This is a genomic window from Zoogloea oryzae (genome assembly GCF_030161255.1).
Lineage (GTDB): Bacteria > Pseudomonadota > Gammaproteobacteria > Burkholderiales > Rhodocyclaceae > Zoogloea > Zoogloea oryzae.
In genome coordinates this window covers 56,091-97,500 of the sequence record NZ_BSPX01000006.1, presented here as the reverse complement: position 1 = coordinate 97,500, position 41,410 = coordinate 56,091, and the positions used below count along the sequence as shown (strand labels likewise).

At 65.9% G+C, this 41,410-nt stretch carries 23 protein-coding genes, 2 rRNA genes and 1 pseudogene; 14 read left to right on the top strand and 12 right to left on the bottom strand.

Going from position 1 to position 41,410, the window contains the following annotated elements; genetic code table 11:
* Positions 1-104: 104 nt before the first annotated feature.
* From QQK25_RS04035 to QQK25_RS23595, 3 genes and pseudogenes are all read left to right on the top strand, one after another.
* Positions 105-2,986 (top strand): 23S ribosomal RNA (locus QQK25_RS04035).
* A gap of 116 nt (positions 2,987-3,102) precedes the next feature.
* Positions 3,103-3,215, top strand: a 5S ribosomal RNA gene (gene rrf, locus QQK25_RS04030).
* Between the two features lie 188 nt (positions 3,216-3,403).
* Positions 3,404-3,487, top strand: a pseudogene (locus QQK25_RS23595) (integrase core domain-containing protein); the annotation flags it as partial.
* 137 nt (positions 3,488-3,624) lie between these two features.
* On the opposite strand, the gene guaA reads toward QQK25_RS23595, so the two are convergent.
* A complete protein-coding gene (guaA, locus tag QQK25_RS04025) occupies positions 3,625-5,187 on the bottom strand; it encodes a glutamine-hydrolyzing GMP synthase (protein ID WP_284186786.1) in 1,563 nt (520 codons plus the stop codon).
* 153 nt (positions 5,188-5,340) lie between these two features.
* Here guaA and QQK25_RS04020 point away from each other — a divergent pair, with 153 nt between their 5' ends.
* Together QQK25_RS04020 and QQK25_RS04015 are read left to right on the top strand one after the other, a co-directional pair.
* Positions 5,341-5,931 (top strand): UbiX family flavin prenyltransferase, encoded by a 591-nt coding sequence (locus QQK25_RS04020; protein WP_284186785.1) that lies wholly within the window; start codon positions 5,341-5,343, stop codon positions 5,929-5,931.
* 93 nt (positions 5,932-6,024) lie between these two features.
* On the top strand, positions 6,025-6,825 hold the full coding sequence (locus tag QQK25_RS04015; protein ID WP_284186784.1) for a DUF2628 domain-containing protein: 801 nt from the start codon (positions 6,025-6,027) through the stop codon (positions 6,823-6,825).
* Positions 6,826-6,933: 108 nt separating this feature from the next.
* Here QQK25_RS04015 and QQK25_RS04010 read toward each other — a convergent pair whose 3' ends face one another.
* From QQK25_RS04010 to QQK25_RS03990, 5 genes are read right to left on the bottom strand one after another with little or no spacing between them, the layout of a single operon-like run.
* Complete coding sequence (locus QQK25_RS04010) at positions 6,934-9,078, bottom strand: site-2 protease family protein (RefSeq protein ID WP_284186783.1); 2,145 nt, start codon at positions 9,076-9,078, stop codon at positions 6,934-6,936.
* 12 nt (positions 9,079-9,090) lie between these two features.
* Positions 9,091-10,551 carry an efflux RND transporter periplasmic adaptor subunit gene (locus tag QQK25_RS04005; RefSeq protein WP_284186782.1) on the bottom strand — a complete coding sequence of 487 codons (1,461 nt, stop codon included), beginning with the start codon at positions 10,549-10,551 and terminating at the stop codon, positions 9,091-9,093.
* A 23-nt stretch (positions 10,552-10,574) separates the two neighbouring features.
* A complete protein-coding gene (locus tag QQK25_RS04000; protein ID WP_284186781.1) occupies positions 10,575-22,319 on the bottom strand; it encodes a DUF4347 domain-containing protein in 11,745 nt (3,914 codons plus the stop codon).
* Between the two features lie 30 nt (positions 22,320-22,349).
* Entirely contained in the window at positions 22,350-23,153 is an 804-nt protein-coding gene (locus QQK25_RS03995; protein WP_284186780.1) for an efflux RND transporter periplasmic adaptor subunit, read from the bottom strand.
* Positions 23,154-23,164: 11 nt separating this feature from the next.
* Positions 23,165-24,952, bottom strand: coding sequence for a TolC family protein (locus QQK25_RS03990; protein WP_284186779.1), 1,788 nt, complete (start codon positions 24,950-24,952; stop codon positions 23,165-23,167).
* A gap of 291 nt (positions 24,953-25,243) precedes the next feature.
* Between QQK25_RS03990 and QQK25_RS03985 the strand changes: the two genes are divergently transcribed.
* Complete coding sequence (locus QQK25_RS03985; protein WP_284186778.1) at positions 25,244-26,041, top strand: response regulator transcription factor; 798 nt, start codon at positions 25,244-25,246, stop codon at positions 26,039-26,041.
* 97 nt (positions 26,042-26,138) lie between these two features.
* Here QQK25_RS03985 and mfd read toward each other — a convergent pair whose 3' ends face one another.
* From mfd to ygfZ, 4 genes are read right to left on the bottom strand one after another with little or no spacing between them, the layout of a single operon-like run.
* Positions 26,139-29,582 (bottom strand): transcription-repair coupling factor, encoded by a 3,444-nt coding sequence (mfd, locus tag QQK25_RS03980; RefSeq protein ID WP_284186777.1) that lies wholly within the window; start codon positions 29,580-29,582, stop codon positions 26,139-26,141.
* A 54-nt stretch (positions 29,583-29,636) separates the two neighbouring features.
* On the bottom strand, positions 29,637-30,410 hold the full coding sequence (locus QQK25_RS03975) for an NRDE family protein (protein WP_284186776.1): 774 nt from the start codon (positions 30,408-30,410) through the stop codon (positions 29,637-29,639).
* A complete protein-coding gene (locus QQK25_RS03970; protein WP_284186775.1) occupies positions 30,401-30,694 on the bottom strand; it encodes a DUF4936 family protein in 294 nt (97 codons plus the stop codon). The genes QQK25_RS03975 and QQK25_RS03970 overlap by 10 nt, the downstream gene beginning before the upstream one ends.
* Positions 30,695-30,703: 9 nt before the next feature.
* Positions 30,704-31,735, bottom strand: coding sequence for a CAF17-like 4Fe-4S cluster assembly/insertion protein YgfZ (ygfZ, locus tag QQK25_RS03965; protein ID WP_284186774.1), 1,032 nt, complete (start codon positions 31,733-31,735; stop codon positions 30,704-30,706).
* A 205-nt stretch (positions 31,736-31,940) separates the two neighbouring features.
* Between ygfZ and mltG the strand changes: the two genes are divergently transcribed.
* The 6 genes from mltG to QQK25_RS03935 all read left to right on the top strand — a co-directional run bounded on the left by mltG (position 31,941) and on the right by QQK25_RS03935 (position 36,516).
* On the top strand, positions 31,941-32,942 hold the full coding sequence (gene mltG / locus QQK25_RS03960) for an endolytic transglycosylase MltG (protein ID WP_284186773.1): 1,002 nt from the start codon (positions 31,941-31,943) through the stop codon (positions 32,940-32,942).
* Positions 32,939-33,556 (top strand): dTMP kinase, encoded by a 618-nt coding sequence (tmk, locus tag QQK25_RS03955; RefSeq protein WP_284186772.1) that lies wholly within the window; start codon positions 32,939-32,941, stop codon positions 33,554-33,556. Before mltG ends, tmk begins: the two co-directional genes overlap by 4 nt.
* Positions 33,553-34,614, top strand: a complete 1,062-nt coding sequence (gene holB / locus QQK25_RS03950) for a DNA polymerase III subunit delta' (RefSeq protein WP_284186771.1) — start codon at positions 33,553-33,555, stop codon at positions 34,612-34,614. The genes tmk and holB overlap by 4 nt, the downstream gene beginning before the upstream one ends.
* Complete coding sequence (locus tag QQK25_RS03945; RefSeq protein ID WP_284186770.1) at positions 34,611-34,979, top strand: PilZ domain-containing protein; 369 nt, start codon at positions 34,611-34,613, stop codon at positions 34,977-34,979. The genes holB and QQK25_RS03945 overlap by 4 nt, the downstream gene beginning before the upstream one ends.
* Positions 34,980-35,047: 68 nt before the next feature.
* A complete protein-coding gene (locus QQK25_RS03940; protein ID WP_284186769.1) occupies positions 35,048-35,821 on the top strand; it encodes a TatD family hydrolase in 774 nt (257 codons plus the stop codon).
* Entirely contained in the window at positions 35,818-36,516 is a 699-nt protein-coding gene (locus QQK25_RS03935; protein ID WP_284186768.1) for an ankyrin repeat domain-containing protein, read from the top strand. Before QQK25_RS03940 ends, QQK25_RS03935 begins: the two co-directional genes overlap by 4 nt.
* Before the next feature lie 40 nt (positions 36,517-36,556).
* On the opposite strand, the gene QQK25_RS03930 is transcribed toward QQK25_RS03935, so the two are convergent.
* A complete protein-coding gene (locus QQK25_RS03930) occupies positions 36,557-36,733 on the bottom strand; it encodes a hypothetical protein (protein ID WP_153162955.1) in 177 nt (58 codons plus the stop codon).
* 199 nt (positions 36,734-36,932) lie between these two features.
* Between QQK25_RS03930 and QQK25_RS03925 the strand changes: the two genes are divergently transcribed.
* A complete protein-coding gene (locus QQK25_RS03925) occupies positions 36,933-38,189 on the top strand; it encodes a tyrosine-type recombinase/integrase (RefSeq protein ID WP_284186767.1) in 1,257 nt (418 codons plus the stop codon).
* Positions 38,190-38,336: 147 nt separating this feature from the next.
* The gene (locus QQK25_RS03920) at positions 38,337-39,380 is read left to right on the top strand and encodes a DNA-binding protein (RefSeq protein ID WP_284186766.1); all 1,044 of its coding nucleotides are present in this window, start codon (positions 38,337-38,339) and stop codon (positions 39,378-39,380) included.
* Positions 39,381-39,472: 92 nt separating this feature from the next.
* Here the strand turns inward: QQK25_RS03920 and QQK25_RS03915 are convergent, their stop codons facing one another.
* Positions 39,473-41,260: an asparagine synthetase B family protein gene (locus QQK25_RS03915; RefSeq protein ID WP_284186765.1), complete on the bottom strand. Its 1,788-nt coding sequence runs from the start codon at positions 41,258-41,260 to the stop codon at positions 39,473-39,475.
* Between the last annotated feature and the right edge of the window lie 150 nt (positions 41,261-41,410).

The following is a 41,410-nucleotide window of genomic DNA, read 5'->3' as shown; positions in this document are numbered from 1 at the left end:
TTGCATTTGTATCAGGCTGGCTTTGAACCAGCACAGACCTGATACGCACAAACGCGAGTTCGCCTATGGCGTTGTTGCTCTGGAAACAGAGTGCAAGGTTATAGGATCAAGCGACAAAGTGCATGTGGTGGATGCCTTGGCGATCACAGGCGATGAAGGACGTGCAAGCCTGCGAAAAGCGGGGGGGAGCTGGCAATGGAGCTTTGATCCCCCGATGTCCGAATGGGGAAACCCACCCGCAAGGGTATCCCATCCTGAATACATAGGGATGTGGAGGCGAACCGGGAGAACTGAAACATCTAAGTACCCCGAGGAAAAGAAATCAACCGAGATTCCCCAAGTAGTGGCGAGCGAACGGGGATGAGCCTGCACGACTAAACCGGCTTCTTAGCAGAACAACCTGGAAAGGTTGGCCATAGTGGGTGATAGCCCCGTATGCGAAAAGTAGCCGGCGGGTCTGAGCGTGCGACAAGTAGGGCGGGACACGAGAAATCCTGTCTGAAGATGGGGGGACCATCCTCCAAGGCTAAATACTCGTGATCGACCGATAGTGAACCAGTACCGTGAGGGAAAGGCGAAAAGAACCCCGGGAGGGGAGTGAAATAGATCCTGAAACCGCATGCATACAAACAGTGGGAGCCTCGCAAGGGGTGACTGCGTACCTTTTGTATAATGGGTCAGCGACTTACGTTCAGTAGCAAGCTTAACCGGATAGGGGAGGCGTAGCGAAAGCGAGTCTGATAAGGGCGATTTAGTTGCTGGGCGTAGACCCGAAACCAAGTGATCTATCCATGGCCAGGATGAAGGTGCGGTAACACGCACTGGAGGTCCGAACCCACTAATGTTGAAAAATTAGGGGATGAGCTGTGGATAGGGGTGAAAGGCTAAACAAACTTGGAAATAGCTGGTTCTCCCCGAAAACTATTTAGGTAGTGCCTCGTGCGGACACTTCCGGGGGTAGAGCACTGTAATCGTTGGGGGGGTCATTGCGATCTACCCCGCGATAGCAAACTCCGAATACCGGAAAGTGATACACGGGAGACAGACGGTGGGTGCTAACGTCCATCGTCAAGAGGGAAACAACCCAGACCGCCAGCTAAGGTCCCAAATACATGGCTAAGTGGAAAACGAGGTGGGAAGGCATAGACAGCTAGGAGGTTGGCTTAGAAGCAGCCACCCTTTAAAGAAAGCGTAATAGCTCACTAGTCGAGTCGTCCTGCGCGGAAGATGTAACGGGGCTCAAGCCATGAACCGAAGCTGCGGATGCATTTTATGCATGGTAGGGGAGCGTTCTGTAAGTCTGTGAAGGTGTCTTGTAAAGGATGCTGGAGATATCAGAAGTGCGAATGCTGACATGAGTAGCGATAAAGGGTGTGAAAAGCACCCTCGCCGAAAGCCCAAGGTTTCCTGCGCAACGTTCATCGGCGCAGGGTGAGTCGGCCCCTAAGGCGAGGCAGAAATGCGTAGTCGATGGGAAACAGGTCAATATTCCTGTACCGATTCTAGATGCGATGTGGGGACGGAGAAGGTTAGGTCAGCCATCTGTTGGAATAGGTGGTTTAAGCGTGTAGGCATGCCCCTTAGGCAAATCCGGGGGGCTTAGCTGAGGCGTGACGACGAGCGCTCTTTGAGCGCGAAGTGATTGATACCCTGCTTCCAGGAAAAGCCACTAAGCTTCAGTCTAGAATTGACCGTACCGCAAACCGACACAGGTGGGCAGGTAGAAGATACTAAGGCGCTTGAGAGAACTCAGGAGAAGGAACTCGGCAAATTGATACCGTAACTTCGGGAGAAGGTATGCCCCTGTAGCTTGTAGGAGAACATCCGAAGGGCGACGGGGCCGCAGAGAATCGGTGGCTGCGACTGTTTATTAAAAACACAGCACTCTGCAAACACGAAAGTGGACGTATAGGGTGTGACGCCTGCCCGGTGCCGGAAGGTTAAGTGATGGGGTGCAAGCTCTTGATCGAAGCCCCGGTAAACGGCGGCCGTAACTATAACGGTCCTAAGGTAGCGAAATTCCTTGTCGGGTAAGTTCCGACCTGCACGAATGGCGTAACGATGGCCACACTGTCTCCTCCTGAGACTCAGCGAAGTTGAAGTGTTTGTGAAGATGCAATCTCCCCGCGGCTAGACGGAAAGACCCCATGAACCTTTACTGTAGCTTTGCATTGGACTTTGACGGGACTTGTGTAGGATAGGTGGGAGGCGATGAGACCGGGACGCTAGTTCCGGAGGAGCCGTCCTTGAAATACCACCCTGGTGTCGTTGAGGTTCTAACCTAGGTCTGTGAATCCAGATCGGGGACCGTGCATGGTAGGCAGTTTGACTGGGGCGGTCTCCTCCCAAAAGGTAACGGAGGAGTACGAAGGTCTTCTAGGTACGGTCGGACATCGTACTGATAGTGCAATGGCAAAAGAAGGCTTGACTGCGAGACCGACAAGTCGAGCAGGTGCGAAAGCAGGTCATAGTGATCCGGTGGTTCTGTATGGAAGGGCCATCGCTCAACGGATAAAAGGTACTCTGGGGATAACAGGCTGATTCCGCCCAAGAGTTCACATCGACGGCGGAGTTTGGCACCTCGATGTCGGCTCATCACATCCTGGGGCTGTAGCCGGTCCCAAGGGTATGGCTGTTCGCCATTTAAAGTGGTACGTGAGCTGGGTTTAAAACGTCGTGAGACAGTTTGGTCCCTATCTGCCGTGGGCGCTGGATATTTGAGGGGGCCTGCTCCTAGTACGAGAGGACCGGAGTGGACGAATCTCTGGTGTACCGGTTGTGACGCCAGTCGCATCGCCGGGTAGCTAAATTCGGAAGAGATAACCGCTGAAAGCATCTAAGCGGGAAACTCGCCTCAAGATGAGATATCCCTGGGAACTTGATTCCCCTGAAGGGTCGTTGAAGACCACGACGTTGATAGGCTGGGTGTGGAAGCGCAGTAATGCGTTAAGCTAACCAGTACTAATTGCCCGTGAGGCTTGATCCTATAACCTTGCAATACAAGGCAAACTCGAAAACGTGCGCAATCGCACCACCCAACACCACACTTCTTCACTTTGACGTTCAGCGCGTAACCACGCCGCAGAACGGTACAAGTTACAGTCTGACGACCATAGCGTCTTGGAACCACCCCTTCCCATCCCGAACAGGACCGTGAAACGAGACCGCGCCAATGATAGTGCACACACGTGCGTGAAAGTAGGTCATCGTCAGACTATCCATTCAACACCCCCTCAGGCTATTCGCCTCAGGGGGTGTTACGCTTTGGAAAACAACAATCGCCGTACCACGCGCTTGGCGTGAATCACCGTAAGCGCAATGAATTGACCGTAAGCCCCCGGCCAACTCATCTTCCCCCGGCCCCTTAGCTCGCTAACCGTAGTGTCGACTAGCCAATTGCGACTGGATCCAGTTCTACAACCACCAGCGGCCCCATCAGGCCCTGGATATGAAGACGCCGGCTGAGGCATTCGCATTAGCGGCGTGACCTGTGCAGGATTTGCTGGGTCAATACACGGCTCGACAAAATGGGGCTGAACTAGCTCCAGAAAACAAAAACCCCGGCATTGCCGGGGTTCTCGTGGGTTTTGCGAAGGCCGCCGATGGTATGCGGAGGAACGGGGATCACTCCCACTCGATCGTCGCAGGCGGCTTGCCGGAGATGTCGTACACCACCCGATTGATGCCGCGGACTTCGTTGATGATGCGGTTGGACACCTTGCCCAGCAGGCTGTGGGGCAACTCGGCCCAGTGGGCGGTCATGAAGTCGGCGGTCTGAACGGCGCGCAGCGCGACGACGTATTCGTAGGTGCGGCCGTCGCCCATCACGCCCACGCTTTTCACCGGCAGGAACACGGCGAAGGCCTGGCTGGTCTTGTCGTACCAGTCGGCGGCGCGCAGTTCGTCGATGAAGATGGCGTCGGCACGGCGGAGGAGGTCGGCGAAATCCTTCTTCACTTCGCCGAGGATGCGCACGCCGAGGCCCGGGCCGGGGAAGGGATGGCGATAGACCATCTCGTGGGGCAGGCCGAGGGCAACGCCCAGCTCACGCACTTCATCTTTGAAGAGCTCGCGCAGGGGCTCGAGGAGCTTGAGGTTGAGGGTTTCGGGCAGGCCGCCCACGTTATGGTGGCTCTTGATGGCGTGGGCCTTGCCGGTCTTGGCGCCGGCGGATTCGATCACGTCCGGGTAGATGGTGCCCTGGGCCAGCCACTTGGCGTTGGGCAGCTTGGCGGCTTCGGCCTGGAAGACTTCGACGAACTCGCGGCCGATGATCTTGCGCTTGGCTTCCGGGTCGGTCACGCCGGCCAGGTGGCCCATGAACTGCTCGGTGGCATCCACGTGGATGACCTTGACGCCCAGGTTGCGGGCGAACATCTGCATCACCATCTCGCCTTCGTTGAGGCGCAGCAGGCCGTTGTCGACGAACACACAGGTGAGCTGGTCGCCGATGGCCTTATGGAGCAGGGCCGCAACCACGGAGGAATCGACGCCGCCGGAGAGGCCGAGGATGACTTCATCCGAGCCCACCTGGGCGCGCACCTTCTCGATGGCCTCGGCCACGTAGTCGGGCATGTTCCAGTCGTTCTGGCAGCCGCAGATCTCGTGCACGAAGCGGGCAATCATCTCCTTGCCCTTGATGGTGTGGGTGACTTCCGGGTGGAACTGCACCGCGTAGAACTTGCGGGTCTCGTCGGCCATCGCGGCGATGGGGGTCGATTCGTTGGAGGCGATGACCTTGAAGCCGGTGGGCAGTTCGGTGACCTTGTCGCCGTGGCTCATCCACACGTCGAGCAGGCCGTGGCCTTCATCGTTGCTGCGATCCTGGATGTTGCGGAAGAGCGCGGAGTGGCCGCGGGCGCGGATCTCGGCGTAGCCGAACTCGCGCTTGCCGGAGCTCTCGACCTTGCCGCCGAGCTGGCTGGCCATGGTCTGCATGCCGTAACAGATGCCCAGCACGGGCACGCCGATCTCGAAGACGGCCGTCGGCGCCTTCCATTCGGTGGCTTCATAGACCGAATTCGGGCCGCCGGACAGGATGATCCCCTCGGGCGCGAAGTTGCGGACGAAGTCGTCGGAGACATCGTAAGGATGGATTTCGCAGTACACCTGCTGCTCGCGCACACGGCGGGCGATGAGCTGGGTGACCTGGGAGCCGAAATCGAGGATCAGGATTTTCTTGTGCACGGCGGGTTCCGGAGGTGAAAACGGGAAGCCGGCGATTATACCGCCAGCCGCAATCGGCTGCCCGTGCCGCGTTGTGCGCTGGTAGGCAAGGCGCGGCGGACGTGGCAGGATTGGGCGCCTCGTCCGGTCAATCCTTTTTTCCCCTGAACAAACATGAGCAAGCCCCGCATCATCGTCGGCATCAGCGGCGCCAGTGGTTTCCAGTACGGCATGAAGGCCCTCGAGCTCCTCAAGCCGATGGACGTGGAAGTGCATCTGGTGATCTCGAAGGGTGCCCAGCTCACCCGGGCGATGGAAACCGACGTGCCGCCCGGCGCGGCCGAGGCGCTGGCGGATATCGTCCATACGCCGCAGAACCTCGGCGCGGCGATCTCCAGCGGCTCGTTCCAGACCGTGGGGATGCTGGTGGCGCCGTGTTCCATGAGCAGCCTGGGGGCGATCGCCCACGGCATCACCGAAAACCTCCTCACCCGCGCCGCCGACGTGGTGCTGAAGGAACGCCGCCGGCTGGTGCTGATGGTGCGCGAGACGCCGCTGCACCTGGGCCATCTGCGCAACATGACTGCCGTCACCGAAATGGGCGGGATCATCTTTCCGCCGGTGCCGGCGCTGTATCACAAGCCGGCGTCGGTGGATGCGATCGTCACCCACAGCGTGGCGCGGGCGCTGGATCTGTTCGGCCTGCCGGTGGCGGGCATGCTCCGCTGGGGCGAGACGCCCGCCGAGCCGCCCGAGAATGGTTGAGGCAGGCGCCTTCAACTCCATGCCGTTTGCTTGTTGCGTCACTTCTGGATAGGCTTACAGCGATAAACACTTTTTGATCGTCAGAGGCAAGTCATGTCCGACCGCGAGGCGCTTTACCGGGCCGCCATCGGCCCCAAGAACCAGGATTACTATTTAAGCCGCTTCCTGGCTTTCGACGAGGCCGGCAAGGCCGGGCCCAGCTGGAACTGGCCGGCGGCGCTGCTGACCTTCTTCTGGTTCATCTATCGGCGGATGTGGGCGGTCGGCTTTGCCTATCTCGTGGCTGCCAACCTTCTCGCCTGGATCATCGGGATGATCTTCGGCGACATTGGCCCGCTCATTGCGCTGATCGCCCAGGTGGCGCTGCCGGGCATGTACGCCAACATGCTTTACCACGCCCACTGCAACCAGAAGATCGAAGAGGCGCTGGCCGCTGGCACCGATCCTGCCTATCAGCTGGGCGTGCTCGAAGGAAAGGGCGGAACGAGCCGCAGCGGGGCGATCATCGGTTTTGTGCTGCTGGGTTTCGTGGTGCTCGGGATGTTGGCGGCAGTGGCGATTCCCCAGTACCAGACGTACGTGAACAAGGCCAAGGTGGCCGAGGCCGCAGCCCTTGGGCGCAGGGCGGTCGAGTCGGTGGAAGCCTACCGGCGTCAGCACGATGAACTGCCGGCCAAGTTGGTGGAGGCGGGCTTCATTCCCACGCCGCCGCTTCACGTCTACGGCATCGAGATGGACGGGCCCGCAATGGTCGTCACGATCCGCCAGGGCGCGGGCTTTCCGGACGGCGGCCGGCTGATCTGGGAGCTCACCGAATCGCCCGACGGCAAGACCGCCTGGCGTTGCCGGGCCCAGCGTCTGCCGGTGCCGACCTTGCCGGAGGATTGCCGGTAAGCGTTAGGGGCGTGAAGTGACTTGCGTTGGTGTTTGTGTCTTTTAAAACATATTTTGTTTTAATAGACACAGAGCCCGCCTGGGTGTTTCCTGAATCTTGTCGGCGTCTTACCAGCCCGATTCGCGGATCAGCAGTGCGGCGCCGGAGCGGACAAAATCGCCGGCAAGGGATTTCGGCTGGCCGTAGATCGTCACCGAACCGCGCAGCACATGGCCCGGGGGCTGCTTGCCCTCATCCACCGCCAGCACCACGCGATACACCGCCCGCTCGGGAATCAGCTGCCCGTTGCGTTCGCGCACCAGCACCTCGCCGCCGTGGCCCACCGCCAGCATGGCGTCCGGCAGGGCGCGGGTGGCGTCCCGGTCGATGCGCACCACCTTCAGGGCGCGGGTCGGCAGGCCCGGGGTTTCCGGCAGGAAGCGGCCGGCGTCGCCCACCGACACGCGTTCCACTTCGGCGTCGGTGAGATAGGTTTCCACTTCCCACGCCTTAGGATCGATGAGCACGCCCAACTGCTGCTGACGGCCGACGGTTTCGCCCACGCGCAGGTCGGGCGCGATGTCGGCGAGCACCCCGTCGAAGGGCGCGGTGACGGTGTAGCGCTTGAGTTCGTCGGCGGTGCCGGCGAGTTCGGCCTTGGCGGCTTCGAGCTCCTCGACGGTGACCGGCTGGCGTGCGCGCAGGGTTTCGTCGAGGCCCGAGACTTCCGCCTGCCAGGCCAGCCGCGAGAAGCGGGCTTCGGCTAGGCGACGGCGGTACTCGGCGTCGTCGGTGCTGAGTTTCAGGATCACCTGGCCGGCGGTCACCGCGTCGCCGGGCTTTACCGGCATCGCCTCGATCTGCGCCGGGCCCGGGGAGAACAGCGGGTAGTGGCGCGCCGAGCGCATCAGGCCCTGACTGCTCACCTGGAAGTTCCACGGCACGATGGCAACGAGCAGCAGCAGGATCAGCAGCCATAGCTTGCCGCGACCGCCACCCTTGGCCTTGATCTCGGGCCAGCGGCTGCGCCACTCGGTGATTTCCTTCCACATGGGCAACATCACGAACCATCCGATCTCGACCGCAAAAAGCAGGATCCCGAGCGCCTTGAAGAAGTAGTGATACACCAGCAGGGCGATGCCGATGAAGAGCACCAGCCGGTATAGCCACACGCCGTAGGCGAAGAGGATGAGCCCCCGGCGACGGGCCGCCGGCAGGAACTCGGGCACCGGCTCGCCCAGGCCGAACAGGCGCTCGCGCAGGTCCCAGCGGGCCAGGGCGAAGGAGCGCGCGTGGAGGTTGGGAAAGTCGAGATAGTCGGAGAGCAGGAAGTAGCCGTCGAAGCGCATGAAGGGGCTCGCGTTGATCGCCACGGTGGCGACCCAGGTGGTGGTGGCCAGCATGAAGGCGGTGCCGCGCAGGGTGCCGTCGGGCAGCAGCGCCCAGGCGAGCGTTGCCCAGGCGGCCACGGCGAGTTCGGTGAGGATGCCGGCGGCGCCCACGGCGAGGCGGTCCTGCCGGCGGGTGAGGCGCCAGGCTTCGTTCACGTCGGTGTAGGCCACCGGCCACATCACCAGGAAGGCGACCCCCATGGTCGGCACCCGGCAGCCCAGCCGCCGGGCGGTGAAGGCGTGGCCGAATTCGTGGAGCACCTTCACGAAGATCAGCGCCACGCCGTAGCCCATCGCGCCCTGCCAGGTGAGGGTATCTACCAGCGTGGCGGCGAAGTGTTCCCACTGGCGCACCACCTGATACAGCCCCAGCGCCAGCGCGGCGAGGGTGACGCGCAGGAAGGTGGCGGAATAGAACAGCTCGACCCGCGGCAGCTGGCGCACCAGCCAGCGGTCCGGGCGGATCAGCGGCACGCGGAAGAACAGGTAGTGGTGCAGCAGCCATTGCCACAGGGTGTTGTGGCGGGCTTTTTCCTGAAAGACGAGGCGGGCTGTGCCGGCTTCGCCGAGGGGCCGGATGAGCTGGTGATCGGTGAGGAAGCGCACCACCAGATCCACGTCGTGCTCGTCGAGGTTGAGGGTGGTTTCGGCTTCGATGGCATCGACGATCTTCGCCGGATCGCCCAGGTGCCAGCGGGCGAGGATCTCGAAGGTGGTCCAGTCAATGCGGTAGAACTGGTTGCGCACCGGGTCGTGGAGGCTCCAGGTGGGCGCGCCATCAAGGCCAGCCGGGCCGTCGAGGAGGGCGAGTTCGTCACGCAGCGGCGGGAGGTTGCGGGGAAGATCGGCCGTGAGGGCGGAGGCGTCGAGGGCTGCCTGCATCGCGTGGGCTCCTCAGAGGCCGGTGGCCTGGCGCAGGCTCGCCAGCGGCCGGCGCAGCACCCAGTAGGCCAGCGGCACGTGCTCGCCGCGGACCTTCACCGTGCCCTTGAGGCCGACGCGGGGCTTTTCCTGACCGTCGGCGAGGGTGGCGCGCAGGCGGTAGGCAAAGCTGCCGTCGGGGCGCGAGACCGCCTCGTGGGCGAGGTAGCGCACGGTCGCATCCACCGGCTTGAGCGGCGAGGCGTTGAGGTAAAGGGTGACTTCGGCGCCCGGTGGCAGGTCGATGACGTCGCCAGGGCTGAGCCAGGCTTCGACTTCGGCGTCGTCGGCGCCCGCGATGGTGATGATGCGTTCGCCGGTGGACACCGGCTTGCCGATCCATTCGCTCGGGTCGTCCATCAGCACGATGCCATCCCGGGGCGCGGTGGCCTGGGCTTTGGCAAACTGAGCCGACAGCAGGTCGGCCTCTGCCTGACGCTCGGCGATTCGGCCTTGCAGGATTGCCAGCTGGGCCTTGCTCTTGGGGTCGAACACGGCCTGCTGGGCCGACTGGCGGTATTCGGCTTCGGCGGTCACCAGCCCTTGCTTGGCCACTGCGAGGCGGCTGGAGAGGGTGGTGAGATCGAGCTGGAACAGCTTGTCGCCGGCCTTGACCTGGCTGTTGGGGGTGACGAAGAACTTGTCCACCGTGCCGTCAAGCGGCGCGCGGACCACTGCCGGCTGGGCGGGTACGAGTTCGCCCGGGGCGAGCACGCTGAAGCGCACCGGAAACAGCGCCACGGCGGCGGCCAGGATCGAGTAGCGCAGGGTGCGGCGATGCCACAGGGCGGCCACGTTGGCGCGCACATCGGCGGCCTGCCACTGGCGCATCCGCTTGAGCCGGAAGCGCCAGCCATGAAAAGTGAGCCAGTGACGGCGCCAGGCCTTGCGGTCGGCAGCATCGGGCCAGGCGTCGGCGAGCATGCGCCAGCGGCTCCTGGCGTCGGGTTTGGCCTGGATCTGCCATTCGTGGGCCCAGATGTCGGCCCATTCGGTGATGAGGCCGATCTCGCCTTGCTGCCACGGGGTGTCCCGGGCAAGCAGCAGGCCGCCCGGGGTGGATTTTGAAAGGGGCACCCACAGGGCGTGGGCCGGGAGCCATTCGTCCCACTCGGCTGCCTCGGCGGGGGCCAGGGTGTTGGGCGACACCACGCAGGGGTTGTCGCCTTCCTTGAGGAGTTGCCGTGCGACCCGCTCCAGCCACTGGGCGAAGGGGGCGTTGGCATCCGGGCTGACCACCCCCGACAAGGCCACCACGCCCCGATCGGCCAGCCACAGGGCGGCTTGCCGGTAGGGCGCGAGGGCCAGGGTCTCGTTCACCGCGATGAAGCCCAGCTCCGCCGGCGACGCCGCCAGCCGGGCCCGACGCGCCAGGTGCAGCAGCGCGCCGAGGGAGTGGGAGATGAAGGCGTCGTTATCGGACGGGCTGCTCACGGTGACCTCGACTGGGTGGCGGATCAGACGGTACGGGCGCGGGCCTGGCGGGCGTGCTCGACCAGGCTGCTCCGTACGGCGTCACGCCCGGGGGCGCTGGCCGTGCGGAACTGGGCGCTGAGACCCTCACGACCGTTGAACGAAACCCGCTGACCGTTGCTGACGCGGATGCGGAAGACCGTCGACACCTGATTGCCGAAGTTGTCCTTGGCGGTGACCTTGACCTCGACATCGCCGTCGAAGTCCGCCGGCGGAATGCCGATGAACTCGCCCTTGCGGGCGTCGAAGCGCAGCCAGTTGGGGAGCGGGGTGCCGTCGATGCGTTCGGCCGAAAGCTGCACGCGCGCATCCAGGCGGGTGTGGGTGAAGGTGTCAGGCGGAACGATCAGCTTGATCGGCGAGGACGGGCGGAAGTCCTGGTCGTTGAGCGGACGGCTGAGAACAAGGTTGGTGTCGGCCTTGGATTCCGGCGCCTGGACCACGATGCGGAAGCCGTCGGAGCGGGTGAGCCCGCTCTGGCCGGTGGTCTGGGTGACCGGTCGGGTTTCGGCCACGGTGGGTACGGTGCCGCCCACAGGCGCACGGCTGGCGTCGGGGGTCGGGGCGACGCTGGTGACGGACAGCGCACGGTCGGCCGGGCTGAAGAAGCCGTCGCCCTTGGGGGCCGCCCAGGAGCCGCCAATGGCGCCGCTGCCGGCGGTCGGGGCCGTCCAGCCGGTGTCGACGGGCGGCTTGACCGGCGTCGGGTCGACCGCCGGCGTGACGACCGGCTTGGCCTCGACTTCAGGCTTGGCTTCGATCGGCTTGGTCGGCACGCCGGCCACGCGGAGGGTGAAGTCGGCGTGGGTGGGCTGGTTGCCGTGGTCGTCGGCGATCACGCGGATCTGCAGCACGGCGATGTCGCCGCCGCCCGGGGTGCCCGAGAAGGTGCGGGTGACCGGATCGAATTGGACCCACGCGGGCAGCGGGCTGCCATCGGCCAGGGTGGCCGAGTAATGCAGGGTGTCTTCGCCGTTGGCGTCGGCAAAGGTGCCGGCGGGGACGGTGAAGCTGAACGGCACGCTCTCGGTGGCGTCCTGGGTGTCGAGGGAGCCGGTGTTCTGCGGATCGACGTTGGTGACAGCCTTGAAGGCGCCGGTGGCGACCGTTTCGGTGGTGCCGTCGCCGCCGAAGACCTTGACCCGGACGAACTTGCCGATCTCGGCCGCGGTGACGGTGTAGCTGGCCGCAGTGGCGCCGGTGATGGTACGCAGGTTGGTGCCGGCGGCATCGTCGGCCACTTCCCAGACATAGCGGAAGGTGGTGGCCGGGTCGCCGGCATCCACGTCGTGCCACAGGCCCGGATCGGCGGTGACGGTGCCGTCCTGACGCAGGGTGCCGTCGCCGCGGAAGTCGCCGCTGTAGCTGGGGGCGATATCGTTGATCGGGGCGTCGTTGACTGCGTCGACGGTGATCGATACCACGTTCGCCGCGCTCGAGAAGGGCGATGCGCCGCCGGTGGTGGCCAGGCTGGTGAGGGTGCCGGCCGTGCCGCTGGTGCGATCCCAGGCGCGGTAGGTGAGGTGCGCGTTGGTTGGGTTTTCGGCGTTGGGGACGAAGCGGATCTTGTCGGTGCTGTTGAGCAGCAGGCCGTTGCTGCCGGTGAGGCCGGTGACGGTGTTCCAGCTGGAGCCGCCGTTGGTGGAGTATTCCCAGTGGCCGTTGCCGTCGTCGGTGGCGGTGATCGCGATGCCCGGCAGGGCGCCGCTGTCCACGTCGCTGATGGTGCTGCCGATGAAGCTGGCGACGGTCTGGCCGGCGTTGGTGGTGTCGTCTTCGGTGATCGACGGGAGCGTCGGCGTGGCCGGGGCCAGGACCGGGGCGTCATTGACCGCGCTGACGGCGATGTTCATGCCGTTCTGCCGGGCAGAGAAGGCCGAGGTGGCGCCGTTCGCGCTGGTGTCGGCGTAGCCGCCGCTGGCGCCGGCGCTGCGGTCCCAGGCGCGGTAGGTGAGCGCCGCGGTGGTGGCGTTCTGGCCGTTGGGCAGGAAGCGGATGCGGTCGGTGTCGGCGAGCAGCAGGGCATGGGTGCCGGTCACGGCGCCGCCCACGTCGGCGTTGATCCAGGTGGTGCCGCCGTCGGTGGAGTACTGCCAGGTGCCGTTGCCGCTGTCGAGGCTGGTGATCGCCACGCCTTGCACCGCGCCGGAGTCGGCGTCGGTGGTGGCGCCGCGCAGGGCCGAGACGAGCTGGCCGGCGTTGCTGGTGTCGTCTTCGGTGAGCGGCGTGAGGGTGGTGTCGCCGGCTGCCAGGACCGGGGCGTCATTGACCGCGCTGACCGCGATCGACACCTGGTTGTTGGTGGGCGAGAAGGCCGAGGTGCCGCCGGTGGCCGCCAGGCTGGCCAGACTGCCTGAGGTGCCGGTGCTGCGGTCCCACGCGTGGTAGGTGAGCGCCGCGGTGGTGGCGTTCTGGCCGTCCGGCACGAAGCGGATCCTGTCGGTGCTGGCGAGCAGCAGGCCGTTGGCACCGGTGAGGCCGGTGACGGTGTTCCAGGTGCTGCCGCCGTCGGTGGAGTACTCCCAGCTGCCGTTGCCGTTGGCCGTTGCGCTGATGGCGATGCCCTGGACGGCGCCGCTATCCACGTCGCTGACAGTGCTGCCGATGAAGCTGGCGACAGTCTGGCCGGCGTTGCTGGTGTCGTCTTCGGTGAGCGGCGTGAGGGTCGGCAGCGCGGAGGCAAGCACCGGGGCGTCGTTCACCGCGGTGACGGTGATGCTCATGCCGTTCTGCTGGGTCGAGAAGGCCGAGGTGCCGCCATTCACGCTGGTGTTGGCGTAGCTGCCGGCGGTGCCGGTGCTGCGATCCCAGGCGCGGTAGGTGAGGTTGCCGGTGGTGGCGTTCTGGCCGTTGGGCAGGAAACGGATGCGGTCGGTGTCGGCCAGCAGCAGGGCGTGGGTGCCGGTCACGGCGCCGCCGTCGTCGGCGTTGGTCCAGGTCGCGCCGCCGTCGGTGGAGTACTGCCAGGTGCCGTTGCCACTGGTGAGGCCGGTGATCGCGACGCCTTTGACGGCGCCGGTGTCCACGTCGGTGGTGGTGCCACGCAGGGCGGAGATCAGCTGGCCGGCGTTGCTGGTGTCGTCCTCGGTGATGGCGGTGAGGGTGCTGTCGCCAACGGCGAGCACGGGCGCGTCATTGACCGCGGTGACGGTGATGCTGGCTTCGTCGGAGGCGGACGAGAAGTGCGAGGCGTTGCCGGTGGTGCTGGCATCCACGCCGCTGCCGGCGGTGGCGCCGGCGCCGTCCCACGCGCGGTAGGTGAAGCTGGCGGTGGTGGCGTTTTCGCCGTTGGGCACGAAGCGGATCAAGTCGGCGTCGGCCAGGGCGATGGCCGAGGAGGACGAGACCGTGCCGAAGGCTGTCCAGCTGCCGCTGCCGATCTTGTATTCCCAGTGGCCGTTGCCCGGGGTCTGATCGACGATGACGATGCCGGAAAGGGCGCCGGTATCCACGTCGGTGATGGCGCCACGGAAACTGGCGACGGTCTGGCCGGCGTCGTTGGTGGCGTCTTCGGTGAGGCCGGCAAGGACCGGTGCGGCCGGGGTGAGGACGGGGGCGTCGTTTTCCGCCGTCACGTTGAGGGCGATGGTGCCGGTGGCCGCCGTGGCGCTGTCTTCGCCACCGTCAGCGATCGAGACGCTGATGGTGGTGTCGACGTCGGTGTTGGCGCCCGGGGTGAAGTGCAGCGCGGCCAGCGCGGCGTTCACCGCCGAGACGCTGCCGGTGAAGGTCCACACGCCGGTGCCGGGGTTGTAGGCGGCGCCGGTGGGCACGTTGAGGCTGCCCAGCGTGGGGTCGGCGAGGGTCAGGGTGGCGGTGACGATTTCGTCCGGGTCCGGGTCGGTGACGGTGATCGTCGGCACGGTGACGCTGGCGGCACCTTCGGTGTAGCTGGCGGTGGCGCTGGTGGGCGAGATGGTCGGGGCGTCGTTCAGGTCACGGATGACCAGATAGCTGGTGCCGGTGGCGCTCTGGGCGCCGAAGGTGCTGTCGGCCACGCCGTTGGCGTCGGTGATCGTCCAGGTGAGCGCGCGGCTGGCGCCGGTGTCGGTGGGCGAGGACGAGCCGTTCTGGTACTGGACGTGCTCAAGCAGGCTTTCGAACTCGGCCTTGGTGACGTTGCCGCTGGCCGTGGTGAGGCTCAGGGTGCCGGTGCCGGCGTTGTAGGTGACGTTGATCTGGGCGCCGGAGCCGGTGGTGAGCACGCTGCCGGAGCGGCTCCAGCCGCTGGGCGTGGCCACCGACAGGACGTCGGCGCTGCTGCGGTTGTTGCTGATGACCACGCTGGCGCTGGCCACGTAGGCATCGTCCACGTCGCTGACGGTGGCGCTGCCGACGACGTTGGGGTTGGAGTTGTCGAGCACGTAAACCGGCGCGCCGCCTTGCTCGAAGACCACGGTGGAGGCGTCGAGCGCGGTGTTGTGGTTGAGCGCCAGGGTGGGCGCATCGTTGCGGGCGGTGATCGACAGGCTGCTGGTGCCGGCGTTGGCGGTGAGCGTGCCGGTGCTGGCGTCATTGCCGCCAGTGGCGTCGGTGAGGCGCGAGCCGAAGCTGCTGGTGGTGGCCCAGGTGAGGCTGCGGCTGGTGGCGGTGCCGGTGGGGTTGTCGCTGGACGTGGAGAAGACGATCGAGCGGGCAACGGCCTGGTAGTCGGCCAGGGTGGCGGTGCCGGTGAGCGTGAGCACGCCGGTGCCGGCGTTGTATGAGGCGGAGATGCCGGTGCCGGAGAGCGGCGCGGTGACCGCCAGCGTGTCGCCGCTGGTGAAGTTGCCGGAGATGCTGACGCTGATGCCTTCGAGGGTGGTGTCGTCGGCGTCGGCAAGGGTGATCGACGGGGCGATGACGGTAGCCGAGCCCTTTTCCACGTAGCTGGCGCTGCCCAGGCCGCCGACGGTGGTGGCGTTGTCGGTGGCGGTGAGGGCGACGCTGCTGGTGCCGACGCTGCTGTCGAGCTTGTCGGCGCCGCCGGTGGCGGCGTCGGCGTCGGTGACCTGCCAGCTGATGCTGCGGGTGCCGGAGACCGCGGTGGGATCGTCGGCGGTGCTGCTGTAGGTGACGGTGCGCAGGACGCTCTCGAAGCTGGCCTTGGAGGCGCCGGCGTGGCTGAGGGTGAGCACGCCGGTGGTGCTGTTGTAGCTGGCCGTGATGCCGCTGGCGCCCACGGTGGCGGACAGGGTGTCGCCGGCGGTGAAGTCGCCGCTGATCCACACGCGGGCTTCGGTGAGGTTGGCGTCGTCCACGTCGGCAAGACTGATGGCGCCTGCCAGCACGACGGCGCTGCCGCCTTCGGTGTAGCTCGCGGCAGTGCCGGGCAGGCCCGAGACGGTCGGCGCGTCGTTGGCCGGGGCGACGGAGATCAGGCTGGTGGCGCCGGCGCTCGTTTCGCGGGCGGTGCTGGCGTCGTTCGCAGCGGGGAAGTCCGTCTGGCGGCTGCCAAAGCTGTCGGTGACCGTCCAGGTGAGGGTGCGCGAGGTGGAGCTGCCGTCGCTGGTCGGGTTGTCGCTGGACGAGCTGAAGGTGATCTGGCGCAGCACGTTTTCGTAGGTGGCCAGGCTGGCGTCGCCAGTGATGACCAACGACGTGGCGGTGCTCGACGCATCCAGCGTGAGGCCGGCGGCGCTGAGCACCGAGGCGTCGATGGCCAGCAGGTCGCCGCTCACGCCACCGGCGGAGATGCTGACGGTGGCAGCGCTGAGGGTGGTGTCGTCCGGGTCGGTGAAGGTGAGGTTGGAGACTGCGACCACCGCCGAGCCGCCTTCGGTGTAGGCGATGGTGGCGCCGCCGGTGGTGGCGACCGGGGCGTCGTTGATAGCTTCAATACGCACCTGGGTGCTCTGGGCCGCGGTGACCTGGCTCTCGACGCCGGCGTTGTCGGTGACGCGCCAGATGAGGGTGCGCACGGCGTTGCTGGCAGTGGGGTCGTCGCTGGTGCTGCGGAAGCCGATCTTCTGCATCACGGCGGTGTAGTCGGCCTTGCCGGCGGTGCCGGCAGTGGTGACGAGGATGATCTCGCCGTTGGCGGCATCGTAGGTGTAGCTGATTTCGACCGCGCCGCTCACGTTGGTGCCACTGAGGGTGCCGCTGAGGGCGGTGCCGGACTGGGTCCAGCCGGCGGAGCCGAGCGCGGCCGCATCGAAGTAGCCCAGTTCGTCCTGGGCGTCGAGGCCGGTGGTGATGCGGACGACGGCGCCGGTGATGGCGTTGTCGCTGCCGATGGTGCCGGTGTCGTCGAGGACGGTGAGGGCGCCTTCGAGGGTGGCCGGGGCGCCGCCTTCGACGTAGTCGAGCGGCGTTGCACTGGCAGAGCCGGTGATGTTGGTGACCTGCGGGATTTCGTTGGCGTTCTTGAGGGTGATGTCAGTCGTGCGGGCGGCCGAGCTGGTGGCGCCGGCGCCGTCGGAGTTGGCGTCGGTGACCTGCCAGGTCACGGTGCGCAGATTGTTCTGGCTGCCGCCGGAGGTGAACAGGTCGACGTTGTCCGGATCGGGCGAGTTGTAGTTGGCGTCGTTCCTGTAGGCGACCGAGCGCAGGACCTTCTGATAGTTGGCGACGCTGTCGGTGCCGGAGAGGGTAAGCACGCCAGTGGCGGCATTGAACGACGCCGTGATGCCGGTGCCGGTGGTGATGGCGGCGAGGGTCTCGCGGCCGTCGGTCAGGTAGCCGGTGCCGGTGATACTGACGGTGGCACCCGCCAACTGGGTGTCGTCCACATCGCTGAGGGTGAGGCTGGGGGCGATGACGCGGGCGCCGTCGTCTTCGGTGTAGTTCCAGGTGGCGGGCTGACCGCCAAGGACCGGGGCGTCGGCCAGCGGGGTGACGTTGACCGTGCTGGTGCTGTCGGCACTGCTGACGCCGGCGGTGTCGGTGGCCTTCCAGGTGAGGGTGCGGGTGGCGCTGTTGAGGGTCGGGTCTTCCGAGGCGGTGTTGAAGGTGACCGAGTTGAGCGCGGTCTGATAGGTGGCGGCAGACGCAGTGCCGGTCAGGGTGAGCACGCCGGTCTGGCTGCTGTAGCTGACGGTAAGCCCGCCGGCGGTGCCGACGGCCAGGGTGTCGCCGGCGGTGAAGCCGCTGCTGATCGAGACGGTGGCGCGGCTGAGCTGGCCGCCGTCGTCGGTGATGACGAGGCCGCTGCCCACATTGACGGCGCCGGCGTTTTCGGTGAAGGCGCCGGTAGAGGCGCCCGTGGTGAACTGCGGCGCGTCATTCACGTTGGTGACGTTGACGCTGAGGGTGTACTCGCTGCTCGAGAAGGCGGTGATGCCACCGTTGGTGGAGACATCGGCCTCGCCACGGGTGGCGCCGCTGGTGGCGGTGCCGCTGGTCTGATCCCAGCCGCGCAGGCTGAGGGTGGGCGTGCCGCCCTTGAAGCCGTCCGGGTTGAAGCGCACGCGGTCGGTGCTCTTGAGCAGCAGCGCGGTGGTGGCGCTGGGCGCGCCGAGAGACTGCCAGGTGCTGCCGCCGTCGGTGGAGTATTGCCAGCCGCCGGTGGCGCCGCCGTTGGTGGCGCCAGTGATGGCGACGCCCTGGACGGCGCTGGTGTCCACGTCGGTCATCGCACTGCCGAGCAGGCTGGAGACGGCCTGGCCGGCGTTGTTGGTGGCGTCTTCGCTGATGTTGGCGAAGTTGGCCGGGGTGCCGAGCACCGGTGCGTCATTGACCGCGGTGACGGCGATCGTGGCGGTGTTGGTGGCGGTGGAGTAGGGGCTGCTGCCACCGCTGGTGGCGGTGCTGGCGTAGGTGCCCTGCTGGCCGGCGGTGGCGCCGGTCTGGTCCCACGCCTTGTAGGTGAAGCTGGCGGTGGTGGTGTTCTTGGCGTCGGGCACGAAGCGCAGCTTGTCGGTGCTGCGCAGCAGGAGGGCGTTGGTGGTCGAGACGGCGCCGACGTTGGTCCAGCTGGAGCCGCCGTTGGTGGAGTACTGCCAGGTGCCGTTGCCGCTCACCAGGCTGGTGACGGCGATGCCGGACGCGGCGCCGCTGTCCACGTCATTGACCGAGGTGCCGAGCACGCTGGAGACGGTCTGGCCGCTGTTGCTGGTGTCGTCTTCGGTGATGCCGGTGAGGCTGGGCGCGGCGGCGGTGAGCACCGGCGCGTCATTCACGGCGGTGACGGTGAGCGTGGCGGTCTGCTTGGTGGCGGAGAAGGCGGTCTCGTCGCCATTGGCGACGGCCTTGGTGGTGCCATAGCTGGTGGCCGCGGAGAGGTCGGCGGTCAGGCCGGCGGTGCCGCTGGTGCGGTCCCAGGCGCGGTAGGTGATGGTGGCCGTGCCGGCGTAGTCGGCGGCGGGCACGAAGCGGATCATGTCGGTGCTGCGCAGCAGGCGGGCGGCGGCATCGGACGTGGAGCCGAAGGCAACCCAATTGGCGCCGCCGTCGGTGGAGAACTGCCAGTTGCCGTGGCTGTTGTCGTTGGCGGTGACGGCGATGCCGGTGACGGCGCTGGCGTCCGCGTCGGAGGACGACAGGAAGCTCGACACCAGCGAGCCGGAGTTGTTGACCGCGTCTTCCTGGATGGCAGGCACGGCGGACGGGGCGTTGTTCACCGGCGCGTCGTTCTTGCGGACGGGGGTGATCGCGATGGTCTTGCTGAAAGTGGGCGTGCCCCCGTTGTCGTTGTACTCGACGACGTAGGGCAGCAGCGAGGTGTTGGGCAGATCGTTCCACTTGCCGGGCGAGGCACCGGACGAGTAGATCTCGCCATAGTTTTCGCCGCTGCCGTAGTTGTTGGGCTCGCCGCTGTTCCAGTAGGCGTAGCCGCCGGTGGCGGTGACCGGGCTGTTGTTGCCGGTGGAGATGAGCGTGCCCTTTTCAGGGCCGGTGACCCAGTACCACCGGCCTTCGGCGGCGGTCTGATTTGCGAAGGTCGTGGTGCCGGTGGCGGCGTTGATGTAGGTGTAGTCGTCCGAGGCGCCGATCCAGGCGTCGGCGGCGAGCTTCTGGCGGATGAAGTCGTTTTCTTCCTGGCTGGTGATGGTGGCCAGGTAGCCCGTCATGCCCTGGAAGGTGCGGCCTTCGGCGGCGGTCTTGGCGGCGGTCCAGCTGTAGCTGCCGGAGACGTACTCGTAATAGTGGGTCTTGCCACCAAAGCTCAGGGCCAGCGCATCACCGATGGTCATGCTGATGGTGCGGGCGGTGGTGGTGGGGTTGTCGCTGAGGTTGTAGTACTTCACCGCGCGCAGGGCCGCCTGGTATTCGGCGATGGTGGCGGTGCCGGTGAGGGTCAGGATGCCGGTGGTGGTGTTGTAGGCGTAGGTGATCTTGCCGCTGACATCGGTGCCCGAGGCGGGCTGAAGGCGGTCTTCGGCGGAGACGAGGTTGGAGGTGATGACCACCCGGGCGCCATTCAGGGTGGTGCTGTCCACGTCGGTGAGGGTGAGGGCGCTATCCACGTAGAAGCTGCCGTCGTTCTCGTCGTAGCCGCTGCTGCTGCGGCTGAGGGTCAGCACGGCGGGGTCGTCCACCGCGGTGACGTTGATGGTGGCGCTGCGGGTGCCCTGGAGGGCGCCACCGCTGCCGGTGTTGCCGCCGTCGTTCAAGGTGTAGGTGACGGTGCGGCTGGCGGTGGACGGCGTGTCGGACGTGTTGGCGTAGCAGATCACCCGGGCCAGTGCCTGGACCGCAGCCTGGGTGGCACTGCTGTTCAGGTTGATGCGCAGGGCGCCGCCATTGGCGCCGGTGTTGCTGGCGTCGATGGTGCCGATGATCGTGCCGCCGTAGGTGACGTTGCTGCCGGAAACGCCGATCTGGCCGGCGCCGGTGCCCTGGTTGAGCACCGAGAGCTGGTCTTCGGCGGCGCCGTTGGTGGTGATCTGGGCCTGCAGCCAGCCGCCGTTGAGGTTGGCGGGGCTATCGGGATCGGTGACCGTCATCACCGTATCGATGGGCGTGGCGACGGCGTTTTCGGTGTAGGCAAGGGTCTGGGCGGTACCGCCCAGGACCGGGGCGTCGTTGGTCGGCGTGATGTTGATCAGCCCGGTGTCGGATGCAGTTTCACCGGTGGCGCTCTGGGCGGTGACGGTGAAGACGCGTACCGGCGAGGTGACCGGGCTGTCGGAGGTGGCGTTGAAGGCGACCTGACGGGCGATGCTGGTGACGACGGCGTCGTTCACCTTCGAGCCGTACACCCGCACGTTGTCGATGTACATCGATGCGCCGGCGGCACGGCCACCTGAGAAGTCGTAAGTGCCCGAGACGAACACGAAGCGGTAGGTGCCGGTGGTGCCGATGGTGGCGCTGGCGGTGGCCCAGTTGGTGGAGCCGGCGGTGCTGGTGCCGGTGGCGTCGAGCACCGTGGTGGTGGCGCCGGTGGTGGTGTTGAGGATGTAGCCGAAGACGTCGTAGGCGTCGGCGCCGGCGTAGGCACGCCAGTCGAAGTAGATCTTGTCGCCGGCGCTGGCCGAGAAGGTGTCGCTGTAGACGGCCGGGCCGTGGACAACGTCGTAGCCCGAGGTGGTGGTGATGCCGGTGCTCAGCAGGCTGAGGGAGCGGGTGCCTTCGGTGTACTGGCTGGTGCTGACAGTGGTGCTGTAGCTGCCTGCGGAGGACGGATAGGGGTCGTCGTTGCCGGCGTTGGCGGGGTAGGTGCCGTCATTGGGCGAGGTGAAACCGGCGATGCTGGTGGTGCCCAGGTTGATGACCTGGTTCATGGCCGTCCAGCCGGTGAGCGAGCCGGATTCGAAGCCCGAGTTGGTGAAGGTGGAGACGAAGTTGATCTTCAGCGCCTTGCCGGCGGTGCCATTTTCGGTGGCGTCAATGGTGCCGATGATGTCGCGACCAGCGCCGTTGCCGAGGTAAACCGAGCTGCCCGAATACGAGATCGCGCCCGAGGCGTTTACGTTGGCGGCGTTGGTGAGCGTGAGGATGTCGGTGCTCTGGCCGTTGGTGAGGCTGAAGCGGATGTACTTGCCGTCGTAGGAGCTGCCGCCAGTGATGGTGATGTTGCTGTCCACGACAACCGCGCCGCTGCCTTCCACGTAGGTGGTGTCGTCCACCGAGGTGACGCTGGGGGCGCCCAGGAGGAAGGGATCGACGGCGTCGGCGAAGGCGAGGCTGCGGGACTCGATCGCGCCGGTGGTGTATTCGAGGGTCCAGTCGCCGCCTTCCTGGGTGGCGCCGGTGGCGTCGGTGGAGGCGGCCACGTCGGCCTGAGTGATGCGGGCGATCTCGTCCACCAAGGCCATGCCATCGGTGCCGGTGCCGACGTCGCAGCCGTAGATCAGGATGTCGCCGTCCGCCGCAAGGCTGGAGCCGATGGCGGCCAGGGCGTCGGTGTGGGCGGCGAGGGTGGCCTGGTTGATGTGCAGGTTGCCGAGGGTGATGTCGCCCTGGTTACCGTGGGACAGGATGTGGATGGACTGGATGTCGTTGCGGCCGGCAACGGCGTCCTGAATCTGCTGGAGGGCGTTGCCCGCCGGGTCGAGCACGATGACCCGGGCGCTGCCGTCGATGTTGCTGGCGAGCACGTTGGCGTTCTGCAACTGCCCGTCCACAAAGACGAGGCTGGTGGCTGATGCCGCATCAGGGGCGGAGGCGCCCACCGCAGCCGGGACGAGATCGACCGAGCTGTCGGTGGTGGCGTCGGCGGTCACCGGATGGTCTGCGGTGACCTGGGCGACGGCTTCGGCACCAGCGGCGCCATCGAAGACGAGTCGCTGTTCGAGGGCCAGCGGGGCCGGCCCCTGGCGGTTGAGGCGGCGTTTGCCAGAGGAGCTGCGGGTCGGGTTCGAGGGCATCGTGGGCCTCCTGCTAATTCTGATGGGCGTTTATTTCGGCGAGGCGGGCGTGGAGGCAGGCGGTGCAAGCTGCACCCGCCCGCTCATGCCGGCGATCAGATCGGGGAACTGGCCGTCGATGACGGCGATGGTCTTGACGGACTGGCTGACCGGGTCGACCTTGGCGCCCAGGCGGATGACCTTGGCCGGGTAGGTGCCGCCGGTCTCGTCGATCTTGACCTGGAAGCGGTAGCCGTCCTTCAGCCACGCCATCCAGCGCGACGGGACGATGAATTCCAGCTCGAGGGCACTGTCGTCGATGATCTCGAGGATGCCCTGGCCGGGCTGGGCGAACTGCTGCTCGCGCACCTTCTGCTCGGAGACGCGCCCCGAGAAGGGCGCCGAGATCTGGCACTTCGAGAGGGTGGCGTTCATCAGCGACACGTCGGCCTTGGCCTTGGCGACTTCCGACTGGGAGGTTTCCAGCTCCAGCTTGCCGACCGAGTTGAGCTCGGCCAGGCGGTGGTTGGCCGCGTAGGTCTTCTCGGCTGCGCTCAGGGTGGCCTTTGCCTTGTTGAGCTGGGCCGCCTGCAGCGTGCAGTCGAGGACGATCAGCACCTGGCCGGCCTTGAAGCGCTCACCTTCGCGTACCGCAATGCGATTGACCTTGGCGCCCACTTCGGCGGCAAGGGTGGTGAAGCGCCGGGGCGACAGCTGGGCGCGGATGTCCTGGCGGTCGAGCGCGGGGGCGGTTGCAGCGCCCGGAGGCGGCGGCGGGGTGACCCGCGGCGGCACCTGGGCCCAGGCGCCGATGACGGTGGCGCCGAGGGCGATGGCAAGCATGGAACGGAACATGGAGAACCTCGTCAGGGAGCGGTCTTGGCCGGAAGGGCGGCGAGGGCGACGCGTTGCGCCTGGCTCATCGAGCGCTCGTGGACATCGGCGATGGAGAACGCCGCGTTGGCAACCTTCGGTTCACCGATGCCCTGGGCTGCGGAGATGTTCGACCAGGCAAAGCCACGGACCTGGATCGGCGCGGCAACGGCGGGCTGAGCGGCATCGACAGCGGAGGTGCGTTCGCCTTCGGTGGCGGCGTCGGCCTTGGGCGCGGGCGCGGCAGCCGGGGCCTTCAGGGCTTCACCGCGGTTCCACTGCTCCATGGCGCCCTCGACGTTGCGGCGCAGGTCGGACAGGGAGGTGTCGTTCAGGCTGCCGATTTCGGGTTCGAGGCCGAGGGTGGACTGGATGCGGCTGCTGGCGGCATAGAGCTGGCTGAGGGCCTGGTAGCGGCGCAGCAGGCTGACGATGGCCGAGGTGTTGCTGAAGATCAGGTCGAGGCGGCCCTTGGTGGCGGCGTCTTCGCGGCTCTTGCTGTGCTCGAAGATGCGCTGGTCGACGGTGTAGATGGAGTCGGCACGGTCGAGCAGCCTGTAGGCGTTTTCATACTGCTGGCGCGCCAGGTGAACCTGGGCCAGCACAGCCATCTGGGTGGCCATGCGGCGCTGCTCGGCGAGCTTTTCGTTGGATTCGTTGAACTTGATCGCCGCAGGCGCGGACAGCAGGGTGAAGAGGTTCCAGCTGATCTGCGCGCCGGCTTCCTGCCACGAGTTGTGGATCAGGTAGCTGTTGGTGTCATGGCGCAGGCTGTAGTTGAAGGAGATGCCAGGGAACATGCGCATCATCGACTTCTTGGTTTCGGCCACGGCGATGCGCACGTTGTAAAACTGTTCGCGCAGGTCGGCGTTGCGGGCGATGGCGATGTCTTCCATCTGCTCGATGGGCAGCGGCAGGGCGGCGGGCTTGAGTTCGGTGGCGGAGGGCGCAGCGAGCTGGTACTGGGTGCCCGGCGGCAGGTTGATCAGCGCGGCCAGTTCGATCTTGGCGGCGGCGAGTTCCTGCTGGATGCTCTCGAGGATGCGCAGGTTTTCAAGCACGGTGCGCTGGTAGCGCAGGGCTTCGAGCGGGTCGCGGATGCGCTCCTGCTCGATCTTGCGGGAGTCGGCCAGGGCGGATTCGGCCAGGCGGATGGTTTCGCGCAGATCCTTCTCGATCTTCTCGGCGCTGGCGGCGCGCCAGTAGGCGGTGCGCACTTCCTGGATCAGGTTGTGCATGGCCTTGCGGCGGCGCTCGGTGGCGATCAGCACGCGGTCGGCGTTCTGCTTGGAGTTGTAGTAGCTGACACCAAAGTCGAGCACGTTCCACGACAGGGCCAGGTCGGTCAGGGTGTGGGAACGGTCGGACGAGATGTAGGGGTTGGCCAGGGAGGGCAGGCCGGTGACCGAATCCTTGCTGTTGGTGACGAGATCCTTGTCGCGCCACTGGTAGCCAGCGGAGGCGACCAGCTTGGGCAGCATGTCGTAGCGGCCGAGATCCAGCTGGCCGATGGCCAGGGCCTCTTCCATCATGCGGGTGCGGTGGTCGAGGTTGTACTTGATGCCGCGGGCGATGGCGTCGGCGAGGGTGAGCGGGCCGGTGAGCGGCTCCACGTTGGCGGCGGCGGCCTTGCGGTCGGCGGCGGCGATTTCCTTCTGGTCTTCGACCGTGAACGGCGTGGGTACGGTCGAGCAGCCCGCGAGCAGCGCGGCCAACAGGACGCTGCACGCGCCAACCAGACGACCGCCGGGTACCGCGCGGGTGCTATTGAACTTGTTCATGATTCCCCCTGAGAGCGAAAAAATATGGCGTTGGCACAAGATTTGATTGGTTCGTTCTCACTGCCAGCCTGGGAATTGAGGGCGCGCGCGATGCCTGTCTGCATACCCCCGAGTGCCGTGCGGCTGGACTGCACCCGAACTCGGGAGTTTTTAACGGCAGGCAGTAGCCATTCTTTATCTTGAATGACTATTATTTTTTTTGATGATTTTGTTGAATTTAAGGATAGGCTCAAGCTTGCCGAATTTCGCTCGTAATCGTCCTGTTACCCGTATTGAGAACAGGTGGTTGCGATGTCGACAGGCAGAATCGGGCAGCTTCAGGCCTTGCTCGTGGAACCCTCCCAGATGCAGGCGAAGATCATCCGCAAGTGTTGCGACGAGGTCGGCCTGACCCGGGTGGAGCAGGTGGGAAGCATGGCGGAGGCGCTGGCGGCGGTGCGTCGGGTTCGCCCGGACGTGGTGCTGTCGGCGCTCTATCTGCCGGATGGCTCGGGTACCCGTCTGGTGGAGGCGCTGCGGGCGGAGCCGCTATGGGAGTCGGTGGCGTTCATCCTGATCTCCAGCGAGACGAGCCCCAGGGCGCTGGATGCGGTGCGCCAGACCGGCGTGTGCAGCATCCTGCCCAAGCCTTTCACCGCCAACCAGCTGGCGCTGGCGCTCAACGCAACCGTGGATTACCTGACGCCCAACTACAGCTTCGACAACGCCTTCGATCTGGAGGCGGTGCGGGTGCTGCTGGTGGATGACAGCCCGAACGCGCGCAAATTCATGCGGCGGGTGCTGGAAAACCTCGGCATCCAGCACATCGTCGAGGCCGGAGACGGCAAGGAGGGGGCGGCGATCCTCGACGGAACGATGGTCGACCTGATCGTCACCGACTACAACATGCCCGAGATGGACGGCCGCGAGTTTGTGGAATACGTGCGCAACCAGAGCTGGCAACGCACCGTGCCGATCCTGATGGTGACCAGCGAATCCAACGAAGGCCGGCTGGCAGCGGTGGAGGAGGCCGGCGTGTCCGGCATCTGCGACAAGCCGTTCGAGCCGTCGGTGGTGCGGGGGCTATTGGGGCGGATGCTGGGGGGCTGAGCTTCAGCCGCTGCGGACGTGTGGGGTAGGGCGAGGCATCTGGCTGTTTCCAGCAACAATCCCTCTTCGATTGTTGCCGAAAACAGCCAGATTGGCGTCAGGCCTTCACCGCCTCCAGCAGCGACTTCACCGCCGCCACCCGCTGCTTGAGATCCGGCGTCGAGACCTTGCGGATCAGCTTGTCCGGGCCGGACATTTTGATGGTCTTGTCCTTCTGGATCAGCATGATGACCTTCACCGGGTCGATCGGCGCGTGCTGGCCGAACTGGATGCTGATCTGGGTTTCGGAAGCATCCATCTTGGCGACGCCGAAGGGCTTGACCAGCATGCGCAGGCGGTGGGTTTCGAGCAGCGTGCGGGTCTGCGGCGGCATCTCGCCGAATCGGTCGATGAGCTCTTCCTGCAGGGCCTGCAGGTCGTCGTCGGATTCGCAGTTGGCGAGGCGCTTGTACAGCGTGAGGCGCTCCTGCACGTCGCTGCAGTAGTCGTTGGGCAGCAGCGCCGGGGCGTGGAGGTTGATCTCGGAGACGACCTCCAGCGGCTGGGTGAGATCGGGCTCCTTGCCCTGCTGCAGGTCGCGCACCGCGCGCTTGAGCATCTCGGTGTAGAGGCTGACGCCGACCTGCTGGATTTCGCCGGATTGATTCTCGCCCAGCACCTCGCCGGCACCGCGGATCTCCAGATCCTGCATCGCCAGATAAAAGCCGGAACCCAGCTCTTCCATCATCGTGATGGCCTCAAGGCGTTTTTGCGCCTGGGCGGTGGGTTTGGCGTGGGCGTCGGTGAGGAGGTAGGCGTAGGCCTGGTGGTGCGACCGGCCGACGCGGCCGCGCAGCTGGTGAAGCTGGGCGAGGCCGAAGCGATCCGCCCGGTTGATGATGATGGTGTTGGCCGTCGGGATGTTGATGCCAGTCTCGATGATGGTCGTGCACAGCAGCAGGTTGGCCTTCTGCGTGGTGAAGTCGCGCATCACGCGTTCGAGTTCGCGCTCGGGCAGCTGGCCGTGGCCGATGACGATGCGTGCCTCGGGCAGCAGTTCTTCCAGCGACTCGCGGACGTTCTCGATGGTCTCGACCTCGTTGTGCAGGAAGTACACCTGCCCGCCGCGCTTGAACTCCCGGATCACCGCCTCGCGGATGATGCCCTTGCTGTGGCGCTGCACGAAGGTCTTGATGGCCAGGCGCTTCTGGGGCGCGGTGGCGATCACCGAGAACTCGCGCAGGCCTTCCAGCGCCAGCCCCAGCGTGCGCGGGATCGGCGTGGCGGTGAGGGTGAGGATGTCCACCTCGCTGCGCAGCGCCTTGAGGGCTTCCTTCTGGCGCACGCCAAAACGGTGCTCCTCGTCGATGATCACGAGGCCCAGGCGCTTGAAGGTGACGTCCTTCTGGAGCAGCCGGTGGGTGCCGATGAGGATGTCCACCTTGCCTTCGCCCAGCTGCTTGATGGCTTCGGCCTGCTCCTTGGCGCTCTTGAAGCGGGAGAGTTCGGCCACCTTGATCGGCCAGTCCGCGAAGCGGTCGGCAAAGGTCTGGTAGTGCTGCTCGGCGAGCAGCGTGGTGGGGCACAGTACGACCACCTGCTTGCCATCGGCCACCGCGATGAAGGCGGCGCGCAGGGCGACTTCGGTCTTGCCGAAGCCCACGTCGCCGCACACCAGGCGGTCCATCGGCCGGCCGGATTTCATGTCGGCCACCACGGCCTCGATGGCGGCGAGCTGGTCCGGGGTTTCCTCGAAGCCGAAACCGTCGGCAAACGCCTCGAGATCGTGCTGCTTGAAGTCGAACTGGTGGCCCTTGCGGGCGGCGCGCTGGGCGTACAGCGCCAGCAGCTCGGCGGCGGTGTCGCGCACCTGCTGGGCGGCTTTCTTCTTGGCCTTCTCCCACTGGCCGGAGCCTAAGGTGTGCAGATGCACCGCCTCCGGATCGGCGCCAGCGTAACGGGTGATCACGTGCAGCTGCGACACCGGCACGTAGAGCTTGTCGCCGTTGGCGTATTCGAGGTGCAGGAACTCGGTCTGGCCTTCGCCCAGATCCATGTGCACCAGGCCCATGTAGCGGCCGATGCCGTGGCTGGAATGCACCACCGGATCGCCGGGCTTGAGCTCGGACAAATCCCGCAGCCAGCCTTCCATCGTTGCGGCCTTGCGGCTGTCGCGGCGGGTTCGGGTGCGGGCGGTGGCGGCGTAGAGCTCGGATTCGGTGACGACCGCGACGCCGGCATCCGGAACCACGAAGCCGGCGGCCAGCGGGCCGGTACCCAGGGCGAGCTTTGCGTCGCCGGCCAGGAAGGTGTCGAAGTCGGCCGAGGGCTCGGGCTTCAGGCTGTATTCGGCAAAGTATTCGGCGATGGTCTGCTGACGGCCGGCGGATTCGGCGAGCACCAGCACGCGGCCGTCGAAGCCCGCGCAGAAGGCCTTGAAGCGGTGCAGCGGATCATTGGCCTTGCGCTCGACGGAGATGTCGGGAAGCGTGGCGGAAGGCCCATCGCCGGCACCGGCCGGCAGGGCCAGGCGAGTGCGCTCCTTGAGGGCAATGAAGAAGGCTTCTTCCGACAGGAAGAGCTGGTCCGGCGCCATGATCGGCCGGGTCTTGTCGCCGCCGAGCAGATGGTGACGGCTGCGGGCGTCCTTCCAGAAGGCCTCGATGGCGCCGGGCACATCCCGGTGAAGCAGGATGCGGCTGTGGTCCGGCAGGTAATCGAAGAGCGTCGCGGTCTCGTCGAAGAACAGCGGCAGGTAGTACTCGATGCCCGCCGGGGCGATGCCGTTGGAGACGTCCTTGTACACCGCGCAGCGGGACGGGTCGCCCTCGAAGGTCTCACGGAAGCGGCCGCGGAAGTGCGTGCGGCCGGTTTCATCCATGGGGAATTCCCGCGCCGGCAGCAGGCGCACTTCCTTCACCGGGAAGACGGTGCGCTGGGTGTCCGGGTCGAAGGTCTTGATGCTCTCGATCTCGTCGTCGAAGAGGTCGATCCGGTAGGGCAGGGCCGCGCCCATCGGGAACAGATCAACCAGCCCGCCGCGCACGCTGAACTCGCCCGGCGACACCACCTGGGTGACGTGGGCGTAGCCGCCGATGGTCATCTGGTTGCGCAGGCCGTCGACATCGAGCCTTGCGCCCTGCTTGAGGAAGAAGGTGTAGGCAGCGAGGAATGCCGGTGGCGCGAGCCGATACAAGGCGGTGGACGCCGGCACCAGCGCGATGTCGGCCTCGCCGCGGGTGATGGCGTAGAGGGTGGAGAGCCGCTCGGAGATCAGATCCTGGTGGGGCGAGAAGCTGTCGTAGGGCAGGGTTTCCCAGTCGGGCAGCAGGTGGGTGCGCAGATCGGGCGCAAGCCACGCGATCTCGTCCGACAGGCGCTGGGCGTCCAGCGGATTGGCGGTGACCACCACCAGCATCTTGCCGCCGCCGGCGAGCCGCGCGATGGCGAGGGCGTCGCTCGAGCCGGCCAGGGCAGGCAGGTCGAGGCGCTGGCCGGGCTTGGCCTGGTTGAAGGCGTCGAGGGACGGGAGCAGGCGGTCGAGCGGTCGGGAGGCGGTCATGCGGAGGGTGCTGCGGAAAGACGGGGCAAGCGGCGGATTATACGGCGGTGGCGATCAGCCCCGGGCGATCTGGAAGTCTTCGACGACGCGGCCGATTTCGGTGCCGACTTCGTTCCAGGTGGATTCGGTGAAACGGGCCCAGCCGTGGCGGTCGCGCGTGATGACGGTGGAGCAGCGGGTGCCGTAGCCGGGCGCCCGGATGAAGGCGCTGGAAAGCATGCGCTCCCAGGCGAGGCTGACGCCGGTGCGGGGCAGCTCGGCGTCGGGCGCGGGGCGATCGTCACGGAGGAGTTCGCGCAGGGGCGTGTCGTTGGGCAGGGCCGCGAGGGCGCGGGAGAGGCGCGATTTGCCGGCCTTCACCTTGGGCCACGGGGTGTCGAGCAGGTGGTTGGAGAGCGCATGGACGCCCGGCTCCAGCAGCTGCGCGGCGCCGCTTTCGCTCTCGTAGATGCCCAGCGTCTCGCCGTCGGACACCAGGATGTTGAAGGCGTTGTAGCGCGGGCCTTCGCGCTTGAGGCGATCGAGCGCGGCGGCGGTGGATTCGTCGCTGCCGAGGAAATCCGCCACCAGCGCCCCGCGGGACGGGGTGCCGCTGCGCATCCGGGCGGGATCGCGAAAATTGGTGAGGCCGGCAAAGCGGCCCGACCGGCCGAGGCCGAGCCAGGTACCGCCGGCTTCGAGATCGCGGCCGGCGAAGATCGCCGGCGCGCCGTCCGATGGCCACCAGGCGGCGGGGGCCGCCGGGCGGGCGAAGAACTCGTCGCGGTTGGCGGCGACCACCAGCGGGTAATCCGGGTGGGCGCGCCAGGCAACGAGGATCAGGCACATGCGACGAAGCGCTCGGTGTGGCGACGGCCGCCGTCGTCGATGAAGCGCTCGAGGGCGTGGCGGTCGAGGCCTTGGGCGAGGGCGTCGTCGAAGGCTTCCGGGTCCGTCACGTTCTCGTAGATCTCCATCCACGTCCACGGGTCGTCGGCCTTGCGCAGAAAGCGCCCGGCCACACCCGTCTGGCTGCGGAGCTCATCCTGCAGGTTGTAGAGCGTGCGGGTGAGATCGGCTTCCAGGCCCATGCGGACGGGGTAGTAGATGTAGTAATGGGTTGCGGACGTCACGGCGAACCCTCACGGAAGCGCGTAGGGCAGGGGCACGAACGCCACCGCCGGGCCGTCCGGGGCACCGATCGTGGCCTTGCCGCCTTCGGCACTCGAGGTCTGCAGCACTACCAGAGCGTCGAAGCCGCCATCCGGCGCGGGGGCTGCACTCACCACCTTGCCGGCGGACTGGTCGCCGAAATCCGGGGCATACAGATCGGTGCCGGCCGCGAGGGTGGGCACGTCGGCATGGATGCGATACATGCGCTTCTTGAGCTTGCCGAGATAGTGGGTGCGGGCCACGATTTCCTGGCCGGGGTAGCAGCCCTTGTTGAAGCTCACGCCGCCGATGAGGTCGTAGTTGACCATCTGCACGACGAACTCCTCCTGCACCGGCTGGGTGACCACCGGCTGACCGGCGCGGATGTCGAGCCACTGCCACGCGGCGCTGCCCGCCGGCTGGGCGCCCGCGGCCACGAACTTGGCCCACAGGTTGGGCGCTTCGGAGATCGGCGCCGACACGATGAAGCGGGAGTCATCCAGCCGCACCACGGTGGCCAGGCCCGACGCGGTGGCAAGCTCGGCGCCGGGAATGCCGAGGCCGGCGGATTCAAGGGCCGCGCCAGCCCGCGGGCCAGCCAGGCCGATCAGCGCCGAATCGCCGCCGTCGTCCATCAGCCGCACCTTGGAGCGCAGGATGTACATCGACAGCTTCTTGAGCATCGCGGCGTGGATGTCGGCCGACAGGGTGAGGAGGTAATCGCCGGCTTCACGCCAGAGCACGATGCTGGCCAGCATCCGGCCCTTGGGGCTGTTGAAGCTGGTGAACTGGGCTTCGTTGGGGCCCAGCTTCTTCACGTCGTTGGAAAACAGGTTGTGCAGGAAGGCGCAGGCGTCTTCACCGCTGGCGCGGATTGCACCAAGGTGGATCATCGGCACGACAATCGTGCCCTGGGCCGCGCGGATCACATCCTGCCGGGCGTCTTCGGAAAACTGCACGGCGTTGTCGCCGGAGAACTGGGCGCCTTGGTTGGCGAGAAAGGTTTGCCAGGTTGCGTTCATCAGTGGTCGTGGTCCTGAGTCTGAAACGAGTCCAAAAGCGGTTTGCGCTATTATAGAGGCCTGACCGTGCAGGCTTCGGCCTGTCTGCGGTCTTTGTCGTACCGGCGGGGCAGTCCTCATCAAAGTTGTCCATGTCCGGGCCGGCTTGCGGCGCCCACCTCTTTGCTCACCTCATTCGTTTGTTTCCCACGCGCCAAGTTCCCAGATGAAGCGCCTGTTTTCCCGTTTAGTCGTGCTCGCGCTCATCGGACTGGCCTGTCTTGCCGGCGCGCTCGCGTGGTTTGCCTATCGTCCGCTGGCGCTGCGCCAGGCGCCGCTGGATTTCACCGTCGAGCCCGGCTCTTCGATGAAGCAAGTGGCGCGCCAGCTTGTTGATGCCGGTTTCGACATGCCGCCGCTGGCCATCGTCACCTTGGCGCGCATCACGCGTCAGGCCAATGCGATCAAGGCAGGCAGCTACGAGGTGGAGGCAGGTGTCACCCCGCTGCAACTGCTGAACAAGCTCAGCCGTGGCGACGTGAGCCAGGCTGAACTGCCGGTGATCGAGGGCTGGAACTTCCGCCAGCTGCGCGCCGCGCTCGATCGCCATCCGGATCTGCGCCACGACACCGCCGGGTTGTCGGATGCTCAAATCCTCGAAAGGCTCGACGTGGACGCGCGTCACCCCGAAGGCCTGTTCTTTCCCGATACCTATCTCTTCGCCCGTCGCTCCAGCGATCTCGATGTGCTGCGCCGGGCCCACGCCAACCAGCAAAAGATGCTGGAGCGCGAGTGGCAACGCCGTGCCGATGGCCTGCCGTACAAGACGCCCTACGAAGCGCTGATCATGGCGTCCATCGTCGAGAAGGAAACCGGGCAGGCCGCCGACCGGCCGATGGTGGCCTCGGTGTTCATCAACCGGCTGCGCGCCGGCATGCTGCTGCAGACCGATCCGACGGTGATCTACGGCCTCGGCGCCGATTTCGACGGCAATTTGCGCAAGCGCGATCTGCTTGCCGACACGCCCTACAACACCTACACCCGCACGGGCCTGCCGCCCACGCCGATTGCCATGCCCGGCACGGCCGCGCTGCGGGCGGCCCTCAACCCGCCGGCCACCGATTACCTTTACTTCGTGGCCCGCGGTGACGGCTCCAGCGAGTTCTCCCGCAATCTCGACGAACACAACCGGGCCGTGGCCCGCTACATCCGGAAACGCAGCCAGTGAAATCCCGCTTCATCACCTTTGAAGGCATCGACGGCGCCGGCAAGAGCAGCCAGATTGCGGCCGTCGTGGCGCTGATCGAATCCCGCGGCATCCACGTCGTCCAGACTCGCGAACCCGGCGGCACGCCTCTCGGCGAGAAGCTGCGCGAACTGCTGCTGCACGAGCCCATGCACCTGGAAACCGAAGCCATGCTGATGTTCGCCGCGCGCCGCGAGCACCTCGCAGCGCTCATCGAACCGTCGCTCGCCGCCGGCAAATGGGTGGTCTCCGACCGCTTCACCGACGCCACCTACGCCTATCAGGTGGGCGGACGCGGGCTGGATGAAGCCCGGTTCGCCGCGCTCGAGCAGTGGGTTCATCCCCACCTCCAGCCTGATCTCACCCTGATCTTCGACCTCGATCCGGCTGTCGCCGCGCGACGTCTTGCCGGCACCGGCGTCGCGCCCGACCGCTTCGAGCGGGAGAAGACCGATTTCTTCGAGCGGGTCCGGTCGGCGTATCTGCGCCGGGCTGCGGCCGATCCGCAGCGGGTTCGGGTGATCGACGCCATTCAGACACCGGACGAGATCCGGCTGCAGGTCGAGGCCGTCGTCGGCGAGGCGTGTTTCCGATGATCTTCGAATGGCAGGCCGCCCTGTGGCAGCGCGTGCTCGACAGCGCCGAGCGCATGCCCCACGCGCTGCTTTTTGCCGGCCCGGCCGGCGGTGGCAAGCGGATGTTTGCCGAAGCCCTGGCGGCGCGGGAACTCTGCGCCCAAAATGGGGTCGATGGACATGCTTGCGGCGTCTGTGAGGATTGCCTGTGGCGTCTGTCCGGCAACCACCCGGACCTCATGCGTGTGATCCCGGAAGCCGATCAGGAAGACCGCGGCGACGCGGCAACTGAAAAACCCGAAGGCGGCAAGGCGGCCAGCCGGCAGATCGTGATCGAACAGATCCGTAGCCTCCAGCAGGCGCTGACCACCGGCGGCCACCGGGGAGGACGTCGGGTGGTGATCATCGATCCGCCCGAGGCCATGAACCTGTTCACCGCCAACGCGCTGCTCAAACTGCTCGAAGAACCCACGACCAACGCCTTGTTCATCCTGGTTTCCTCCTCGCCCAAGCGCCTTCTGCCGACGATCCGCAGCCGCTGCCAGACGTGGGCCTTCCCGCGCCCGCCGGCCGAGATGGCCACCCGCTGGCTCGCGGACAAAAAGGTGCCGGACGCCGCTGCGCTGCTGGCATTCTCCGGCGGCATGCCGCTGGCCGCAGCCGAGATGGCCGAAGGTGGCGCCGCTGCCGCACGCAAGCGCTTTGTGGACGACATCGCCAGCGTGCCGCGCAAGGCGCCGCTGCGTCTGGCGGGCGAATGGGAGAGCTGGCTGAAGAGCAAGGACGCGCTGGCCTGCGGCTTCGACATGCCGACGCTGGTGGGCTGGCTGCAGCGCTGGGTTGCCGATCTGGTCAGCCTGCGCCTGGGCGGGCCGGTGCGCTTCTTTCCTGCGCAATATGACATTCTCCACGGGCTGTCCGGTCGGCTGACCATCGACGCTGCCCTCGGCTGCTACAATGAAATCACCCAGTCCCGCCGGGTTTCGCAGCATCCGCTGAACGCCAGGCTTTTTCTTGAGGACATGCTTTTGCGGTACGCCCGGAGTCTTCAGGCCGCCGCGCCAGCCATGCGCAGATGAACGATTCCCTGAAGCGCCCCTTCCAGCCGCGCCCCAGCGTCCTGTCGCTCAACATCAGCTCCAAGTCGGCGCTGTACGCGGCCTACATGCCGTTCATCAGGAACGGCGGAATCTTCGTGCCCACCACCCGTGAGTACAAGCTCGGCGACGAGATCTTCATGCTTCTGCAGATCATGGACGATCAGACCAAGCATCCCGTTGCCGGCACCATCGCGTGGATCACCCCGGCCGGCGCCCAGGGGAACAAGACGCAGGGTATTGGTGTCCAGTTTGCAGGCGACGATGCAGGGCAGGTGCTGCGCAACCGGATCGAACAGATCCTCGCCGGCCATCTCGGCTCATCGCGCCCGACGCACACGCTCTGACATTTTTTCCGTTTCGGCTTTCACCCTGAGAGGCTCATCGAAGCCTTTCGCAGACTTTCGCCTCCTTCATGCTCGTCGATTCCCACTGTCACCTGGATTTCCCCGACCTCATCGAGAACGAGGCGGCGCTACTCGAACGGATGGCCGAGAACGGCGTCACCCACGCCCTGTGCGTGGCGGTGAAACTCGAAACCCTCTCCGGCGTGATCGGCCTTGCCGAGCGCCACGCGAACATCTTTGCGTCGGTTGGCGTGCATCCTGACAACGCCGATTGTGACGAACCCGACACCGCCCGATTGCTGGAGCTCGCGGCCCACCCGAAAGTTGTGGCGATCGGCGAGACCGGGCTCGACTACTACTGGCACAAGGACGCGCCCGAGTGGCAGCGGGATCGTTTCCGGACTCACATCCGCGCTGCCAAGGCCTGTGGCAAGCCGCTGATCATCCACACCCGCGACTCCGCCGCCGACACCCTGCGCCTGATGCGGGAGGAATCCGCAGGCGAGGCCGGTGGCGTGATGCACTGTTTTACAGAAACCCGTGAAGTTGCCGAGCAGGCGCTTGATCTGGGCTTCTATATTTCATTTTCGGGCATCGTCAGCTTCAAGACTGCCGAATCCCTTCGGGATGTGGCACGCTACGTTCCGGCTGATCGACTGCTCGTGGAAACCGATGCACCTTACCTCGCGCCGGTGCCGTTCCGGGGCAAGACCAACCAGCCGGCTTACGTCCGCCACGTGGCCGAAGCCGTGGCCACCGCCCGGGGAGAAACGCTCCAGGCCGTGGCTGAAGCGACCACGCGTAACTTCTTCCAGCTTTTCAAGCACGCCAGACCGTCATGAAAACAGCCGCCCTCGTATCCTGTCATCCCGCCCCCCGTTCGCTGCGCGTCAAGGCCATCGGGGCCTTGATCGTTGGCCTGCACCTGTCGATGCCGGCGCTTGCTGCATCGCAAGATGATCTGTTCAACGCCGCCAAGCTTGGCGATGCGAAGGAAATCGCCCAGGAAGTTGCCCGCGGGGCCGATCCCAACCTGGCCGATGCTGCCGGCAACACGCTGCTGATCACCGCGGCCCGCGAAGAGCAGCCCAAAGTGGTGGCCGAACTGATCAAGCAGCGCGGCATCAAGCTCGACGCGCGCAATGCCGCGGGCGATTCGGCCCTGATGCTGGCCAGCCTGCGGGGTTATACCGAGGTGGTTGAACTGCTGCTGAAAGCCGGTGCCCAGTTCAATCACGACGGCTGGAACCCGCTGCTCTATGCCGCCTTTGAAGGCCGCGTGAGCATCGTCGAGATGCTGCTGGCGAGGGGCGCCAACCCCGATGCGCTGGCCCCCAACCGGAGCACGCCGCTGATGTTTGCCGCCCGCAATGGCCACGAGGACGTGGTTGTCCGTCTGCTGAAGGCTGGCGCAAACGTCGATCTGAAGAATGACCAGAACGAGACGGCCGACAGCTGGGCAGCCAAGTATCGCAACACCGATATCGCCGAGCTGATCCAGGCCGAACGCAAGGCCCGCGCAGGCCGCGCAAAATAAGGCTTACGGGCAGGCCGGATGCCTTGCCTGCCCGCAATCATCAATACCGGCCGTGCCCGAGGCGCCAGGGGAGCGACGGACCCACCCGGCGCAGCACCCCGGCGACGATCACGGCCAGCAGGGCGGGCACCAGGGCATGGTCGCCCTGGCCGCCGGCCAGCAGAACGCCAACGATTACGCCGCTCACCATCAGAATCCGGCAGATCAAGGTTTCCATCGAAGTCTCCTTTCAGCATGACAGGTGCCCCGTGGGGCGTTGAGGTGAGATGCGCAGACCTTGCCGTGGCCAAAAGGCCTGATGACTGGTTGCGCATCCGATAACTGTAAGTATATACAGCTATCGGATTTCCGCAAGCGCATCGTTCGCACGAGTGCGTCTTCCAGCATGACCGCGGACTCGGGCTAAACTTGAGTCCATGAAAAAGAAGACCGCGCCCGCTCCCGAGTTTTCCCAGCTTGTCGCACCTCCGCTTGTGCCGATCCGTCCGCTCGACGAGATCGAGATCCCTGCCGATCTGGATGGTCGGCAAGGCGTCAATCGGGCGGACCCGGCCCGACTGCAGATCAATGCCGACAACGACGCGGATGCGATCCGTTGCTTTCTGGCCGAGTACGATCGCTCCCTCGGTACGCTGCGCATCTATCAGCGCGAGTGCGAGCGCCTGCTGCTGTGGTCGCTCAATGATTGCGGCAAGCCGATCTCCTGCCTCAATCGGCAGGATTTCGAAGGCTACCTGAACTTCCTCGCCGATCCGCAGCCCGCGCAGCTCTGGTGCGGGCCCAAGGCCGACCGGCGCACGGAGAAGTGGCGCCCGTTTGTCGGGCCGCTGTCCGAAAGCGCGGTGCTCACCGCGATTGCGGCGATCAATTCGCTGATGCGCTATCTGGTCGATGCCGGTTATCTGGCGGGCAACCCCCTCGGGCTCATCCGGCAGCGCCGCCGCAAGATGTCCGCGGAAGCAGCGGGGCCCCTGCGGGCAGTGGCGAGTACCGACGAGGTCGAGAAGATCGAGCGTTTTCTCGATGCCCAGATGTGGCAGGCGGTGACGGCTGCCATCGAGGCAATGCCGCGCGATTCGGAGCGGGGCCGTGACGAATACGAACGGGCGCGTTTTCTTGCGGCGACGCTCTACATGCTGGCGCCCCGCGCCGGCGAGCTCGAAAGCCACCGGATGAACAGCTTCCGCGAAGAGCGCGGGCTGTGGTGGTGGCACGTGGTGGGGAAGGGCGGCAAGAAGGCGAAGGTGCCGGTGGCCGACGACATGCTCCAGGCGCTGATCCGGTACCGCAAATACCTCGGCCTGAGCGCGGTGCCCCGGCGAGACGACGCCACGCCGATCCTGGTATCGGTGAAGGACGGCAGCCCGATCACCGCGCGGCGACTCAACCAGATCCTGAAAAAGATCTTCAGCGCCGCGGCCGAGCTGCTTCCGTCCGATGCCGAGCACAAGAAGGAAAAGCTCCGCGCGGCGTCGGCCCACTGGGGCCGTCACACCGGCATCACGGCCAAGCTCGACAGCGGCATTGACGAGCGCTATGTGCAGAAGGATGCCCGGCACACGGATGCCCGGACGACCCAGCGCTACATCCATGAGGAAGAAGAGCGCTGGCACGATGAGGCGCAGAAGCAGCGCCTGCCGTGGGCGGGCGAGAAGCCGGGCGGTCAGTCCTAGGGTGGGGTGACGTAAGCCTTTCAGGCTTTTCGGGGGTGGTGTGTCACGGTCGACGAATCGTCATAAAGATTACGTTTTCCGGGCGTATACGTATGGTAATGTTCCTGCGTTACATTAATTTGCACTCGCAAAGCAAGGGAACGAACCATGGCCCGCAGCAGTAGTGTCACGTTCGAGGCAGTCGAGCAGATCTGCTTTCAGTTACTCTCCCAGGGAGAGAACCCGTCGTTCAACCTCGTCTATGCCGAGCTCGGCAACAAGGGCTCGAGCGAGATCGTCCAGCGCTACATCGACCAGTGGCGCCGCGAGACGGGCGCCGCCTTCTTCCGTCAGCGCAGCATTCCGGGGATGCCCGACGAGCTGATCTCGGCGACGGATTCATTCATGAGCAAGATGTGGTCGCTGTCGCTCCAGCAGGCCGACCAGATTCTGGCTGCCCAGCGCCAGGATCTGGAGCAGGAGCGCGAAGCCCTGCGCCAGCGCTTCCAGGAAGCCGACGACCGCATCCGGCAGCTCGAAGCCGTGGGCGCCACCGCATCCCGGCAGATCGCGCTGCTGGAGCAGGAAGTGAGCAGCCGCGACAGCACGATCACGGACTTGCGCAACCAGGCACTGGAATTCCTGCGCCAGCGGGAAGGGCTTGAAAACCGCGTGAAGCAGCTCGAAGAGGCGGCCGAGGTGCGGGAGCAGAAGTTCGCCGCGGAATCAGAGCGGATGGTTCGCCTGCTTCAGGCCGACCGGGATCGCTACAGCGCGTCCCTGAAGGATGAACAGGAGCGAGGCGCCCAGGAACGAGAGCTGCTGCTCAAGCAGATCGAGACGGCCCGCCAGGAGAAGGTGGCCGAGCTGATGGCGATGCGTCAGCAGATCGCCAATCGGGAGGATCGGGAAGCGCGCCAGCGCGAGCAGACCGAGGAGGCCAAGGCCGCCCTGCGCGAAGCCGTGTCGAAGACCCGCCAGATCGAAACCTCGCTGGCTGCTGCCGAAGGGCGGATCGAGCGCCTTCAGGCCCAGCTCAAGATCGCCAGTGAAGCGGCCCACGGCAAGGAATCTGCGGTGGCCGCAGCGGAAGCCCGGGCGAGGGCGGTCGAGGAGGTGCGGCTTGCAGAGACCGCCCGCGCCCAGCGGGCCGAGGCTAATCTTGCCGAAGCGCTGGCGGAGCTGGCCCAGCTCAGAAAGCAGAAAGCCTGAAACGCCCCGGGGTGAGCAAACGTCAATCTTCCGACGTTTGCTCACCCCCGGTTTGACGATGGCCGCGGCTCAGGCAGCGGCCATTTTCACGTTCAGCGACTGGCGGGCGCGTGCTTGTCCAGCCACTGGCCGAGCATCATCGAAATCCACACCATCTCGCCGTAGTAGCCCGGGTAGGCCGGCAGGTGGGTGGAGAACAGTTCGCTCACGAAATCCTTGCGCAGGATGTTGCGCTCAACCAGCACGTCGAGGGATTCGCGGGCCAGCTTGTCGAGGCCCTTGTGCTTGAGCACCCAGTGACCGTAGGGCAGGCCGAAGCCCTGCTTCTTCTTGGTGATGATCTCGGGCGGCAGGAAATCCTTCAGGGCTTCCTTGAAGAACCAGCGCAGCTGGAGGCCCTTGAGCTTGTACTCGGGCGGCAGCTGGAGCGAGAAATCCAGCAGTGCGTCGTCGAGGAGCGGGAAGATCACGTTCATGCCGGCAAGCCGGGTGCTGCCGATCACCTTGGGCAGATCGTTGTCGGCCAGCGTGAAGCGCCAGTCGAAATTGAGCATCTTGTTCACCAGCGCGTGGGCGGTGGTGTTCTGCCAGACCCGGCGCTGCAGCTTGACCGGCGCGTCGGTGTCGACGCCGGCGAGGAAATCCTTCGGGAAAACGTTGTCCATCCCGAGGCGGTAGATCAGGTTGTACTGGGCGGTGCGCTCGGGCAGCGGGGTGGTGGCCTGCTCGATGTAGCTGGCGGCCTTGCGCATCAGCGGCAGCTTGCCCAGCGGGGTCTGCATGATGACGGGTTCGAGGAGGGCGCTCTTGATGAGGCCGGGCACGTTCTCGTAGTAGCCGAACACGCGCTGCTTGGCGTAGCGGGTGTTGCCGCCGAAGAGTTCGTCGCCGCCGTCGCCGGCGAACATCTTGCGGTGGCCGTCGTCGTGAGCCAGCTTGGCGCACAGGTAGGCAGGCAGCACCGACGAGTTGCCAAAGGGCTGGTCGTAGGACGTGGCGACGCTGGGGATATTGGCGACCAGGTCGTCGGAGGTGATGTAGTACGGGACGTGCTTCACGCCGAAGTGCTTGGCGGCGATCTTGGCAAACTCCATCTCGTCGTAGCCTTCGGCCTCGAAGCCGATGGAGTAGGCGGTGACCGGGTTGCCGCTCTTGGCGAGCATGCCGACCACGGTGGAGCTGTCGGTGCCGCCAGAGAGGAAGGCGCCCACCGAGGCGCCGTCGAGTTCGCGTTCGACGGCCGACTTGATCAGTGTCTTGAAGGTGGTGGCGCTGCTGGCGAAATCGGCGCTGGCGGGTTCTTCGAAGCGGGGCTGCCACCAGGCGACGAGCTGGGTGCGCTCCTTGTCGGCATTGAGGCGGGAGCCCGGCTCGAGGCGGAAGATATCCTTGAAGATGGTGCCGGGCGCCGGAATCGCGTGGAAGTACAGGTAGTCGAACACGCCCTGGCGGTCGATCTCGCGGCGCAGCGCGGGCACTTCGTTGGCCTTGTCGGCAAAGCTCAGGCGGCGGCCTTCGCTGGCGTAGCAGAAGCCGTAGGTGTTGAAGCGGTCGGAAGCCAGCCCGAGGCGGCCCTTGGCGAGATCGATCCACAGCAGCGCAAAACGCCCTTCGAGGCCGGCGATGAAGGCGTCCGGCGCTTCGCAGAGCTGGGCGATCACGGCGGTCCAGCCATCCTGCGCGACGCGACGACCGAGGGCTGCATCACGGAATCGCGGTTCGCCCTGCAGCAGCATCAACTGTGCGCCATTGGCGAAAGCCGCCACACGGGTGCCGTCGTGCTGAAGTTGAAGGCCCGGCAGCGAGATGTCCCGGAGGTCGAGCCGGTCAAAATTCTGGTTGCGGTCGAGGGTGTCGAAATCGATAAAGCCGCGGATCATGGATATGCTGCGCTCTCGGAGTAAGTTCGGTTCGCTGGAAACGGAAAGGCATCCGGCGTGTTGATGGAAGTCGGGTAAGGTTATCTGCGTCGGGTTTCAATGGCGCGGACAAAGTTGTCGGCCAATGAAAAAAGATGTCATCCGGAGTGC

What these genes read in the sequence shown, in the direction of transcription:
- QQK25_RS04020 (WP_284186785.1), top strand. Translation starts at nt 5,341, where the DNA reads ATGAGCAAGCCCCGCATCATCGTCGGCATCAGCGGCGCCAGTGGTTTC.
- QQK25_RS04015 (WP_284186784.1), top strand. Translation starts at nt 6,025, where the DNA reads ATGTCCGACCGCGAGGCGCTTTACCGGGCCGCCATCGGCCCCAAGAAC.
- QQK25_RS04010 (WP_284186783.1), bottom strand. Translation starts at nt 9,078, where the DNA reads ATGCAGGCAGCCCTCGACGCCTCCGCCCTCACGGCCGATCTTCCCCGC.
- QQK25_RS04000 (WP_284186781.1), bottom strand. Translation starts at nt 22,319, where the DNA reads ATGCCCTCGAACCCGACCCGCAGCTCCTCTGGCAAACGCCGCCTCAAC.
- QQK25_RS03995 (WP_284186780.1), bottom strand. Translation starts at nt 23,153, where the DNA reads ATGTTCCGTTCCATGCTTGCCATCGCCCTCGGCGCCACCGTCATCGGC.
- QQK25_RS03990 (WP_284186779.1), bottom strand. Translation starts at nt 24,952, where the DNA reads ATGAACAAGTTCAATAGCACCCGCGCGGTACCCGGCGGTCGTCTGGTT.
- QQK25_RS03985 (WP_284186778.1), top strand. Translation starts at nt 25,244, where the DNA reads ATGTCGACAGGCAGAATCGGGCAGCTTCAGGCCTTGCTCGTGGAACCC.
- mfd (WP_284186777.1), bottom strand. Translation starts at nt 29,582, where the DNA reads ATGACCGCCTCCCGACCGCTCGACCGCCTGCTCCCGTCCCTCGACGCC.
- QQK25_RS03975 (WP_284186776.1), bottom strand. Translation starts at nt 30,410, where the DNA reads ATGTGCCTGATCCTCGTTGCCTGGCGCGCCCACCCGGATTACCCGCTG.
- ygfZ (WP_284186774.1), bottom strand. Translation starts at nt 31,735, where the DNA reads ATGAACGCAACCTGGCAAACCTTTCTCGCCAACCAAGGCGCCCAGTTC.
- mltG (WP_284186773.1), top strand. Translation starts at nt 31,941, where the DNA reads ATGAAGCGCCTGTTTTCCCGTTTAGTCGTGCTCGCGCTCATCGGACTG.
- holB (WP_284186771.1), top strand. Translation starts at nt 33,553, where the DNA reads ATGATCTTCGAATGGCAGGCCGCCCTGTGGCAGCGCGTGCTCGACAGC.
- QQK25_RS03945 (WP_284186770.1), top strand. Translation starts at nt 34,611, where the DNA reads ATGAACGATTCCCTGAAGCGCCCCTTCCAGCCGCGCCCCAGCGTCCTG.
- QQK25_RS03940 (WP_284186769.1), top strand. Translation starts at nt 35,048, where the DNA reads ATGCTCGTCGATTCCCACTGTCACCTGGATTTCCCCGACCTCATCGAG.
- QQK25_RS03935 (WP_284186768.1), top strand. Translation starts at nt 35,818, where the DNA reads ATGAAAACAGCCGCCCTCGTATCCTGTCATCCCGCCCCCCGTTCGCTG.
- QQK25_RS03930 (WP_153162955.1), bottom strand. Translation starts at nt 36,733, where the DNA reads ATGGAAACCTTGATCTGCCGGATTCTGATGGTGAGCGGCGTAATCGTT.
- QQK25_RS03925 (WP_284186767.1), top strand. Translation starts at nt 36,933, where the DNA reads ATGAAAAAGAAGACCGCGCCCGCTCCCGAGTTTTCCCAGCTTGTCGCA.
- QQK25_RS03920 (WP_284186766.1), top strand. Translation starts at nt 38,337, where the DNA reads ATGGCCCGCAGCAGTAGTGTCACGTTCGAGGCAGTCGAGCAGATCTGC.
- QQK25_RS03915 (WP_284186765.1), bottom strand. Translation starts at nt 41,260, where the DNA reads ATGATCCGCGGCTTTATCGATTTCGACACCCTCGACCGCAACCAGAAT.